The organism is Affinirhizobium helianthi (assembly GCF_042680945.1).
Taxonomy (GTDB): Bacteria; Pseudomonadota; Alphaproteobacteria; order Rhizobiales; family Rhizobiaceae; genus Neorhizobium; species Neorhizobium helianthi.
Genome location: NZ_JBHUEQ010000025.1, coordinates 1 through 57,671, shown reverse-complemented (window position 1 = coordinate 57,671; position 57,671 = coordinate 1). Strand labels below are relative to the sequence as shown.

The 57,671-nt window shown below is 58.9% G+C and carries 48 protein-coding genes, 1 tRNA gene and 1 pseudogene (1 of these 50 running past the window's edge); 30 read left to right on the top strand and 20 right to left on the bottom strand.

Features of this window, described 5'->3' with window-relative positions:
* The 17 genes from ACFSE1_RS13765 to ACFSE1_RS13685 all read left to right on the top strand — a co-directional run.
* Positions 1–29, top strand: partial view of a phage distal tail protein, Rcc01695 family gene (locus ACFSE1_RS13765; RefSeq protein WP_377402373.1) — the 3' portion only. Its footprint begins 610 nt before the window's first position; only the last 29 of its 639 coding nucleotides appear in the window; its start codon lies beyond the left edge, outside the window; it ends in the stop codon at positions 27–29.
* On the top strand, positions 26–901 hold the full coding sequence (locus tag ACFSE1_RS13760) for a DUF2163 domain-containing protein (protein ID WP_377402370.1): 876 nt from the start codon (positions 26–28) through the stop codon (positions 899–901). Before ACFSE1_RS13765 ends, ACFSE1_RS13760 begins: the two co-directional genes overlap by 4 nt.
* A complete protein-coding gene (locus ACFSE1_RS13755; protein ID WP_377402367.1) occupies positions 898–1,326 on the top strand; it encodes an NlpC/P60 family protein in 429 nt (142 codons plus the stop codon). Before ACFSE1_RS13760 ends, ACFSE1_RS13755 begins: the two co-directional genes overlap by 4 nt.
* A gap of 32 nt (positions 1,327–1,358) precedes the next feature.
* Positions 1,359–5,186, top strand: coding sequence for a baseplate multidomain protein megatron (locus ACFSE1_RS13750; protein WP_377402364.1), 3,828 nt, complete (start codon positions 1,359–1,361; stop codon positions 5,184–5,186).
* Position 5,187: 1 nt separating this feature from the next.
* Positions 5,188–5,412 carry a hypothetical protein gene (locus tag ACFSE1_RS13745; protein ID WP_377402361.1) on the top strand — a complete coding sequence of 75 codons (225 nt, stop codon included), beginning with the start codon at positions 5,188–5,190 and terminating at the stop codon, positions 5,410–5,412.
* Between the two features lie 114 nt (positions 5,413–5,526).
* Positions 5,527–5,781: a hypothetical protein gene (locus ACFSE1_RS13740; protein ID WP_377402358.1), complete on the top strand. Its 255-nt coding sequence runs from the start codon at positions 5,527–5,529 to the stop codon at positions 5,779–5,781.
* Between the two features lie 53 nt (positions 5,782–5,834).
* A complete protein-coding gene (locus ACFSE1_RS13735) occupies positions 5,835–6,506 on the top strand; it encodes a response regulator transcription factor (protein ID WP_377402355.1) in 672 nt (223 codons plus the stop codon).
* Positions 6,496–7,893, top strand: a complete 1,398-nt coding sequence (locus ACFSE1_RS13730) for a sensor histidine kinase (protein ID WP_377402352.1) — start codon at positions 6,496–6,498, stop codon at positions 7,891–7,893. The genes ACFSE1_RS13735 and ACFSE1_RS13730 overlap by 11 nt, the downstream gene beginning before the upstream one ends.
* A 174-nt stretch (positions 7,894–8,067) precedes the next feature.
* Complete coding sequence (locus ACFSE1_RS13725) at positions 8,068–8,472, top strand: hypothetical protein (protein ID WP_377402349.1); 405 nt, start codon at positions 8,068–8,070, stop codon at positions 8,470–8,472.
* A 144-nt stretch (positions 8,473–8,616) separates the two neighbouring features.
* Positions 8,617–9,759: a c-type cytochrome biogenesis protein CcmI gene (gene ccmI, locus ACFSE1_RS13720; protein ID WP_377402346.1), complete on the top strand. Its 1,143-nt coding sequence runs from the start codon at positions 8,617–8,619 to the stop codon at positions 9,757–9,759.
* Positions 9,756–10,223 (top strand): cytochrome c maturation protein CcmE, encoded by a 468-nt coding sequence (gene ccmE / locus ACFSE1_RS13715; RefSeq protein ID WP_377402343.1) that lies wholly within the window; start codon positions 9,756–9,758, stop codon positions 10,221–10,223. Before ccmI ends, ccmE begins: the two co-directional genes overlap by 4 nt.
* Entirely contained in the window at positions 10,220–12,208 is a 1,989-nt protein-coding gene (locus ACFSE1_RS13710) for a heme lyase CcmF/NrfE family subunit (RefSeq protein ID WP_377402340.1), read from the top strand. Before ccmE ends, ACFSE1_RS13710 begins: the two co-directional genes overlap by 4 nt.
* On the top strand, positions 12,205–12,681 hold the full coding sequence (locus tag ACFSE1_RS13705; RefSeq protein WP_377402337.1) for a cytochrome c-type biogenesis protein: 477 nt from the start codon (positions 12,205–12,207) through the stop codon (positions 12,679–12,681). The genes ACFSE1_RS13710 and ACFSE1_RS13705 overlap by 4 nt, the downstream gene beginning before the upstream one ends.
* 137 nt (positions 12,682–12,818) lie before the next feature.
* Entirely contained in the window at positions 12,819–14,378 is a 1,560-nt protein-coding gene (locus tag ACFSE1_RS13700) for a Do family serine endopeptidase (protein ID WP_377402334.1), read from the top strand.
* Between the two features lie 159 nt (positions 14,379–14,537).
* Entirely contained in the window at positions 14,538–15,227 is a 690-nt protein-coding gene (locus ACFSE1_RS13695; protein ID WP_377402779.1) for a response regulator transcription factor, read from the top strand.
* 8 nt (positions 15,228–15,235) lie between these two features.
* Positions 15,236–16,645, top strand: a complete 1,410-nt coding sequence (locus tag ACFSE1_RS13690; RefSeq protein WP_377402331.1) for a sensor histidine kinase — start codon at positions 15,236–15,238, stop codon at positions 16,643–16,645.
* Between the two features lie 79 nt (positions 16,646–16,724).
* On the top strand, positions 16,725–19,700 hold the full coding sequence (locus ACFSE1_RS13685; protein ID WP_377402776.1) for a bifunctional [glutamine synthetase] adenylyltransferase/[glutamine synthetase]-adenylyl-L-tyrosine phosphorylase: 2,976 nt from the start codon (positions 16,725–16,727) through the stop codon (positions 19,698–19,700).
* Here ACFSE1_RS13685 and ACFSE1_RS13680 read toward each other — a convergent pair.
* Positions 19,633–21,984 (bottom strand): PAS domain-containing sensor histidine kinase, encoded by a 2,352-nt coding sequence (locus ACFSE1_RS13680; protein ID WP_377402328.1) that lies wholly within the window; start codon positions 21,982–21,984, stop codon positions 19,633–19,635. The genes ACFSE1_RS13685 and ACFSE1_RS13680 overlap by 68 nt on opposite strands.
* Before the next feature lie 172 nt (positions 21,985–22,156).
* On the bottom strand, positions 22,157–24,808 hold the full coding sequence (pepN, locus tag ACFSE1_RS13675) for an aminopeptidase N (protein WP_377402325.1): 2,652 nt from the start codon (positions 24,806–24,808) through the stop codon (positions 22,157–22,159).
* 294 nt (positions 24,809–25,102) lie between these two features.
* Between pepN and ACFSE1_RS13670 the strand changes: the two genes are divergently transcribed.
* Positions 25,103–26,041 (top strand): DMT family transporter, encoded by a 939-nt coding sequence (locus tag ACFSE1_RS13670; protein WP_377402322.1) that lies wholly within the window; start codon positions 25,103–25,105, stop codon positions 26,039–26,041.
* A gap of 55 nt (positions 26,042–26,096) precedes the next feature.
* Here ACFSE1_RS13670 and ACFSE1_RS13665 read toward each other — a convergent pair whose 3' ends face one another.
* The 7 genes from ACFSE1_RS13665 to ACFSE1_RS13635 all read right to left on the bottom strand — a co-directional run bounded on the left by ACFSE1_RS13665 (position 26,097) and on the right by ACFSE1_RS13635 (position 34,371).
* The gene (locus ACFSE1_RS13665; protein WP_377402319.1) at positions 26,097–26,243 is read right to left on the bottom strand and encodes a hypothetical protein; all 147 of its coding nucleotides are present in this window, start codon (positions 26,241–26,243) and stop codon (positions 26,097–26,099) included.
* A gap of 26 nt (positions 26,244–26,269) precedes the next feature.
* Positions 26,270–26,461 carry a hypothetical protein gene (locus ACFSE1_RS13660; protein ID WP_377402316.1) on the bottom strand — a complete coding sequence of 64 codons (192 nt, stop codon included), beginning with the start codon at positions 26,459–26,461 and terminating at the stop codon, positions 26,270–26,272.
* 138 nt (positions 26,462–26,599) lie between these two features.
* Positions 26,600–27,478: a uracil-DNA glycosylase gene (locus tag ACFSE1_RS13655; protein WP_377402313.1), complete on the bottom strand. Its 879-nt coding sequence runs from the start codon at positions 27,476–27,478 to the stop codon at positions 26,600–26,602.
* Between the two features lie 45 nt (positions 27,479–27,523).
* Entirely contained in the window at positions 27,524–28,819 is a 1,296-nt protein-coding gene (locus ACFSE1_RS13650) for an Hsp70 family protein (protein ID WP_377402310.1), read from the bottom strand.
* 171 nt (positions 28,820–28,990) lie between these two features.
* Positions 28,991–32,119, bottom strand: coding sequence for an efflux RND transporter permease subunit (locus ACFSE1_RS13645; RefSeq protein ID WP_377402307.1), 3,129 nt, complete (start codon positions 32,117–32,119; stop codon positions 28,991–28,993).
* The gene (locus tag ACFSE1_RS13640; protein ID WP_377402304.1) at positions 32,116–33,399 is read right to left on the bottom strand and encodes an efflux RND transporter periplasmic adaptor subunit; all 1,284 of its coding nucleotides are present in this window, start codon (positions 33,397–33,399) and stop codon (positions 32,116–32,118) included. Before ACFSE1_RS13640 ends, ACFSE1_RS13645 begins: the two co-directional genes overlap by 4 nt.
* A 183-nt stretch (positions 33,400–33,582) precedes the next feature.
* A complete protein-coding gene (locus ACFSE1_RS13635; RefSeq protein ID WP_377402301.1) occupies positions 33,583–34,371 on the bottom strand; it encodes an SDR family oxidoreductase in 789 nt (262 codons plus the stop codon).
* Positions 34,372–34,473: 102 nt separating this feature from the next.
* Between ACFSE1_RS13635 and ACFSE1_RS13630 the strand changes: the two genes are divergently transcribed.
* The 4 genes from ACFSE1_RS13630 to ACFSE1_RS13615 all read left to right on the top strand — a co-directional run bounded on the left by ACFSE1_RS13630 (position 34,474) and on the right by ACFSE1_RS13615 (position 38,664).
* On the top strand, positions 34,474–35,058 hold the full coding sequence (locus ACFSE1_RS13630) for a DUF4334 domain-containing protein (RefSeq protein ID WP_377402298.1): 585 nt from the start codon (positions 34,474–34,476) through the stop codon (positions 35,056–35,058).
* Positions 35,059–35,223: 165 nt separating this feature from the next.
* Positions 35,224–36,882, top strand: a complete 1,659-nt coding sequence (locus ACFSE1_RS13625; protein ID WP_377402295.1) for an electron transfer flavoprotein-ubiquinone oxidoreductase — start codon at positions 35,224–35,226, stop codon at positions 36,880–36,882.
* A 215-nt stretch (positions 36,883–37,097) separates the two neighbouring features.
* Positions 37,098–37,868, top strand: a complete 771-nt coding sequence (locus ACFSE1_RS13620) for a pentapeptide repeat-containing protein (protein WP_377402292.1) — start codon at positions 37,098–37,100, stop codon at positions 37,866–37,868.
* Positions 37,869–38,040: 172 nt separating this feature from the next.
* Positions 38,041–38,664: a L,D-transpeptidase gene (locus ACFSE1_RS13615; protein WP_377402289.1), complete on the top strand. Its 624-nt coding sequence runs from the start codon at positions 38,041–38,043 to the stop codon at positions 38,662–38,664.
* 81 nt (positions 38,665–38,745) lie between these two features.
* Here the strand turns inward: ACFSE1_RS13615 and ACFSE1_RS13610 are convergent, their stop codons facing one another.
* The gene (locus ACFSE1_RS13610) at positions 38,746–39,957 is read right to left on the bottom strand and encodes an MFS transporter (RefSeq protein WP_377402286.1); all 1,212 of its coding nucleotides are present in this window, start codon (positions 39,955–39,957) and stop codon (positions 38,746–38,748) included.
* 223 nt (positions 39,958–40,180) lie between these two features.
* On the opposite strand from ACFSE1_RS13610, the gene ACFSE1_RS13605 reads away from it, so the two are divergent.
* Positions 40,181–41,137, top strand: coding sequence for a diacylglycerol/lipid kinase family protein (locus ACFSE1_RS13605; RefSeq protein WP_377402283.1), 957 nt, complete (start codon positions 40,181–40,183; stop codon positions 41,135–41,137).
* Positions 41,138–41,141: 4 nt separating this feature from the next.
* On the opposite strand, the gene ACFSE1_RS13600 is transcribed toward ACFSE1_RS13605, so the two are convergent.
* Complete coding sequence (locus tag ACFSE1_RS13600; RefSeq protein ID WP_377402280.1) at positions 41,142–42,488, bottom strand: glutamine synthetase family protein; 1,347 nt, start codon at positions 42,486–42,488, stop codon at positions 41,142–41,144.
* Between the two features lie 154 nt (positions 42,489–42,642).
* On the opposite strand from ACFSE1_RS13600, the gene ACFSE1_RS13595 reads away from it, so the two are divergent.
* The gene (locus ACFSE1_RS13595) at positions 42,643–44,007 is read left to right on the top strand and encodes an aspartate aminotransferase family protein (RefSeq protein ID WP_377402277.1); all 1,365 of its coding nucleotides are present in this window, start codon (positions 42,643–42,645) and stop codon (positions 44,005–44,007) included.
* On the opposite strand, the gene ACFSE1_RS13590 is transcribed toward ACFSE1_RS13595, so the two are convergent.
* The 3 genes from ACFSE1_RS13590 to ACFSE1_RS13580 form a co-directional block, all read right to left on the bottom strand.
* Positions 44,004–44,168 carry a hypothetical protein gene (locus ACFSE1_RS13590; RefSeq protein WP_377402274.1) on the bottom strand — a complete coding sequence of 55 codons (165 nt, stop codon included), beginning with the start codon at positions 44,166–44,168 and terminating at the stop codon, positions 44,004–44,006. The two genes, ACFSE1_RS13595 and ACFSE1_RS13590, sit on opposite strands and share 4 nt — an antisense overlap.
* Before the next feature lie 89 nt (positions 44,169–44,257).
* On the bottom strand, positions 44,258–45,805 hold the full coding sequence (locus ACFSE1_RS13585; RefSeq protein ID WP_377402271.1) for a glycosyltransferase family 39 protein: 1,548 nt from the start codon (positions 45,803–45,805) through the stop codon (positions 44,258–44,260).
* A 34-nt stretch (positions 45,806–45,839) separates the two neighbouring features.
* Positions 45,840–46,859 (bottom strand): glycosyltransferase family 2 protein, encoded by a 1,020-nt coding sequence (locus tag ACFSE1_RS13580; protein ID WP_377402269.1) that lies wholly within the window; start codon positions 46,857–46,859, stop codon positions 45,840–45,842.
* Between the two features lie 100 nt (positions 46,860–46,959).
* Between ACFSE1_RS13580 and ACFSE1_RS13575 the strand changes: the two genes are divergently transcribed.
* Positions 46,960–47,925, top strand: a complete 966-nt coding sequence (locus tag ACFSE1_RS13575; RefSeq protein ID WP_377402266.1) for a lysylphosphatidylglycerol synthase domain-containing protein — start codon at positions 46,960–46,962, stop codon at positions 47,923–47,925.
* A gap of 20 nt (positions 47,926–47,945) precedes the next feature.
* Here ACFSE1_RS13575 and amn read toward each other — a convergent pair whose 3' ends face one another.
* From amn to ACFSE1_RS13560, 3 genes are all read right to left on the bottom strand, one after another.
* Positions 47,946–49,442: an AMP nucleosidase gene (amn, locus tag ACFSE1_RS13570; RefSeq protein ID WP_377402263.1), complete on the bottom strand. Its 1,497-nt coding sequence runs from the start codon at positions 49,440–49,442 to the stop codon at positions 47,946–47,948.
* 159 nt (positions 49,443–49,601) lie between these two features.
* Positions 49,602–49,793 (bottom strand): hypothetical protein, encoded by a 192-nt coding sequence (locus ACFSE1_RS13565; RefSeq protein ID WP_377402260.1) that lies wholly within the window; start codon positions 49,791–49,793, stop codon positions 49,602–49,604.
* A 107-nt stretch (positions 49,794–49,900) separates the two neighbouring features.
* On the bottom strand, positions 49,901–50,242 hold the full coding sequence (locus ACFSE1_RS13560) for a DUF2147 domain-containing protein (protein ID WP_377402257.1): 342 nt from the start codon (positions 50,240–50,242) through the stop codon (positions 49,901–49,903).
* A gap of 484 nt (positions 50,243–50,726) precedes the next feature.
* Here ACFSE1_RS13560 and ACFSE1_RS13555 point away from each other — a divergent pair, with 484 nt between their 5' ends.
* Positions 50,727–50,993 carry an SEL1-like repeat protein gene (locus tag ACFSE1_RS13555; RefSeq protein WP_377402254.1) on the top strand — a complete coding sequence of 89 codons (267 nt, stop codon included), beginning with the start codon at positions 50,727–50,729 and terminating at the stop codon, positions 50,991–50,993.
* 141 nt (positions 50,994–51,134) lie between these two features.
* Here the strand turns inward: ACFSE1_RS13555 and ACFSE1_RS13550 are convergent, their stop codons facing one another.
* On the bottom strand, positions 51,135–52,247 hold the full coding sequence (locus ACFSE1_RS13550; RefSeq protein ID WP_377402251.1) for a pyridoxal phosphate-dependent aminotransferase: 1,113 nt from the start codon (positions 52,245–52,247) through the stop codon (positions 51,135–51,137).
* 66 nt (positions 52,248–52,313) lie between these two features.
* Positions 52,314–52,670: a PilZ domain-containing protein gene (locus ACFSE1_RS13545; RefSeq protein WP_377402248.1), complete on the bottom strand. Its 357-nt coding sequence runs from the start codon at positions 52,668–52,670 to the stop codon at positions 52,314–52,316.
* Positions 52,671–53,081: 411 nt separating this feature from the next.
* Here ACFSE1_RS13545 and ACFSE1_RS13540 point away from each other — a divergent pair, with 411 nt between their 5' ends.
* From ACFSE1_RS13540 to ACFSE1_RS13525, 4 genes are all read left to right on the top strand, one after another.
* A complete protein-coding gene (locus ACFSE1_RS13540) occupies positions 53,082–54,302 on the top strand; it encodes an NAD(P)/FAD-dependent oxidoreductase (protein WP_377402245.1) in 1,221 nt (406 codons plus the stop codon).
* A gap of 107 nt (positions 54,303–54,409) precedes the next feature.
* Positions 54,410–54,500 (top strand) — tRNA-Ser (locus tag ACFSE1_RS13535).
* A 371-nt stretch (positions 54,501–54,871) separates the two neighbouring features.
* Positions 54,872–55,906 carry a porin gene (locus ACFSE1_RS13530; RefSeq protein WP_377402242.1) on the top strand — a complete coding sequence of 345 codons (1,035 nt, stop codon included), beginning with the start codon at positions 54,872–54,874 and terminating at the stop codon, positions 55,904–55,906.
* 416 nt (positions 55,907–56,322) lie between these two features.
* Positions 56,323–57,363, top strand: coding sequence for a porin (locus ACFSE1_RS13525; protein WP_377402239.1), 1,041 nt, complete (start codon positions 56,323–56,325; stop codon positions 57,361–57,363).
* Positions 57,364–57,525: 162 nt separating this feature from the next.
* On the opposite strand, the pseudogene ACFSE1_RS13520 reads toward ACFSE1_RS13525, so the two are convergent.
* Positions 57,526–57,671 (bottom strand): annotated as a pseudogene (locus ACFSE1_RS13520) (IS5/IS1182 family transposase); the annotation flags it as partial.

The following is a 57,671-nucleotide window of genomic DNA, read 5'->3' as shown; positions in this document are numbered from 1 at the left end:
CCATTCCCATTCAGGAGATTTTGCCATGAGGACGGTTCCACCGACACTTGCGGCGCATTTGGCGATGGATGCCACGACGACCTGCCATGCCTGGCGAGTAACGCGCACCGATGGTGTGGTGCTGGGCTTTACCGACCACGACGAAGACCTGATCCTTGCCGGAACCCGCTGCCGTGCGGCAAGCGGCTTTTCCGCCAGTGAGAGCGAAGCGGCAAGCGGAATGGCGGCCAATAGCGGCGAGGTGAGCGGCGGCTTTTCCAGCGAGGCGATCACGGAGGCGGATCTGGCCGCTGGTCGCTTCGACCGGGCAAAGGTGGAACTGTTTCTCGTCAACTGGGCCGATAGCTCGCACTATGTGCGGCTGGAAGTGCGCGAGATTGGCGAGGTGACGCGATCCGGCGACCGCTTCAGCGCCGAATTGCGCAGCATGGCACATAGGCTGGACCAGCCGCAGGGGCGCATTTACGGGCGGCGCTGCGATGCGCGTCTCGGCGACGAGCGCTGCCGTGTTTCTCTGGCGGCCTTTCGCGCCAGCGGCCAGGTGAGCCAGCAGCTTGACCGCAGCCGATTGATCGTGAGCGGTCTCGGGGGACGCCAAAGCGGCTTTTTCGACCAGGGGGAAATGCAGTTTGCCGATGGCACGGTTGTGCTGGTGGATCGGCATGAGCGGCAGGCGGATGACGCAAGCCTTGTGACGCTGTGGCTGCCGCTGGAGCGCGATCTGGCCGCAGGCGAAGGCGTGGTGCTGACGGCCGGTTGCGACAAGCGATTTTCGACCTGCCGCCAGCGCTTTGGCAACGGGCTGAATTTTCGTGGCTTTCCGCATATGCCGGGTGCCGATTTCAGCTATTCCTATGCCGGGGCCAATGGAAGCCATGATGGCGGGCCGCTGTTTTCATGAGCCGGGCAGAGCATGTTCTTGCCATCGCCGAAAGCTGGATCGGCACGCCCTATCGCCATCAAGGGGCGACAAAGGGGATTGGCTGCGACTGCATCGGGCTGGTGCTTGGCGTGTGGCGCGAGCTTTATGGCAGCGAGCCGCCGATGACCATTCCCCCCTATGCCCCGGACTGGGCAGAACGCAGTTGCGAGGAGCGGCTGCTGCATGCGGGGCGACAACTGTTCGGAGCGGCTATGCCTCTCAGTGAGGCGAAACCCGGTGACATTCTGGTCTTTCGCTGGCGGGCAGGATGCGCGGCCAAGCATGTGGGCATTCTGGCCGGTGATGGCTGGTTCATCCACGCCTATGAACAGGCCGCTGTGACGCGCTCTGCCCTGGTGGATGGCTGGCGACGGCGGATCGTGGCCGTGCATCGGTTCGGTTGAGCCTGTGGCATTCAAACTTGCTGAGGAATTGCATGGCAACAATCATGTTTCAGGCGGCGGGTGCTGTCATCGGTTCCTTTTTTGGCCCGGTGGGGGCGATGCTGGGGCGCGCAGCCGGAGGGCTGGCGGGGGCCATGGTGGACCGGGCCCTGCTGGGCGGCGGATCGACCGCCATGGGACCGCGCCTTTCCACCGCACGCTTTTCCGGTGCCGATGAGGGAACCGCAATCGCCCGCGTTTATGGCACCACGCGCATTGGCGCGACGCTGATCTGGGCCACGCGCTTTGAAGAGGAAGTGCGCAACGAGCGCCGGGGCGGCAAATCCACCGGCAGCCAGCGGGCCAAGACTTTCACCTACTACGCCAATCTGGCGCTGGGGCTTTGCGAGGGAGAAATCTCGCATGTGCGGCGTGTGTGGGCGGATGGACAGGAACTGGACCTGACCACCGTGGAAATGCGCGTTTACAAGGGCAGCGAGTCTCAATTGCCCGATCCCCTGATCGAGGCCAAGCAGGGGGCGGGCAACGCCCCTGCCTTTCGCGGCCTGGCCTATGTGGTGTTCGAGCGGCTTCCCATCGGCAATTACGGCAACCGCATTCCGCTGCTGCAATTCGAGGTGGTTCGTGCCGTCGGCACGCTGGAGCGCGACATCCGGGCGGTGGTTGTGATCCCCGGTTCGACGGAAGCGGGCTATTCGCCAGTGCCCGTGAGGCAACGCTCCTTTTTCGGCTCCGCCACCATTTTGAACCGCAACAACCGCATGGCATCGACCGACTGGCATGCCTCGATGGATGAGCTGCAGGCGCTTTGCCCGAACCTGAAGCGCGTGGCGCTGGTGGTGAGCTGGTTTGGAACCGACCTGCGCGCCGGAGAATGCCGCATTGTGCCAGGTGTGGAAGTGCCAAAGCGCGGGCTTGAGATACCGGGCTGGCGTGTGGCGGGCATGGCGCGGGGCGATGCCCATCTGGTAAGCCAGCGCAATGGCGCCCCGGCCTATGGCGGCACACCCAGCGATGACAGCGTGCTGGCGGCGATTGCCGACCTGAAGGCGCGGGGGCTGGAGGTCTATCTCTATCCCTTCGTGATGATGGATATTGCAGAAGGCAACAGCCTTCCCAACCCCCATGGCGGCGTGGGCCAGCCTCCCTATGCCTGGCGGGGGCGCATCACCTGCCATCCTGCACCGGGAAGCGCCGGATCCGTGGACCGGACACCTGCGGCGGCAAGCCAGATCTCCACTTTTTGCAACCGGGAGGAAGGCTATCGCCGCATGGTGCTGCATTATGCCGATCTGGCCCGTCAGGCAGGCGGGGTGCAGGGCTTCATCATCGGTTCCGAAATGCGCGGGCTGACGACCGTGCGGGCCGGGGCAAACAGCTTTCCCTTCGTGGAGGAGCTGGTGCGGCTGGCTGACGACTGCCGAGCCCGTCTGGGAGCCGGGACACGGCTGACCTATGCCGCCGACTGGAGCGAATATTTCGGCTATCACCCGCAGGACGGCACGGGCGACGTGTTCTTTCACCTCGATCCGCTCTGGGCTTCGCCAGCAATTGATGCAATCGGCATCGACAATTACATGCCGCTTTCGGACTGGCGCGACAGCGATCTGACGAGCGGCAATCCCGACGGCATGGCGAGCCCGCAGGACCGGGGGGGGTTTGCCCGCGCCATCACCTCCGGCGAGGGCTTCGACTGGTACTATGCGAGCGAGGCAGCACGTCGGGCGCGACAACGCAGCCCCATTACCGATGGTCTGGCGGGAAAGCCCTGGGTGTTTCGCTACAAGGATCTGGCGGGATGGTGGGGCAACCGGCATTTCAACCGCATGGGCGGGCAGGAAAGCACGGTGCCGACGCAATGGGTGCCGGGATCGAAATCCATCTGGTTTACCGAGCTTGGATGCGCTGCCATCGACAAGGGCGGCAACCAGCCCAACCTGTTTCTCGACCCGAAATCCGCGGAAAGCGGCAGGCCCTATTTTTCCAGCGGAGCGCGGGACGATGCCGTTCAGCGGCGGTTCCTCGACGCGCATTTCGCCCACTGGAAAAGCGGCGCGGCCCCGGCCGGAATGGTGGACCCGGAAAGGCTGTTTCTCTGGGCCTGGGATGCGCGGCCTTACCCCGCCTTTCCACAGCAATCCTCCGTCTGGTCCGATGGAGAGAACTGGCGCACCGGCCATTGGCTGACCGGGCGGCTGGGCGCTGCCACACTGGCCGATACGATTGCCGCGATCCTCAGCGATCACGGCTTTCACGACTTCGACGTTTCCGGGGTGTGCGGCGATCTGACCGGCTATGTGCAAGGCGAAATCTCATCGGCACGGCAGATGCTGGCACCACTGGCGGAAGCCTTTCTGCTCGACGTGACCGAGGTGGAGGGCAGGCTTGTCTTCCGCTCACGCGGGAAAACGGCTTTGCCCGTGCGCGAGATTACGGTGCTGGCGGAGCGCGAGGGCGAACCCGCCTGGACCGAGACGCGAGGCCATGACAGCGATTTTGCCGCAGAAGCCGTGATCGGCTTTGCCAATACGGCGCTGGATTACGATCAGGCGAGTGTGCGCTCCCGGCCTCTGCCAGGCATGACGCGGCGTATTCTGCGCACCGATCTGCCAGGGGCCATGAGCGACGAGATGGCACAGGCAAGCGTGGAGGCTTTGCTGCGCGACAGCCATCTGGCGCGGCGCACCATCCGGTTTCCGCTTTCGCCCGCCGATATTGCGCCCATGCCGGGCGATGCGGTGCGGCTGGTGGGCGGGCCTGCCAGCAGCCCGGAGGGCGTCTTCATCATCACGCGAATCGACGATGCCGATGTGCGGCAGGTCGAGGCGCGGCGGTTCGAGGCGGCGTCCGCGCCTCCCGCGCCATCGGCCACGCCGGAGCGACTGGCCGCCGTGGCACCTTCGCAAGGTTTCGATCCGCTGGTCGCGTTTCTCGACCTGCCGCAATACGAGGCGGGACCACCGGAAAGCTTCGCCCGCATTGCAGCCTTCGCCAAACCCTGGACGCGGATGGCGGTTTCCAGTTCGCCGACCGGGGAGGGCTATCGGGCGCGTGTGCTGATCGACCGGCCCGCACGGATCGGAAGCCTGCTGCAACCGCTGGAGGGCGGCTGTGTGGGGCGTTTCGACCGGCAGAACAGCGTGATGCTTTCGCTGCCCTTCGGGGGGCTCTCCACCGTTTCGCGGCTTGCTGTTCTGAGCGGCGAAAACCGGGTGGCGGTGCAAAGCCGATCCGGTGCCTGGGAGGTTCTGGCCTTCGAACGGGCGGAAGAACTGGGGCCGGGGCGCTGGCGGCTGACCAGCCTGTTGCGGGCTCTTGCCGGAACCGAGGATGCCATGGCGACAGGCGCGGCAGAAGGTGCCCGGCTGGTGCTGCTGGACGAGGCGGTTCTGCCGCTGGGCCTGGCGGCGGAAGAGCGGGGGCTTGCGCTCAACTGGCTGCTGGAGCCGCTGGGCGGGCAGGGCGACCGCACCGAACCGCAACGCCTGATGGCGGGCAGTCGGGCGCTGACGCCACTTTCCCCCGTTCATGTGAGAGCAACACGAAACGAGGCCGGGACAGCGTTTACCTGGGTGCGCCGCGCGCGGACAGACGCCGACGACTGGGAGGCAAGCGAGGTGCCGCTGGATGAGCCGGAGGAGCGCTACCGGCTGGAGCTTCTGAACCCGCAGACCGGCGCGCTGGTGCGCCGATTCGAGGTGGGCGAGCCCGGCTTGCTCTACCCGAAGGCTTCGGAACTGTCGGATTTTGCAGGCATCCAGACACGTTTTCGTGTGCGGGTGCTGCAAATGGGGCGGGCGGTCCCCGCAGGCATTGCCGCCAACCGGATAGTGAACGTTAAAAATCAGGGAGTTAGATGACATGGACGACGCCAAGGCCTGGTATCAATCCAAGACCGTATGGGGTGGGCTCATTGCGATTTTCGCCGCGCTGATGCAGGCGCGGGGGCACGCAATTCCCTTTCAGGAACAGGTGGGGCTGGCAGACGCGCTGACCAGTACCGCAAGCGCTCTGGGCGGACTTCTGGCGATTTACGGGCGCCTGACCGCCACGCGCGCCATCGCCTCTGTTGACCGGAACGGATGAGGCAAAATTGGCTGAACCGGACATTCATTTGCCATTCAGCCGTCATTCGATACATAATTTACCAGTTGGTTTGGTAATCAAACCCATGCGTGGTTGTGAGCGGAAGTTGTAGTCATGGCATCAAGAAAGATGATCGCGATCGTCGCGGCGGGCCTGATGAGCCTGTCAGCTTCGCAGACCTTCGCCCGCGATTATCTGCTTCTTGTGGCAGGCGATTGCGGCGATGCCGCGACCAGGGTGGTACGCGAAACGGGCGGGCAGCTTCTTTCTGCCCAGCCTTCCAAGGATGGCGCGACCTGCATCGTGACCGTTCTGGTGCAGGGGAGCGGCGAGCGGCCCCGCAAAGTGACTGTTCGCGTTCCGATGTAAAGCTTGCTAAAAGGCTTACCGATTCCGCACTCTCATCGTGACGAAGGACTTCCATGCGCATTCTCGTGGTCGAAGACGACGCCAACCTGAACCGCCAGCTGACCGACGCCCTGAAGGAATCGGGTTATGTGGTCGACCAGGCCTTCGACGGCGAAGAGGGGCATTATCTCGGCGAAACAGAACCCTATGACGCGGTGATCCTCGACATCGGCCTGCCGGAAATGGACGGCATTACCGTGGTGGAGAAATGGCGTGCCGAGGGCAAGGTGATGCCCGTTCTGATGCTGACGGCTCGCGACCGCTGGAGTGACAAGGTGGCGGGCATCGATGCCGGTGCCGACGATTACGTGGCCAAGCCCTTCCATGTGGAAGAGGTGCTGGCACGTGTGCGCGCACTTATTCGCCGCGCCGCCGGTCATGCCTCCTCCGAGATTACCTGCGGTCCGGTGAAGCTCGACACCAAGGCTTCCAAGGCAACCGTGAACGGCGTTCAGCTGAAGCTGACCTCGCACGAATTCCGCCTTCTCTCCTACCTCATGCACCATATGGGCGAGGTGGTTTCCCGTACCGAGCTGATCGAGCACATGTATGATCAGGATTTCGACCGGGATTCAAACACGATCGAAGTCTTTGTCGGTCGCCTGCGCAAGAAGATCGGCGTCGATCTGATCGAGACGGTGCGTGGTCTCGGATACCGCATGCAAGCGCCGACCGATGTACGTTAGGTCGGTTACCGCCCGCGTTCTGCTGCTTGCCACGGCATGGTCTGCTGTGGCGCTGGTGGTGATCGCACTGGTGATTTCCGCCCTCTATACCAAATCCTCCGAGCGGGCCTTTACCGACCTGCTGCGCGCCCAGCTCTACAACGTGGTGAACTCCATCACCATTGGCGAGGACAACAGCCTGGCAGGCAATCCGCAACTGGGCGACCTGCGCTTCTCGCAGCCGGAAACCGGCTGGTACTGGATTGTGGAGCCGCTTGGCACCTTTGCCGCAACGCCTTTGTCTTCCTCCTCGCTCGGCACCTCGAACATCAAGGTGCCCTCCATCCTCAACGTGCCGTTCAACAACCGCTATGAGCGTTTCTATCAGGCCACCGATGCCTATGGAAACAGGGTGCTGGTGGCGGAAACGGAGGTGGTGCTGGATGCGGAAGGCCGTGCGGCCCGCTTTCGCGTGACGGGCAATCTGAATGTGGTGGACGAGGATGTGCAGGGCTTCACCCGCAGCCTTTACATTGCGCTGGTGGTGTTTGGTTTGGGCAGCCTTGTGGTGAACGGACTTGCCATTCTCTTCGGCCTTCGGCCACTGGATGAGGCAAGGCGGGCACTGGAAAAGGTACGCCGGGGCGAAGCCGAGCGGCTGGCCGGGGAATTTCCCCGCGAGGTGCAATCGCTGACCGTGGAAATGAATGCGCTGATCGACAGCAACCGACGCATTGTGGAACGGGCGCGCATGCAGGTGGGCAATCTGGCGCATTCGCTGAAGACACCGCTGGCCGTGCTTTTGAACGAAGCACGGCTCATCGACAAGGACCATGGCGGCGTTGTGCGCAGCCAGGCGGAAGCCATGCAGAGCCAGGTTCAATCCTACCTGAACCGGGCGCGCATTGCCGCCCAGCGCGAATCCATGCTGGCGCGCACGGAAGCCGATGCGGTGCTGGAGCGTCTGGTGCGGGTGATGCGGCGGCTGAATCCGGACAAGACTTTCGAACTGACCGCCAGCCAGCCGGGTCTGGCGCTGGGCATGGAGCAGCAGGATGTGGAGGAAACCGTTGGCAACCTTCTGGAAAATGCCGCCCGCCATGCCAAGAGCGGTGTGTGGCTGACGGTTCAACCGGCGCTGGCACCGGAGGGTGTCGATCCCGTTCGCCGCAACTGGATCGAGATTGCGGTGGAAGACGATGGCCCCGGTCTGAACCCCGACGAAATCAAGGAGGCGCTGAAACGCGGTCGCCGCCTGGACGAGAGCAAGCCCGGAACAGGGCTCGGCCTTTCCATCGTGGGGGAAATTTCCAGCGAATATCAGGGGAAATTCCACCTGACGCGGGGACGTCGCGGCGGCCTGCGCGCCGTGCTGACGCTGCCGGGGATAACCAAGGAAACCGCTTGAGGAAACGCTGACATGACGTTTCACTGCGGTATAAATGGCACAGTGATAAATTCTTGCCTCGACCTTTACTTTAGAAACGCTAAAAACCATCTTGAGCCGAGGCTCGTCTGTCGCATTTCAGGGCAGGCATGGTTTCAATGGCTTGAGTGGTTTTTAAAAGAGGATTTCCGCCCGGTGAAATATGTTGTCTGGCCCGTTGTTGCTGCAAGTTTGCTTTCGGCCTGCTCCACCACAGGAGCTGGAAGAGGCGGGCTCTTCGGTTCGAAGGCAACGCCGAACAATTACATCGTCGCATTGCAGGGCGGAATTGTTTCACGCTCTGGCGTGCAGCTGAACGATGGCGATCGCCAGCGGGCGCTGGAAGCAGAATACAAGGCACTGGAATTTTCAGGCGTTGGCCAGGCGGTGCCCTGGAACGGCGGCAATGCCAAGGGGGAAGTGGTTGCAGCCGCACCCTATCAGGTCGGTTCCCAGAACTGCCGCCAATACACCCATACGCTGACGGTGAGCGGTCGCGATGTGAAAACGCGGGGAACAGCCTGCCGCAATAGCGACGGTGCCTGGTCGCCTCTGACCTGAACGCCAGCCAGCGAGCGGATTGACGTAAATCAAGGCCCGGGCCAGCCGCGCGGACGATAGAGGGTTTGCGGCGAAATGCCTCAAATTCTTGTCATCAGCTGTTGCGCGATTGGAATGTGCCTCAGCTTGCAGTAATTGGCCTCTATGTTTTTCTGGATCGTTATCGCAGTTTTGACGGCAGGCGTGGCGGGATTGCTTCTTGCACCGCTTATGAAAGCAATTCCCGACGCCCCCGAAAAGGGCGAGGATGAGGCGGCGGTCTATCGTGACCAGTTGCAGGAGATCGATCGCGATCTTGCGCAGGGCCTGATCGGCGCAACCGAAGCGGACTATGCCCGTGCCGAAATCGGACGCCGTCTGCTGGCGGTTTCCGATGGCCGCGCAGCCGCAGCCGCAGCCGAAAAAGCGGCACAGCGCAAACATCGGCTGACCACCGCCTTCGTGGTGCTCTGTCCTCCCGTCATAGGGCTGGCGGGCTATCTGATGCTCGGCCAACCCGGCGTGCCGGACCAGCCACTGGCGGCCCGGCTGGAAAATCCCGGCAATAACATTGCACTGCTGATCGCCAAGGCCGAGCGGCATCTGGCGCAGAACCCGCAGGATGGAGCGGGCTGGGATCTGCTGGCACCGATCTATTTCCGATCCAACCGCTATGATGACGCAGAGGCTGCCTATCGCAATGCCATGCGCATTCTGGGCGAGACGCCGCAGCGTCTGGCGGGGCTGGGCGAAACGCTGGTGGCATCCAACCAGGGCATCGTGACCGAGGAGGCGCGGGCTTTCTTTGAAAAGGCGGCGGCCGCCGATCGTGACAATATGCGTGCCCGCTTCTACGTGGCGCTGGGGTTTGAGCAGGCAGGCCGCAAGGCCGAGGCGCTTTCAGCCTTTGAGGCTATTGCCAAGGACTCGCCGCCCGGTGCCGCCTGGGAGCAGCTGGTTGCGCAGCATATTGCCGCCAATCGACCGGCTGATGCGCCGAAGGGCACCCCGCAACTGGGCAACCCCACGGGCGCGGACATTGCCGCTGCCGAGGGCATGTCTTCAGACGACCGGCAGGCGATGATTGCGGGAATGGTGGCAAGCCTTGAGGCCAAGCTGAAGGACGACCCGAAGAACATTGAGGGCTGGCTTCGGCTGGTGCGTTCCTACAAGGTGATGGGACAGGATGAAAAGGCGCGACAAGCCTTGCAGACCGGCCTGACGACCTATCCTGAAACGAGTGATGAGGGGCGGCGACTGGTGGCGCTGGCTCGGGAAATGGGGCTGAGCGGGGGAAGCCTGCAATGACACGCAAGCAAAAGAGACTGGCCATCATCGCTGGCGGCATGAGCTTCATTCTGACCGCCGTGCTTTTGGTGATGTTCGCCTTCAGCCAATCGGTGGCCTATTTCTTCATGCCGAGCGATCTGGCGAAAAATGAAGTTTCACCCGGAACGCGAATCCGGCTTGGTGGACTGGTCGAGGCCGGTTCTGTCGTGCGTGGCGAAGGCTCCACCGTCAGCTTCAAGGTGACGGATGGTTCCGCCAGCGTGCCGGTGAGCTATACGGGGATCTTGCCCGACCTGTTTCGCGAGGGCCAAGGGGTGGTGACGGAAGGCGTATTTGCCTCAGCCAACGCCTTCGTGGCCGATTCGGTGCTGGCCAAGCATGATGAGAACTACATGCCGAAAGAAGTGGCCGACCGCCTGAAAGCCGACGGCGTGTGGAAGGAAGGCGAGGGCGGCAGCCCCTCCGGGAGCGTGACAAAATGATCATCGAAATCGGTCATTACGCATTGGTTCTTTCGCTCGCTGTGGGGCTGATCGTTTCGATTGTGCCGGTGATCGGCGCGCGCCGCCAGGACACGGCGATGATGGCCATTGCGCCGCCTGCCTCGGTTCTGCTGTTCGTTCTGGTGTCCATTTCTTTCCTCGCGCTCACCTGGGCCTATGCGGTCTCCGACTTTTCCGTGCGCAACGTCTGGGAAAACTCCCATTCGCTGATGCCCATGATCTACAAGCTGAGCGGCGTCTGGGGGAACCACGAGGGCTCCATGATGCTGTGGCTGCTGATTCTTGCCCTGTTCAGCGCCCTGGTGGCGCTGTTCGGCAAAAATCTGCCCGACACGCTGAAAGCCAATGTGCTGGCCGTGCAGGGCTGGGTGGGCGTTGCCTTCACGCTGTTCATCCTGCTGACCTCCAACCCCTTTGTGCGGCTGATGCCTGCGCCTGCCGAGGGGCAGGACCTGAACCCGGTGCTGCAGGATCCCGGCCTGGCGGTGCATCCGCCATTGCTCTATCTCGGCTATGTCGGCTTTTCCGTCTGCTTCTCCTTTGCCGTTGCCGCGCTGATGGAAGGGCGCATCGATGCCGCCTGGGCACGCTGGGTGCGGCCCTGGACACTGGCGGCCTGGACTTTCCTCACCGCCGGGATCGCCATGGGATCCTACTGGGCCTATTACGAACTTGGCTGGGGCGGCTGGTGGTTCTGGGATCCGGTGGAGAACGCCTCTTTCATGCCCTGGCTGGCCGGAACGGCGCTTTTGCACTCGGCGCTGGTGATGGAAAAACGCGAAGCGCTGAAAATCTGGACCGTGCTTCTGGCAATCATCACCTTCTCGCTCTCGCTGCTTGGCACTTTCCTGGTGCGCTCCGGCGTCTTGACCTCCGTGCATGCCTTTGCAACGGACCCGACGCGCGGAACTTTCATTCTGACCATTCTCTCGATTTTCGTCGGCGGTGCATTCTCCCTGTTTGCGCTGCGTGCGCCGGGTCTGAAGAGCGGTGGACTTTTTGCGCCGATTTCCCGCGAGGGATCGCTGGTTTTGAACAACCTGATTCTTACCGTTGCCACGGCAACCGTGCTGACGGGAACGCTGTATCCGCTGGTGTTGGAAACGCTGACAGGCGAGAAAATTTCCGTTGGCGCGCCCTTCTTCAACCTGACCTTCGGGCTGTTGATGGTGCCGCTTCTGCTGATCGTGCCGTTCGGCCCGCTGCTTGCCTGGAAGCGGGGTGACCTTCTGGGCGCATTGCAGCGGCTTTACGGTGCGGCCGGACTTTCTCTCGTTGCGGGACTTGGCCTCTATTACGCGCAGAACGGCGGGCCTGTGATGGCCTGGCTGGGGCTGGCACTGGGCTTCTTCCTGATGTTCGGCGCATTGGCCGATCTCTGGTATCGCGCCAATTTCGGCAAGCTGGCCTTCAAAGTGGCATTTGCCCGTCTCAAGGGCCTGCCGCGCTCGGCCTTCGGCACGGCGCTGGCGCATTTCGGCCTTGGCGTGACGGTTCTCGGCGTCGTGGCCGTGACCACGTTCGAGACCGAAACCGTGCTGGAAATGAAGCAGGGCCAGGTGGCACAGGCCGGTGGCTACTCGATCATTTTCGACGGAATGCGGGAAGCGGTTGGCCCCAACTACACCGAGGAACGCGCTCACTTCACCATCAGCCGCGGCGGCGTGGCGGTGCGCGATGTCTGGTCCTCCAAGCGCATCTATACCGCGCGCCGGATGCCGACCACGGAGGCGGGGATCCTGAGCTTCGGCCTCAGCCAGCTTTATGTATCGCTTGGCGATCCGATGGCGGATGGCGGCATTGTCGTGCGTATCTGGTGGAAGCCGTACATTCTGTGCATCTGGGGCGGAGCTTTGGTGATGACGATTGGCGGCTTCGTTTCGCTCTCCGACCGTCGATTGCGAGTGGGGGCTCCCAGCCGCAGGGCAAAGGCTGTGAGGGTGGCGATGGAGCCAGCGGAATGAAACGGCTGTTTTCCATTGCGGTCCTGCTGTTTCTGGCCTTTGCGCCGGGTCATGCCCTGGCTGTGAACCCGGATGAGATTTTGAAAGATCCGGTTCTGGAGGAGCGGGCCAGAAATCTTTCCGCGCAGCTTCGCTGCATGGTTTGCCAGAACCAGTCGATTGACGATTCCAATGCCGAACTGGCGAAGGATCTGCGGCTTCTGGTGCGCGAGCGCATTACACAGGGCGACAGCGACCAGCAGGTGATCGACTACCTCGTTTCCCGCTATGGCGAATTCGTGCTGCTGAAGCCGCGCCTGAGCGAGAAAACGATTGCGCTATGGGCAATGCCAGCGGCACTTTTCGCAGTGGGTATTGTGGCCGTTTTCCTGTTTCTGCGCCGGTCTCGCCCCTCCCGGAAAGAAGAAAAGCTTCTTTCTCCGGAAGAACAGGCACGGGTGGACCAATTGCTGCGCCAGGGGCGCCCGGACTGATACTTCAGCCTGACATCAACATTACAAACATTTCACCCCGCGGACAGGTGCAGTTAAGGTCTCACTCCCTATATCTTCATTCATCAACTCACCGCCGGACTTCCGGCTTCCGCTGAATGAATGAAAAGGTATCGACCATGAGCAAGATCGGACGCCCTTCCTTGAAGACAATTCTCAAGGGCACGACTGTTGCGGGCCTTGCGGCTGTCATGCTTTCAACCGGGATTCCGGCCCAGGTTTACGAAAGCTTTGCCGAGCCTGTGACGGTCAACTCTCCGCAGGTCCCAAGCTTTGCGGATATCGTTTCGGCCGTTTCGCCCGCCGTCGTTTCGGTTCGCGTCAAATCCGATGCAACTGCCGCCTCCGACGATGCCAGCAACGGCTTCTCCTTCAACTTTGGCGGTCGCGGTTTTGACGATCTTCCCGACGACCACCCGCTGAAGCGCTTCTTCAAGGAGTTCGGCGGACAGATGCCGAACGGTCGCAACCAGGATCACGCCGAACGCGGAAACCGGAATGGAAATCGCCAGCACTTCATGCGCCCGGTGGCGCAGGGTTCCGGCTTCTTCATCTCCGAAGACGGCTATCTGGTAACCAATAACCACGTCGTCGCGGACGGCTCTGCCTACACGGTTGTGATGAACGACGGCACCGAGCTGGATGCCAAGCTGGTGGGCAAGGACAGCCGCACGGACCTTGCCGTGCTGAAGGTCGATGCCAAGCGCAAGTTCCAGTATGTGAAGTTTGCCGATGACAGCAAGATCCGCGTTGGCGACTGGGTGGTGGCTGTCGGGAACCCCTTCGGACTTGGCGGAACGGTGACGGCCGGTATCGTGTCAGCCCGTGGCCGTGACATCGGCAGCGGCCCTTACGACGATTTCATCCAGATCGATGCGCCCGTCAACCGCGGTAACTCCGGTGGCCCGACCTTCAACCAGAGCGGCGAAGTGGTGGGCATCAACACCGCGATCTTCTCGCCTTCCGGCGGTAGTGTCGGGATCGCCTTCGCCATCCCGGCTTCCACCGCCAAGGATGTGGTGGCCGAGCTGATGAAGAGCGGCAAGGTGGAGCGCGGCTGGCTGGGCGTGCAGATTCAGCCGGTTACGCAGGACATTGCCGAATCGCTCGGGCTTTCTGAAGCCAAGGGTGCGCTGGTCGTTGCCCCGCAGGACAATTCTCCGGGTGCCAAGGCCGGTATCAAGCAGGGCGACGTGATTACCGCCGTCAACGGCGATCCGATCAAGGATGCGCGTGACCTTGCGAAGAAGGTTGCGGCCATCGGCCCGAACAAGAAGATCGACGTTTCAATCTGGCGCAATGGCAAGGCGCAATCTGTCGAAGTGACGCTCGGCAACCTTGCAAGCGATGAGGCCAACAAGGGCGACACCAGACAGAGCCAGGAGCAGAGCCAGCCTTCCAGTGAAAAGGCATTGGCAAGCCTCGGCATCACGGTTGCGCCTTCCGATGACGGCAAGGGCGTCTCCGTCACGGATGTCGATCCTGACTCGGAAGCCGCGGCCAAGGGCTTGCGCGAAGGTGAGAAGATCACCTCCGTGAACAACCAGCAGGTCAATACGGCTGCCGACATCAGCAAGGCGATTGAGACGGCCCGGAAGGATGGACGCACCCGCGCGCTCTTCCAGGTGGAATCGCAGAGCGGTAGCCGCTTCCTCGCACTGCCGATCAACCAGGGCTGATCGCTGCCACCGATTGCGGTATCGGGCGTCGGGGCAGCCAGGGTCGTGAACCCTGGTCCCGACGCCTTCTTTTTTAAGAAGGACACGCCCATGCAAGCAGATATCCACACCCAGGATGTAACAGCTGAAAGCACTTCCAACGAGCAGGGTCACGGGGCTATGGTGGCCCACATGAAGATTCTCGTAATTGAAGACGATCTGGAAGCTGCTGCCTATATGACCAAGGCCTTCAAGGAGGCCGGGATTGTGGCTGACCATGCCAGCGATGGCGAAAGCGGGCTCTTCATGGGCAGCGAGAACAGCTACGACGTGATGGTGATCGACCGGATGCTGCCGCGCCGCGATGGTCTGGCTGTGATCAGCGAGCTGCGCAAGCGTGGCATCAATACGCCCGTTCTGATCCTTTCCGCCCTTGGGCAGGTGGATGACCGGGTGACAGGGCTTCGCGCCGGAGGCGATGACTACCTTCCCAAACCCTACGCTTTCAGCGAGCTTCTTGCACGCGTGGAAGTGTTGGGCAGGCGCAAGGGCACGCCCGAACAGGAAATGATCTATCGCGTTGGCGATCTGGAGCTTGACCGCCTCTCCCATGAAGTGCGCCGTGGCGGGAAGGAAGTTCTTCTGCAGCCGAGAGAATTTCGCCTGCTCGAATATCTCATGAAGAATGCCGGTCAGGTGGTGACGCGCACCATGCTGCTGGAAAACGTATGGGACTACCACTTCGACCCGCAGACCAATGTGATTGACGTGCATGTGTCACGCCTGCGCTCCAAGATCGAAAAGGATTTCGACAGGCCGCTTCTGAAAACCATTCGCGGTGCGGGCTACATGATCAAGGACGAGGGCTGACACCGCCCATGAGCCGTCTTCGCCTGTTGTTCCGGTCCACCAGCGTTCGGCTGTCCGCGCTATACATCATTCTGTTTTCGCTCTGCGCGGCCTTTCTCGTGGTCTATGTCACGGCCATGTCCGAGCGTATTCTGGCGCAGCAGGTCCGCGAGAACCTGAACCAGGAAACCTCCGATGTGCGCGGGGCCTATGAGCGCGGCGGCATCAACCTTCTTCTGCGAACCATGGAGCGGCGTGCACGCCAGCCGGGTGCCAATCTTTATGTGATCGCAAGCCCGACCGGCGAGATGCTGGCGGGCAATGTGGCCTCCGTCGAGCCGGGGGTTCTGGATCAGGAAGGCTGGACGCGGATGCCTTTCCGCTATGAGCCCTTTACCGAAATGGGGCCGAAGCGCGAGCATGTTGCAACCGCCAATGTGTTTTTTCTGGATAATGGCCTGCGCGTCATGGTGGGGCGCGATCTGGGCGAGCCGGGACGGTTCCGGGGGATCGTTCGCCGTGCGCTGATGGTGGCGCTGGCGATCATGGGGCTTGGTGCGCTGGTCATCTGGTTTGGCATTGGCAGAAACGCACTGCGCCGCATCGACCGGATGTCTGCCGCCAGCACGAAGATCATGGCGGGCGATCTTTCGCAGCGCTTGCCCGTGGGACTGGCAGGCGATGAGTTCGACCGTCTGTCGGAATCGCTGAATGCCATGCTGGAGCGCATTGAAAAGCTGAATGAGGGCCTGCGCCAGGTCTCCGACAATATTGCCCATGACTTGAAGACGCCGCTGACCCGTTTGAGAAACAAGGCGGCCGATGCGCTTGAGGAAAACGATGAAGAGGTGCGGCGCACCGCGCTTGAGGGAATCATCGGTGAATCCGATCAGCTGATCCGCACTTTCAACGCGCTTCTGATGATTTCTCGCGTCGAGGCGGGATCAATTGCCGCCGAAATGTCTTCCGTCGATATCTCCGCGATTTCTGCCGATTGCGCTGAACTTTATGAGCCCGTGGCCGAAGATGCCGGCCTCGCACTCAAGATGGAGATCGAGCCCGGTTTGACGGTGCAGGGCAACAGGGAGCTGATCGGGCAAGCGATCTTCAATCTGCTGGACAATGCCATCAAATACTCCGCCGAGGCCGATGGCCGAGAGCCGGTTTATGTGCGCCTGAAACGCCAGGGCGAAGAGCTGCGCCTTTCGGTTTGCGATCACGGCCCGGGCGTGCCGGCAGAGAAGCGCGGCGAAGTGGTGAAGCGGTTCGTGCGTCTGGATGAAAGTCGCTCAAAGCCGGGAACGGGTTTGGGTCTCTCGCTCGTTGAGGCGGTTATGGAGCTTCACGGGGGGAGACTGGAACTTTCTGCGACGCATGACGAGAACCATGCCATGCCCGGCCTGACGGTGACGATGATCTTTCCGCTTCCGACAGCCTGAGATTCCCTTCTGACCTTGCAAGGGCTGACATCAGGATCGAACAAGGCTACACGCTATGGGTGGAACGGAGGAGGTTCTTATCGTGGCCGAGCAGTTCGAATCTTTGGCGGATCTTCGCGCTAACCCTTTGCGCCCCTTCAACCAGACGGAGGCCAAGGCCGCACAGGCCGCGCTGAAGGAGATTGGCCAACAGGAGCCGCTTGTGGCAGAAGCCTTGAAGGAGGCTTCTCCGCTCAAGGATTTTCTGGTCGCGGCGCTATCGCTTTCACCTTTCCTGAAAGAAAGCCTGACCATTCAGCCATCACTTTTGGCCAAGGCGCTTCGTGAGCCGCTTGAAACGCTGCTGGAGCGTGCCGTCACGACCGCGCGGCAAAGCTGGCAGCCGGGAGAGACGGCCACGCCGAGCGAGGCGGAGGTGATGGCGGCGCTTCGCCTTGCCAAGCGTGAGGTGAGCGTGCTGTTGGCGCTGGCCGACCTTTCCCGAATGCACGATGCCCGCCAGACAACGGCCTGGCTGACGCGTCTGGCCGATGCGGCGGTTGCCGCTTCTATCGATCATCTGCTGCTGGCGGCAGACACGTCAGGCAAGCTCAAGCTGGCTGACCGCACGGACCCGAGCCGGGATTGCGGCTTGATCGTGCTTGGCATGGGCAAGCTGGGAGCAGGGGAACTCAATTATTCCTCCGATATCGATCTCGTGGTCTTCTACGATGTGGAGACGGGTGTTCTGCCAGATCCGCTGGAGGCAAGCGAGATTTACGGGCGCATGATGCGGCGACTGATCCGCATGATGCAGGAACGCACGGGCGACGGCTATGTGTTCCGCACCGACCTGAGACTGCGGCCCGATCCCGGTTCCACGCCGCTGGCCGTTTCGGTTGAGGCAGCACTCATCTATTACGAAGGGCGTGGCCAGAACTGGGAACGCGCGGCCTACATCAAGGCCCGGCCAATGGCAGGCGACCTGAAGGCGGGCGAGGATTTTCTGCGCCAGCTGGTGCCGTTCGTTTTCCGGAAATATCTCGATTATGCGGCGATTGCCGATATTCACTCCATCAAACGCCAGATCCATGCCCATAAGGGCCACGGTGCCATTGCCGTGAAAGGGCATGATGTGAAGCTCGGTCGCGGCGGTATTCGCGAGATTGAATTCTTTGCGCAAACGCAGCAATTGATCGCCGGCGGACGCATGCCGCCGCTGCGCGCGCGCCGCACCGAGGATGCGCTGGCGGCGCTGGCGCAAGCCCAGTGGATCAAGCCCGAGATTGCAACCGAACTCACCAATGCATACTGGTTCCTGCGTGATGTGGAGCATCGCATCCAGATGGTGCGCGACGAGCAGACCCATCGACTGCCGGAAACCGAGACGGAGCTGAAGCGCATTGCCTTCATGATGGGCTTTGACGACACCAAGGCGTTCAGCGAGCACCTTGAAGCCGTGCTGCGCATTGTGGAAAAGCGTTATGCGCGGCTTTTCGAGCAGGAGGCCAAGCTTTCTGCCGCCGATGGCAACCTGGTGTTTACCGGCCAGAACGATGACCCCGAGACGTTGAACACGCTTTCGCGGATGGGCTTCGAGCGTCCGGCGGATATGTCGCGCGTCATTCGCACCTGGCATTATGGCCGCTATCGTGCCACCCAATCGGTTGAGGCGCGCGAGCGGCTGACTGAACTGATGCCGGAACTCTTGAGTGCTTTCGGACGAAGCAAGCGGGCAGACGAGGCATTGCTGCGCTTCGATGGGTTTCTGAAGGCGCTGCCCGCAGGCATTCAGTTGTTTTCCTTGCTTGGAAACAATCAAAACCTGCTGACCCTGGTGGTGAACATTATGTCTTCCGCCCCGCGACTGGCGGATATTATTGCCCAGCGCCCCCATGTTTTCGACGGAATGCTGGACCCTGGCCTGATGGCGGAAATGCCGACGCGCGCCTATCTGGAAGAGCGTCTTCGCGTGTTTCTGGGCGGTGCACGCCATTACGAGGATCTGCTGGATCGCCTGCGCATCTTCGCCTCGGAGCAGCGCTTCCTCATCGGCATCCGGCTGTTGACCGGAGCGATCGATGGCATCAAGGCGGGCCGCGCATTCACCCATCTTGCGGATCTGATCATCACGCAGGCGCTGCAGGCCGTGCAGCAGGAAATCCGACAGGTGCATGGCGACTTTCCTGCGGGCAGGGTTGCGGTGATCGGAATGGGCAAGCTGGGCAGCCACGAACTGACGGCTGGCTCTGATGTCGATGTCATCCTGCTCTATGATTACGAGGACGGTGCGCTGGAATCGGACGGGGAAAAGCCGATCGATGCCGTGCGCTACTTTACCCGGATCACGCAGCGCCTGATCGCGGCGCTATCTGCGCCGACGGCCGAGGGGATCGTCTTCGAGGTCGATCTGCGTTTGCGGCCTTCCGGCAACAAGGGGCCGGTGGCCACGCGCATCAATGCCTTCCGCAAATATCAGGAGGAAGAGGCGTGGACCTGGGAGCATATGGCCTTGAGCCGTGCGCGGCCCATCTGCGGCGATGAAAGCCTGATGAGCGAGGCCCAGCAGGTGATGGAGGCTATTCTTTCGCGCCCACGTGAGACGGCCAAGATTGCAGCCGACGTGGCCGAGATGCGAGGTCTGATCGAGAAGGAAAAGCCGCCGCGTGACCTTTGGGATCTCAAGCTCTTGCCGGGAGGTCTTATCGACATTGAGTTCCTGGCGCAGTTTGCACGCCTGATCGCTCCGTTTGCGCCAGACGATGCCGAGAGCCAGGAGCCGCGCCTCACAGGCACGGGCAAGGCGTTGAGCCGTTATGGGCAGGGGATTCTAACGCAGGACGAACTCGAACTCTGCCTGGGGGCATTGCGCTTCTATACCGAGCTTTCGCAGATCATCCGCCTTTGCGTGGGCAGCGAGTTCGAGCCCAAGGACGCACCGGCAGGGCTGATAGAACGCTTATGCGTTGCTGCCGATGCGCCGAATTTGAAGCTGGTGGAAGCGGATATCAAGCGGCTGTCGAAGTCTGTCCGTTCTGCGTTTCAGGCGACGCTTCGACGGGCTTCGTCGGGATGAACAGAGCAACGACGGTGCCATGATTCATGCGCGAGCGAATGCGCATGGTGCCGCCGTGCAGCCCGACGAGCGAGCGCGATATGGCAAGGCCAAGGCCGGAGCCTCCCTTGCTCTTGGCATACTGGCTCTGCACCTGCTCGAAGGGTTGGCCGATCTTGCCAATCGCCGATTTTGGAATGCCGATGCCGGTATCGGCAATCGTCAAACGCAGCCCCTTGCCGGTGTCACGCGCGCGCAGCTCGATGCGGCCACCTGCGTTTGTAAACTTGACCGCATTGGACAAGAGGTTGAGCAGGATCTGCTTCATGGCGCGCCGATCCCCCATCATGGTCAGGTCGGGCGTGATATGCTGCTTCACGGTGATGGATTTTTCCTGCGCCGGGATGGAGGTGAGACGCAGGCTTTCTTCGATGAGGGGCGCAAGATCGATTGTCTCGCAATGGATCTTCATGTGACCTGCCTCGATCTTCGACATATCCAGAATGTCGTTGATCACGTTCAACAGGTGCTTGCCGCTCTCATGAATATCACGCGCATATTCGCTGTATTTCGGTGAGCCGACCGGCCCGAACATGCCATTGAGCAGGATTTCGGAAAAGCCCAGAATGGCATTGAGCGGAGTGCGCAACTCATGGCTCATATTGGCAAGGAATTCCGACTTGGCCTTGTTGGCTGCCTCGGCACGATCCTTTTCCATGAGATAATTGGCATTGGCAATGGATAGCTCTGCCTTCTGACGCTCGAGCTTCTTTTGCGACGAGGAGAGATCGCCGATGGTGGCCATGAGGCGGCGCTCGGATTCGCGCAAGCGCTCCTGATGGCGTTTCAGCAGGGTGATGTCCGTTCCGACGGAAACGAGACCGCCATCGCGCGTGCGGCGCTCATTGATCTGTAGCCAGCGCTCATCGGCAAGCTGAACTTCGATCGTTCGCGAAAAGCCGTTCTGATCGGGATCGGCAATCCGGCGTTCGACCACGGGCCGCGATGCCGCTGTCAGAACAGTGCTGCGCTCGGTTCCCGGCACAAGCACGCTATCCGGCAGGCCATAGGCCTGTTGGAAATGGGCATTACACATGACGAGGCGGTCGTTCTTGTCCCACAGAACGAAGGCTTCCGACGTGCATTCGATCGCATCGGCCAGCCGCTGGTCGGCCTCCGCATAACGCTGTGCCAAACGATGCTGCTCGGTCACATCCATCGCAATGCCGATGACATGTGTTCGGCCCGCTGCTGTGCGAACCACCTGTGCACGCGCCCGCATCCAGACATAGTGCCCGCTGGCGTGGCGCATACGGAAAACCTGATCGACCTGCTTGGCATTGCCACGCCCGACGGCACGCGCCATGGCAAACAGGTTGCCATCCGCCGGATGCATCATCCGCGCAGCCTCGCTGAAGGACAGGACATTGTTGCCCGGCGGAAGTCCAAGCATTTCGTACATGGACCGCGACCAGAACAGTTTCCGGTTCGTCAGGTCGAAATCCCACAAGCCGCAGCGCCCGCGCGACAGAGCCGTCTCCACACGCATGTTGGATTCAAGAAAGATCTCATCCGCTTCACGGGCACGCTTGGCCTGCATGTAATAGGCATAGAGAATGACCAGCATCACCGATGAAATGCCGGTGAAAAGCGTGACATTGAGCGACACCTGCTGGCGCCAGTAGCTTTCTATTTCCTGCAACGAATAGGCCGCGACCAGAAGGCCGCCGCCTATGCTGCGGATCGCCGCATAATGGGGAACGCCTTCAAAGGTGGTTTCAATGATCCCGTTGCCATCACTGAAACGTCGCACCGCAACCATCTCTGGCAGGACGGCATCGAAACGGGCACCAATGAACTCCGATGCGCTGGAGCTTGCGCCGAAAATACGCCCTTCGCCATCGACCAGCAGAACGAATGCATCCTGCGAGATGTTCGGGACAGACTGCGCAAGACGCGTCTCGCCTGCGGATCGCTCCGCCTTCTGAAATACGTCCTGACGCCCATCGAAAGCCGATGTGCCGAGCGAGGCCAAAAGGGCAGTCGTCTGGCGGGCATCCTCTTCCATGCGTGCCCGCTCAGACACCAAGCCCATCAAGCGGGAGGTCGCGATAACGGCCAGAAAAGCAAGGATGAGGATGGGAATGGCCCGTTTCAACCAAAGCTCTGCGCTTGGCAAACGCCGGACGCGGCGTTTGGCCCCAAGGACGCGTACTGCCACGGACAGGCTCCCCGGCAGTACGCGGTCCCTGAGCCTGACAAACAGCCGTCCTTCGGCCGCGGTTCCCCGCTGCACGTCCGCCATGGTTCCGTTGATCCCTCGTGAATGATTCGCAAATCACCTTGCGATCTGAGGGCAGTGAATCATCGCGGATTCGCCTTGTCCAGAGGACGGATTAATAAAAGTTTAACCTAATAAAATGGCGGACCCGAGGGGCCCGCCAGATGCAGATCGGTACAATGCTCGCAGACTGCGATTACTGGTCCTTCAGCATTCGCTCGATGAGATCGCGAACATCTGTAGAAAGCGACGGCGTGCGTTCAATCTCGACCAGGGCGGAGCGGGCGTGATTGGCGCGGACCGATTCCATGGAACGCCACGACCGCATGGAGGTGAGTATGCGGGCCGCAAGCTGGGGATTGCGCGGATCGATGCCGATGATCTGGCTGGCAAGGAAGCGATAGCCCTCTCCATCGGCCCGATGGAAGCCGGTAGGATTGGCAAAGGCGAAGGAGCCAACCAGCGACCGCACCCGGTTCGGGTTGTTCGGAGCATAATGCGGATCTTCGAGAAGTGCCTTGACTCGCGACAGTGCGGATGCGCCCGGAATGGTGGCCTGGATGGCGAACCATTTATCCAGCACCAGCGCATTGGCCTCAAAGCGTTTGAGGAACGCGCCGAGCGCCTCTGCCGTCTTGGCATCGTCTGGGAAGCGGTGAGCAAGCACGGTGAGGGCGTGCACCATGTCCGTCATATTGTCGGCTGCGGCAAAGGCGCTTGCAGCACGCTCTGCACCGCCGTCCAGCAGGGCAAGATAGCCGAGAGCGCTGTTTCGCAATGCACGCTTTCCGGCGCTTGCGGCATCGGGAGTGAAGGTGCCTTGCGTCTTCATGCTCTCGAACAGCTTGCCGAAGACCTCGGCACCCGCCTTGGCAATCTGCTTCAGGATTGCCTGTCGGCCAGAATGGATGGCGTCCGGATCGTTATTGCCGCCAAGTTCCCGCGCCACATCGTTCTCGCTCGGCAGAGCCAGTGCCTGTGCCCGGAATGCCGGTTCGAGCGTTTCATCGGCTGCCGCCTCCAGCAAGGCGTTGATGAAGGCTTTTTCGCAGACGGTTTCCTTGCCTTCGCGGGCGTCGCGTGCAGCCTGAAGGAGGTTCGGCAAGGCAAGATCCGTCAGTGCCTGCCAGCGGGCGAAAAGATCCGTATCATGGCGGGCGATCTGTACCAGATCATCAGCGCTTTGCTTGAAATCCAGATTGATCGGCGCCGAGAAGCTGCGGTTGAGGGACAGGACCGGACGCGACCCCACGCCGGAGAAGGTGAAGCTCTGCTGCCGTTCGGTGAGATGCAGAACGTCTCCCGTGACTTCGCCGCCAGAAACGGAGGCCGCGTTCACAAGCGATCCATTATCCGCAATCAGTGCGAAGGATAGGGGAATATGCATCGGCTGCTTGTTCGGCTGTCCAGGTGTGGCGGGAATGGCCTGCTCCAGGGAAAGCTCGAACGTCTTTGCGGCAGCATCATAGCTGGTCGAAGCGGTGACCAGCGGCGTGCCTGCCTGATGATACCATAGCGAAAACTGGCTGAGATCCCGGCCGTTGGCATCCTCGAACGATTTGACGAAATCTTCGACGGTTGCCGCGTCCCCGTCATGGCGCTCGAAATAGAGATCCATGCCCTTCTTGAAGCCATCGCGGCCCAAGATGGTGGCAATCATCCGCGTGACTTCCGACCCCTTCTCGTAAACAGTGGTGGTGTAGAAGTTGTTGATCTCGCGGTACGTGGTTGGGCGAACCGGATGCGCCAGCGGGCCGCTATCTTCCGGGAACTGCTCTGCCTTCAGGTGACGCACTTCGGCAATGCGCTTGACCGAGCGTGAACGCTGATCGGCGGAGAATTCGTGATCCCTGAAGACCGTGAGGCCTTCCTTCAGGCAAAGCTGGAACCAATCGCGGCAGGTGATGCGATTGCCCGTCCAGTTGTGGAAATATTCATGGGCGATGATCGCCTCGATATTGGCATAATCCTGATCCGTTGCCGTCTCTGGATCGGCCAGCACGTATTTGTCATTGAAGACGTTGAGGCCCTTGTTCTCCATGGCGCCCATGTTGAAGTCCGACACGGCGACGATCATGAAGATATCCAGATCGTATTCACGACCGAACACCTCTTCATCCCACTTCATGGAACGCTTCAGGGCATCCATCGCATAGGATGCGCGGGCTTCCTTTCCGTGTTCCACGTAGATCTTCAGCTTGACCTCGCGATCCGACATGGTCGTGAAGGTATCTTCGACGACGCCAAGATCGCCTGCAACCAGAGCAAACAGATAGCTGGGCTTGGGGAAGGGATCGAACCAGGCGGCAAAGTGCCGGCCCTCATCGTAGTTCCCGCCTCCCAGGAAATTGCCATTGGACAGGAGAACCGGATTGGCCGCCTTGTCTGCAATGATGGTGACCGTAAACGGGGCCAGCACATCAGGCCGATCAGGGAAATAGGTAATGCGGCGGAAGCCTTCCGCCTCGCATTGCGTGCAATAGACGCCATTCGTGCGGTAGAGACCCATCAATTGGGTATTCTCTTCCGGATTGATGGTGGTGATCACCGTGACCTCGAAAGGTGCGGTTTCCGGGAGATCGCGGATCACAAGACTGCTTGGCGACAAATCATATTGTCCGGCAGGCAGTTCGTTTTGATCCAGACGCAGTTCCGTCAGCGTCAGCTCGTCGCCATCCAGCACAAGCGGGGCCTTGGCATCGACACCTTCACGGCGGTGGAAGATGAGGCGCGATTCCAGTCGAGTCGCCCGTGGGTCTAATTCGAATGTAAGGTCTACGCGTTCCAATACGAAGTCAGTGGGGCGGTAATCTGCCAGATGCACAATCTGACCCGTGTCTGTACGCATGATCTTTCCTGATATGGAATTGCCGAACGGTTATGAACTTTACTTACTCAGTCGCGGGCACTATTGCACCCAAAACTGAACGATTGTTAAAGCGGTTCCAAATAAGCACACTCAAACGCGCTGCGCGATTGGTTTGATTAACAATTCGAAAGCGCGTGGCGCTTTTGCAGCTTAAGTATTGATGAATCCAGCAAAATTCGTGATGCATAAACTTTGGAACTTCGACTAAGCTAGGGCACTTCTTCCGATTTCGAATCCTCTGCCGCCCGCTATTGATGCCACCGTGAGTTCCAGATGAGTGCCGAAGCCCCGGATCCCCTGAGGGGGATCGCCATGAAGATCCTGTCCGTCATCGTTTTTCTCGGAATGCAGACCTGCATCAAGTCAGCCGGAGATGGTATTCCGGCAGGGCAAATCACGTTCTACCGCTCCTTCTTCGCGCTGATTCCCATCTTTGCTTATCTGGCCATGCGAAAGGAACTGATCACCGCCTTCCACACGCACAGCTTTACCGGACATCTCAAGCGCGGCACTCTCGGCATGACCGCCATGGCTCTCGGCTTCTTCGGGTTGATCCACCTGCCGCTGCCCGATGCAATTGCCATTGGATATGCTTCACCTTTGATGGCCGTGATATTTGCAGCTCTTATTCTGCGGGAAAGGGTGCGCTTCTATCGGTGGACGGCGGTTGCGGTTGGCATCATCGGCGTGTTGATCATATCCTGGCCGAAGCTGACAATGTTCGAACATGGTGGCATGGCCTCCAATGAGGCGACAGGCGCCATCGCAGTTCTGCTATCGGCTGTGATTGGCGGTCTTGCGATGGTGCAGACGCGCCAACTGGTGCGGACCGAGCGGACCTTCACCATTGTTCTCTATTTTTCTCTCACCTCATCCGCCTTTTCTCTCCTCAGTCTGCCCTTTGGCTGGACGAGCTTGGACTGGGAAACCAAACTGATTCTGGTGGGGGCAGGTATTTGTGGCGGTCTGGGCCAGATTTTTCTGACGGAAAGCTACCGTTGGGCGGACGTCTCGACCGTTGCCCCCTTTGATTATTCCTCGATCATTCTCGGAATCATCATCGCCTACTTTCTGTTTGGCGATGTGCCGACCTGGCAAATGCTGTTGGGCACGGCAATCACTGTCTCTGCCGGGATTTTCATTATCTATCGCGAGCACAGGCTGGGCCTGGAACGCAAAGCGGCGAGGAAAGCTTCCTCGCCGCCTGCATGAAAGGGACTATTGCAGTCTGAACGCAAAATGCTGATGCATTTTTGCGCGATCTATTTCAGATCGGGATACCGGACAGGCTTGATCTTGCCTTCGATTCCTGGCCATCGGCACGCGCTGCGGCGCGGGTATACTCGCTGCTGGCGCGGACTGCAGTGGATATGGCGGCGATGTTATCGCGAAAACGGCGCAGTTGCTGCTTCATCATCATTTCCTTCCTGATCTCGAGGATCAGCGCTCGCGAAGATCCGCGAAAATCGTGGTGGGGCGGGTCAGGATCCCACGGCGGGCATAGGCACGCGCTGTCAGCTGCTCGTTCGTGACCGTGCTGAAGCTGTGATAGCCCGCAGTCGAGCGCGGTGACAGGCCAGCAAGACGCAACGTCTCGAAACCGGAATGAATTGGGCGAATGCGAGTGCTCATGGCCTTGGTTCCTAATGTGGTTCCTCCCAAGACACGGTGATAATATTGCACTGCAACATAAAAATTTCAACCGCGACAAGAGCCGCTCTGCCATGTGCACTATGCATGGCTGGATTCATAAATTTGTAACGAACGGGTTCAGCTCTTCTGAAGCTCTGCCCGGAAGGCCAGAAGATCCTGCCAGGCCAGCGCCTTGTTGGCAGGCGCAGTAAGCAGATCCTGAGGGTGAAGGCTTGCAATCGCTCGCGCCGTGACACCTGCAACCGTTACCTCACGGAACGCACCGCGAAGCGCGAAAATGGATTGTTCCTCGCCAAAGAAGAAGCGGGCGGTGAAATTGCCAAGGAGCAACATGTGCTTGGGTCGAACCAGTTCGACCTGCCGCTCGAAAAAGGGGCGGCAGATTTCCATTTCCGCTGGGGAGGGTGGCCGGTTTCCTGGCGGTCTCCAGGCGACGATATTGGTCAGAAGAACCTTTTCCCGGTCCAGATCGATTGCTGCGAGCATGCGATCCAGCAATTGTCCTGCGCGTCCGGCAAAAGGCGCGCCGTCGCGATCGCAATCAGAGGAGGGCATGGGTCCGACAACCATGATGCCGGAATCCGGACTGCCAGATAGAAAGACTGTCGAGCGCGCACCGTTCTTGAGATTGCATCCGGTGAAGTTTTCCAGCGCAGTTCGCAACTCATCAAGGGAATGCGCGGCGGCAGCAGCCTGCCTTGCTGCAGCAACAGCATCGGCATCCGGGATGGCAACGGTGGCAGATGACACCGCACGATTGGCCGGTTGGGAGGATTGTCCGTCAGTGCTGGCCTTTACGGATCGGTGAGCCGAGCCTGAACCCGCCTGCTGTGGCTCGCGTTGCTTGGCCTGGGAGGCGCGGGCTGCCCGCTGTTCTGCAAACTCGGCAATCCGATCGACTGGCTGCTCTTCCAGCAGCCAGTCGCAACCGGCATCCGCATAGAAATGCAGAAGGGCAGCAAGCTCCGCAGGCGCGAGTGTCTGGGCTGAGGTCATTCTTCTACCTTAGCCGATCCCAGGCTGCGGATAAAGCCGATCACCCTAGGCTACCCACTGTTCAATGTCGGAGCTTTCTCCAATCAGCGCCAGGCCATGCGCAATGGACAGAAGCTCGCCGCCGCTTTCCAGCCGCTCCGCGCCGAAACGCTTGAGGAAGAGATTGCGAACGGCAGGCACGAAAGAGGTGCCACCGGTGAGGAACACCTTGTCCACCTCGGATGCCGACGTGTTCGTCGTCTCCAGAACCTCATCCAGAGCCCCTTCGATCCTGGCAAGATCGTCTGAGATCCAGCTTTCGAAATCCGACCGCTTCACCATCTTCCGACCTGCCCTGCCGAGAGGTGCGAAATGAAATTCCGCTTCCTCGGCATTCGAGAGCGCCATCTTGGTTGCGGAGATGGCCTGATAGAGCGGATAGCCTTCATCATGCTCGATGAGATCGATGAAAAGCTCCAGCTTGTCCGGCTCGGTGGCAGATCGAACCAGGGACTGTAGATCAGTGAATTCACGGGTCGTCTTGAAGATGGAAAGCTGATTCCAGCGCCCGAAATTTGCGTAATAACCTGCTGGAACCTCCAGCACCTTATCGAAGCTTCGAAAATGGCTGCCCTTGCCGATTTCAGGCGAGACCAGATTATCGATGAGGCGATAATCGAAATGATCGCCCGCAATGCCCACACCCGAGTGGCCGATGGGGATGGCACGCAATTGGCCGGCATGGCGTTCAAAGCGAATGAGCGAGTAGTCCGTCGTGCCGCCACCGAAATCCGCAACCAGAACATTGGCGTCGCGTGTGAGCGATTGGGCGAAGTAATAGGCTGCGGCCACAGGCTCATAGACGAAACGGACCTCCGGCAAATCAAAACGCGCCAGCGCGGCGCGATAGCGCTCCATTGCCAAGGACTCATTCGGATTGGCGCCAGCAAACCGGACCGGTCTGCCCACCATCAGCCGTGAGATGTTTTCGGGCCATGCATCACCCGCATAGGCTTTGAGGCGGCGCAAGAAGATTTCCATGAGATCTTCGAACTGCTGCTTGCGCGCAAAGACAAGCGTGGCCTGAAAGGCGGCGCTGGCAGCGAAGGTCTTGATCGATTGCAGGAAGCGGCAATCGCCCGGATTATCGATGAACATGCGGATCGCAGCCTGGCCGGCTTCCACTTTGAGAGCCTGCGCACCCAGCGCCTTGTCCTTCATGAAGGAGAGGGCGGTTCGCATGCTGTCTGCTTCACCCGCGCTGCTGACAAAGGGAACCGAATGCGTGCCATTCGCTCCCGCATCCTTCAAAGCAAGAACGGTGTTGGTCGTGCCGAAATCGAGCCCGAGCGCGCGTGCCATGGCCGCAATCCTTTCTGTCTATGATTGAGAGCGGATGCTGGGCATCCGGCAAAGTCCGCAGGCGTGCTGGACCTTCGAAACAGGAGGCGGGCTGATCGCACAGGAGCCTCGTTTTGGCAAGAGAAAGGGGCGAACAATCGTCCGCCCCTTTTGGCATGGCTGTCTTGCGATTTACTCCGCCGCAGCCTGTGACGGTGGATGAAAGGCCGTATTTGCGGCTTCTTCGCGCTTGTTACGCCTGAAGAGACGGCCAAGTGCTTTGCCTGCCCGATCCATTTCGACGAAAATGACCGGGGTGATGAAAAGCGTAAGCAATTGGGAAACGACAAGACCGCCGACGACGGCAATGCCAAGAGGTTGGCGAAGTTCTGAGCTTGCCCCCGAACCAAGCGCAATGGGAAGAGCACCGAGCAGGGCGCAAAACGTCGTCATCATGATGGGTCGGAAACGTCGGACGCAGGCTTCGTGAATAGCCTTCGGTGCGCTTTCGCCGTGATCGCGGATCAATTCCACGGCCACGTCAATCATCATGATGGCGTTCTTCTTGACGATGCCGATCAGCATCAACAGGCCGATAAGGGCGATGACCGAAAGGTCGAAGTTCATCACCTTCAATGCAATCAGCGCACCGAATGCTGCCGCTGGCAGACCGGAGAGGATCGTCAACGGATGGATGAAGCTTTCGTATAGAACGCCCAAGACTACATAAATTGTGAGAACGGCAGCGAGGATCAGCAAGCCGGTATTGCCCTGGCTCTGCTGGAAGATGGCTGCTGTACCACCATAGGAGGTGAAGACATCGCTCGGCATATCGATTGTCTTCTTGATCTGGTCAATCCGGGCCGTTGCTTCCGAAAGCGCGACGCCATCTGGAAGGTTGAACGATATCGTCGTCGATACAAGCTGGCCGGTTTGGTTGATTGCCACCGGTGCAGACGAGCGTACGACAGTGGCGAAGTTCGACAGCGGAACAAGCGCGTTCGTTTGCGGAGAGAGAATGTTGATGTCTCTCAGGAATTCATCGTCGTAAGGACGAGACTGATCGAACTCGACAATAACGTCATAGCTATCGCCGGTGGACTGAATTTGTGCAGCAGTGTAACCGCCGAATGCCATTTCCAGTGTCTTGCGCAATTGATCGTTGCTAATGCCGAAAGCCGCTGCCTTGTCCGTATCGATGTGAATATTGGCGGCAATCGCGCCGTTTTGCGCATCCGTTGCAAGATCGGTGAACATGCGGTCCTGCCGCATGGCCGCCATCATCTTCGCGGCCCATTCATTTGTCGCGGCGGCGTTCAGAGCCTGGACCACCAATTGATATTGGCTGGCGGTGGAACGTCCGCCAAAGCGCAAGCTTTGCTGTGGCATGACATAGGTCTTCAATCCAGCCACCTTGGAGGTCTCCTGCCGGAGTTGGTTGAGCGTTTCTGCCAGCGGAGGACGTTGCTCCTTCGGTTTCAACTCGACAAACATCGTGCCGTTGTTGAGTGGACTGCGTGAACTGCCGCCGACGATGGAGGTAACATGCGCGACCGCTGGGTTCTGGCGAACGATATCGGCGACCTGTGCCTGAAGCGCTTGCATCGATTGAAAGGAAATGTCTTCCCGAGCCCGCGTAGACATGGAAAGACGCCCTATATCCTCCTGCGGGAAGAAGCTTGAAGGCAGGGTTTGGAAGAGCCAGCCGGAGGCGACGACGCTGCCGATGAAGGCCAGCATGACGGTGCCGCGATGGCGAAGACACCAGGAGACCGACCGGTCATAAGCGCGCAATGTCTTTTCGAACCCTGCCTCAAACCAACGGATTATGAAGGGTGGGCGACCCGAATGCTGGGGCAGGCGCGAGCCCAGCATAGGCGTTACTGTCAAGGACACCAGCGCCGAGGCCATGATGGCCATGGTAACGACCATGCCGAACTCGTTGAACAGCCTTCCGACCACACCGCCCATGAGCAGGATCGGAATGAAGACTGCCACGAGCGAAATCGACATGGACAGGATCGTATAGCTAACCTCCGCCGCACCCTTGAGCGCTGCCTCACGCATGGGCAGGCCCTCTTCCGAGAGGCGCAGAATATTCTCCAGCATGACAATGGCATCGTCGACCACAAGGCCGACCGACAGGGTGAGGCCAAGGAGCGAGATGTTATCGATGCTGTAGCCCAGCACATACATGCCCCCGAACGTCGCAATCAATGAAAGCGGCACGGCGAGCGCTGGAATAAGAGTTGCGGTGAGATGGCCGGTGAAGAGGTAGATGACGAGAACGACGAGCGCAATTGTGAGGAAGAGCGTGAACTGGACGTCCGATATGGCGTCCTTGATCGAAACTGATGCGTCGTTCATCACATTCAGATGAACGGAGGGTGGAAGCTGCGCCTGCAAGGCTGGAAGCTTTGCCTTTATTGCGTTGACGACATCCACGGTGTTTGCATCGGGCTGGCGCTGGACGGCCAGGATGATGGCCTGCTTTGTATCATACCAGCTGCCGGCATTCAGGTTGGCGATACTATCCTGAACATTGGCCACATCGCCCAGGTGGATGGGAGCGCCGTTTCTTGTGGCGATCACGAGCGAGCGAAATTCATCTGCATTGGTGCGTTGCGTCTTCGCGTCGATGGTGAGCTGCTGCTTTGCGCTTTGCAACGTGCCAACGGGCGTCTGGCTGTTGGCTCCCGCGATGGCGGAGGCCACCGTATCCACGCCCAGGCCGCGCGCTTGCAGCTTGGCTGGGTCCAGTTCCACGCGCACGGCATAGGTTTGCGCACCATAGACACCGACTTCCGCAACGCCGGACAGGGTGGAGAGCAAGGGCGAGACGACATTCTGCGCGATCTCGTCCACCTTGGAGCGCGGAAGCTCATCGGAGTTGATTGTGAGCAGCAGGATTGGCGCGTCTGCGGGATTGGTTTTGCGATAGCTCGGCGGTGTGCTCATGTTGCCGGGCAATTGGCGTGTCGCGTGGGAAATTGCGGCCTGAACATCCGCCGCCGCCGCATCGATATTGCGGTTAAGATCGAACTGCAGAACGATGGATGTGTTGCCAAGCGAGTTTGAGGCGCTGATTTCGCTGATGCCGGGGATCGTTTCGAACTGCTTGATCAGCGGGGTGGCGACCGATGTTGCCATGGTTTCCGGAGAGGCACCCGAAAGTGAGGCCGACACATTGATCGTGGGAAAATCCACGTGCGGCAGGGCTGCGACCGGCAGCTGTTTGTACCCGGCCAAGCCGGCCAGAACCAGACCGATGGCGAGGAGCGTGGTTGCAACAGGTCTGTTGATGCAGAAGGCCGGTATCATCGTATCACGCTCCCAGCCAGCGAAGCCTGTTCCGTCTCGCCTGTCTTTCTGGCCGTCTGGCCGCCTGCGAACTGCTCCACAATTGTCTGGCCGTCGGCCAGTTGCACCTGACCTTCCACCACCACATGTTGGCCTTCCGATAGACCGGATGCGATAGCCGTCTGATCGCCATTGGAGCGTCCAACGGCAACCTTGGTGGCGTGAACCTTGCTATCCGCATCGACGGTATAGACGAAGGGACCGTCCGCCCCCTGGCGCACAGCAACGGTGGGCACAATCAATGAGCGCTCATCGGGCATGAAATGCACTGTTATATTCAGGCTTTCACCTGGCCACAGAAGGGCTTTTCCGTTCTCGAACTCCGCTTTTGCCAGAACCGTGCCTGAGGCTTGATCGACGCTATTGTCAAAGAAGGACAACTTGCCCCGGTCGGCGGCACCTCCGGTCGCAGAGAGGTCGGCATCGGCTGTAGCGCCCTCCTTGAGACCCTTTTGCAATTGCGGCAGATAGCGCTGCGGCATGCGGAAGGTCACGTAGATGGGGTCGTAGCGGGTAATGGTGACGACGCTTGCCCCCGCACTCAGATATGCGCCCGGACTGGTCGCAATATTGCCGAGGCGCCCGTCATAGGGGGCCTTGAGTTCCAGATTGCCCAGCGCAATCTGGTCGGCGGTCAGCGTCGCCTTGTCCGCCTCTACCTTGGCCGCAGCGGAATCGCGGGCTGCCTTTGCCTGTTCGAACCCCTGTTCCGATTGAACATTCTGCTTGAGCAGGTTCTGCGCACGTTGAAGGGCAGCTTCGGCCAGCGAAAGCGCGGCATGATCGCTTGTCAGGTTTGCCTGATCCTTCGCGACAAGCGCATGGGCACTGCGATCATCCTGTCGGGCGATCACATCCCCCTTCTTCACCTCCTGTCCGTCTTGCACCAGAATTTCGACAACGGGACCAGATTGCAGCGCCCCGATCGTGGTAATGTCGGCGGGCTCCGCCCAGCCGGTTGCGCCGACGTCCATGGGTAAGGCGCCCGTTGCGGCGGCGAGGGTACGGACCGATGTGGGGCCGCTCTTGCGCCTTCCCTGACCGTCAATCGGGGGCACGGCCCCTTGATGCTCGCCTTTCATGGCCGTGGGATCGGCAGAGGCTGCCGAAGACAGTCCGGCAGCCAGTTTCAGCTGTTGCCAGGAGGGCGGACGGACGGCGAGAGGAAGCTCTTCTCGAAAATAGACGGCACCTGCCGCACCGATGGCCAGCATGCCGAGGAAGGACCAAAACTTGTTCATGGGCTAATCCGCGCTGGAGGCTGAAAAACAGCGGAGTCTGCTGCGTTGCAGCAAAGCAACGTCATGAACAGAACGCCTTCAACGAAGAAAAAGCACCTTAAACTTCCGTAAGGTCCTGTCTTTTATAGTGAGTGCGCGAAGTGGTATTAACACTTCGCGCAGAAGAGGCAGGTTTCGGCTTTGTTACAGCGATTTTGCCGCACCGCCGTCTACCCGGAGCATGGTGCCTGTGACATAGGCCGCAGCATGGGAGCAGAGGAAGGCACCAGCGGCGCCGAACTCTTCGACAGTGCCCAGCCGCCCAGCCGGAATCGAGGCAATTGAGGCCTTGCGAACCTCCTCCAGCGACTTGCCCTGGCGCTTGGCATTGGCGCCGTCCAGTTCGTCAATGCGGTCGGTATGGATGCGTCCCGGCAGGATCATATTGGCGGTGATGCCGTGCGATGCGACTTCCGTTGCGAGCGTCTTGTTCCAGCCAACCAGCGCACCGCGCAGCGTGTTGGAAAGGGCCAGATTGGGAATCGGCTCGATAACGCCGGAGGAGGCAACCGTCAGGATGCGGCCCCAGCCTTGCGCCTTCATGGCAGGCAGCACGGCATTGGTAAGCGCAATGACGCGCAGGACCATGCTCTGGAAATAGGTTTCAAGCTTCTGCACCGTCATATCCTCGGATGTTCCGGGTGTCGGGCCGCCTGTATTGTTGACGAGAATATCGATCCCGCCCAGTTTTTCTTCTGCAGCCTTCAGGAGCAAGGTCACGGCATCCTCCTCTGCCAGATCTGCCCAGACCCAGTCGGCCTTGCCTTTGCCCGCGGCATTGATGGCCTTGCAGTTTTCCGCCAGACGGTCGCCGCTTCTGCCGCACAGAAGAACATGGACGCCCTCCTGTGCGAGCGCTGTCGCAATGCCCAGTCCCAATCCTCGCGAAGAGGCCAGCACCAAAGCACGCTTGCCGGAAATGCCGAGATCCATGGGTATTCCTTTCCTATTTCCTCACCCGGGACGTTATAGCGCGTCACACAGACCGTGAAAGAGGGACAAGGCGCTGCGTGAAGGCATTGTGCGCAGGCTGCGATGCTCTATATCTGCCCCATGCAGGATTTTCCCCATTTTGACAGTGAAGCAGAGGCGATCGCTTTCTTCACACAGTTGCAGCCTATATCTCCGCCAGAGCTGATCGGCCTGTGGAAAGGAAGCACGATTGCCACGGGGCATCCCCTTGATGGCGCGCTGGAAAGTCTTGGCTGGTATGGCAAGCGCTTCCACGCGGACCGACGAGCCGACGCACTTGTTTTCAGCACCGGAAGCCGGAGACTTGTTCCACTTGATCCGGCCCGCATTCCGATCAGCCTTGCATTGCAATTCAGCGGGCTGGCAAAGCGGCAGTGGTTCCGCAATCTTTTTTCCTACGCGCTCAAAGCCTTATGGGCGAGAGGAACTGTTGCCTCTGTCGGAATGGCCAGCTTCCAGGGCATCGAAAGCGCAGCCATGACCTATGATGCGCAGCCAATCGTCGACCACTTTCGACGGGTTGATGATGATCAATTGATCGGTGTCATGGATATCAAGGGAGACCCGCGGCACTACGTTTTTCTTCTGCAGCGATCGACCGAGATAAACGCTGCCGGGGCTGCTCAATCCGCAAGCACTGGCGAGTAACTGACAGTCCAATCGATTGACGTGTACGTAAGCGTCATTTATTGTGCCGCGAAATGGTGAGGAGGCTCGCCTTTCCCGTCGCTCCATGTCGCATGCAAGCTCGACAAGATGCGCATGTTTTGACAAGGAAGAGGGGGATTGCGCAAAGTCGAGCGGAGCACGAGGATGAGTGAGATGGAACTGCCGGAACGCGAGAGCATGGAATTCGACGTGGTGATCGTGGGCGCAGGTCCCGCTGGCCTGTCGGCGGCGATCCGGTTGAAACAGCTCAATCCGGAGCTTTCAGTTGTCGTGCTGGAAAAGGGCGCGGAAGTGGGGGCTCATATCCTTTCCGGTGCCGTGGTCGACCCTATCGGCATCGACCGCCTTCTGCCTGACTGGCGCGACGACGAAAGCCATCCTTTCAAGACCCCGGTCACGGACGATCAGTTCCTGTTCCTCGGGCCAGCGGGCTCTGTCCGTCTGCCAAACGCCTTCATGCCGCCGCTGATGAACAACCACGGCAATTACATCGTCTCTCTTGGCCTGGTCTGTCGTTGGCTGGCCGAAAAGGCGGAAGCCCTCGGCGTCGACATTTATCCCGGCTTTGCTGCAACGGAAGTGCTCTATAATGACGAGGGTGCTGTCATCGGTGTTGCAACCGGCGATATGGGCATTGAGAAAAATGGCGAGCCGGGACCGAATTTCACCCGCGGCATGGCCCTGCTCGGCAAATATGTGCTGATCGGAGAGGGCGTTCGCGGCTCGCTTGCCAAGCAGCTGATCTCCAGGTTCAAGCTGGATGAGGGCCGCGAGCCGCAGAAATACGGCATCGGCTTCAAGGAGCTTTGGGAGGTGCAGCCGGAAAAGCACAAGGCTGGTCTCGTTCAGCATTCCTTCGGTTGGCCTTTGGATATGAAAACGGGCGGAGGCTCGTTCCTCTATCACCTGCATGATAATCTGGTTGCCGTGGGCTTTGTCGTCCACCTGAACTACAAGAACCCCTATATCTTCCCCTTTGAGGAATTCCAGCGGTTCAAGACGCATCCGGCCATTCGTGATACTTTCGAGGGCGCCAAGCGGATTTCCTACGGCGCGCGTGCGATTACCGAGGGCGGCTATCAGTCCGTTCCGAAGCTCTCTTTCCCGGGCGGCGCTCTGATTGGCTGTTCTGCTGGCTTCGTTAACGTGCCGCGCATCAAGGGAAGCCACAACGCCGTTCTTTCCGGCATGCTTGCGGCAGAAAAACTTGCCGAGGCGCTGGCCGCCGGTCGGGCGAATGACGAGCCGATCGAGATCGAAAATGAATGGCGCGATACCGCTATCGGCAAGGATTTGAGGCGCGTACGCAACGTAAAGCCACTCTGGTCTCGCTTCGGCACGGCCATCGGCGTCGCACTCGGCGGCATCGACATGTGGATCAACCAGATTTTCGGCTCGTCTCCCTTCACGATGAAGCATGGCAAGACGGATGCGGCTTCGCTTGAACCAGCCGCGCAGCACAAGAAGATCGATTATCCCAAGCCGGATGGTGTGTTGACCTTTGACCGGCTGTCTTCGGTCTTTCTCTCCAACACCAATCATGAGGAGGATCAACCGGTCCACCTTCGGGTGAAGGACATGGATCTGCAGAAGCGTTCGGAGCTTGGCGTGTATGGCGGGCCTTCAGCGCGCTACTGTCCGGCTGGCGTCTACGAATGGGTCGAGAAGGATGGCCAGGAGGTCTACGTGATCAACGCGCAGAACTGCGTTCACTGTAAGACCTGCGATATCAAGGACCCGAACCAGAACATCAACTGGGTGCCGCCGCAGGGCGGTGAGGGGCCAGTTTACCCCAGCATGTAAAGGCTTGAGGGAACTGCTATTCAAGCGGATCGTTAGACTGGCGGGGGATAATGCCTCGCCAGTTTTGCTTCCCGTCCATGACAAGGCGCGCATTGGGAAAGATCGGATATCTTCACACTCGGGTGATAAGCTCGATGCAAAACGATAGCGCAGTCTTTCCGGACATGCTCTAAGTCAAAAAACCGGTTGGAATGGATAAAGGCGGCGGTCAGGCCATGAACGCACCGATCAAAAGAAAACAGAAGTCGAAAGCGTCGAGGGCTTGGGCGTATATCCGTCGAAGCAAGCTGAAGATCTTCATTCCCATCGTTGTCATCGCCGGCGGCCTTGTCTTCCTGTTTCCCAACAAGCACACCGGCACGGGCGGGCGCTGCCGCAGCGAAGCGGGCCCAAGCGTCAATTGGATGGACTGCAAAAAGCGCATGCTGATGCTGAGCAACAGCAATTTCGAGCAGGCCAAAATGGCCGAAGCGGATCTCAGCAATAGCGATTTCAGCGGCAGCAATCTCAAGGGCGCAGACCTCACCAAAGCGGCAATCGTGCGGACCTCGTTTTCTGGCGCCGATCTTTCCGGTGCCATGCTCCAGAAGGTAGAAGGCTATCGCAGCGACTTCTCCGCGATTACCGGCACCAAGTCTGTCTTCACCATGGCGGAAATGCAGAGAGCCAATTTCAGCGGCGCCAACCTTATCGATGCAGATTTCACAAAGGCTGAGCTTGGCCGCGCCATCTTTGCCAAGGCCGAGCTTGGAAATTCCCATTTCGCCATGGCGAACCTGGCTCGCGCAACCTTCAAGAATGCCAGAATTTCCGGGCCGGTCGATTTCGCCAGCGCCTTTCTTTTCCTCACGCGATTCGAGGGCGTGGATCTGTCCCAGGCGACAGGTTTGAAGCAGGACCAGATCGATCTTTCCTGTGGCGACCAGAAGACGAAACTGCCTGCCGGTCTGGTTGCGCCTGCCAGCTGGCCTTGCCCAGAAGATTGAATTTACCGCGTTTTCGGGCCGATCGTGTCTTCACACTAACCGTCATTATCGGGATGCAGAAGTTGTATTTCTCCTGCTTTGCCAGCGCGGCATCGTCACCGTTATCTCTTCGTTAACCATGATGTTCGTAAGTTGCGGCCATCCAGAAATTGACCGCAATAAGGACACATTCATGTCGATCTCCCGTCGCGGATTGCTGATCGGGCTGCCGCTCTTCCTTGCTGGCTGCTCTACAACCACTGTCAACCCGCAGGTCGACTATGCTGCGCTGCCGGACGAGAAGTTTCCGCTACGGCAGGTGCCAATCGAAAAGATAAAGCCCGAGTTGCGGCGCACGGAAGTGGCTTATTCCACAGAGTACAAGCCCGGCACTATCGTCGTCGATACACCGGCTCGGCGCCTGTACTACGTACTGGGTGACGGCAAGGCCATTCGTTATGGCGTCGGTGTCGGTCGCGCCGGACTTGCCTTTGCAGGCAGTGCCTATGTTGGCCGGAAGGCTGAATGGCCAAGCTGGACCCCGACCCTCAACATGCAGCGCCGCGAGGAGCGCTATCGCAAACTGGCTGGCGGTATGCCTGGAGGCCCGAACAATCCACTCGGTGCGCGCGCCATGTATCTCTACCGCAATGGCAATGACACGCATTTCCGCATCCATGGCACAAACCAGCCGGAATCAATCGGCCACGCCATGTCGAGCGGCTGCATTCGCATGATGAACCACGATGTGATTGACCTTTATGCCCGCGTAAAGACCGGAGATCGGGTTGTCGTGATTCAGGATGCCCAGGCCTGATCATTCGTGACGATCACCACAACGGAAAAAGGCGCGGATTGGACATCCGCGCCTTTTTCCGTTTGTCGAAGCCGGACCCTTTCAGGTGCGTTCCTTGCGCTCCAGGGCCATTGAAAAGCCGAAGACAATCAGACCGATGACGGAGAGCGCTGCGCCCACATAGCCTGTCGAGCCATAGCCGTAGCCCATTGCGATCACTGCGCCGCCGAGCCATGCGCCCAGTGCATTGGCAATATTGAATGCGGAGTGGCTGGAGGCTGCCGCGAGTGTTTGTGCATCGGCGGCGACATCCATCAGGCGGGTCTGGACTGCCGGGCAGGCGGCAAATCCGCAGCCGATCAGGAAGACGCAAAGGCACAGCATGAAGGGTATTGTTGCAGTCAGGCTGAACAGTGTCATGGCAACAATGTTGAAGATCATCACGCCACAGATCGTGCCCTTGAGCGAAATATCGGCCAGACGCGACCCCACCACATTGCCCACATTCATGCCGATACCGAAGAGAGCCAGAACGAAGGAGACCATCGTGACAGACATCATCGCGGTTTGTGTGGTCGTTGAGGCGATATAGCTGAAGATCGAGAACATGCCGCCAAAGCCGGTTGCCGCCACACCAAGCGTCAACCAAACCTGCGGACGTTGCAGGGCGCTCAATTCGCGGCGGATGCTTGCGCCTTCCTGAACTTCGTCGCGTGGCTGGAAGATCCAGAGAAGAGCAACCGTGAGGAAGCCGACCGAGCCGACCAGAACGAAGGCAGCTCGCCAGCTCATCATCTGGCCGAGGAAGGTGGCGACGGGTGTGCCGACGAGTGTCGCCAGTGTCAGGCCAAGCATCACGCGACCCACGGCGCGGGCGCGGCGGTTGGGCGGAACCATGGAGGCTGCCACAAGCGCCGATACACCAAAATACGCGCCATGCGGAAGGCCGGTGACAAAGCGCAGCACCGTGAAAGTCCAGAAATCCGGCGCAACAGCACTCAGAATATTGCCAAGCGCAAAGATCGACATCAGCATCAGCAAAAGGCTGCGTCGGCTGACGCGGGCCGCGAGTGCCGCAATAATGGGCGCTCCAATCACCACACCCAAAGCGTAAGCGCTGATGACATGACCTGCCTGCGGGATCGTCACGCCGTACGTGTCAGCGACATCGGGCAAGAGGCCCATGATTGCGAATTCCCCCGTGCCGATGCCGAAGCCGCCTACGGCAAGCGCGATTTCGATGAGGGCAATCGTCAAGGGGGAAAGTTGCGTCGCAGACTGGCTGCTCCGCCCGGCGGCGAATGTATCTGTCATATCATTTCACTGAGGCTTGCCGCAGGCGCGGCATTTTCGACAGGCCCTGAGAGGCCCTTTTGTTAAGGCTAGCATACTATTTTGCGGTGCGGGAGAGCGCTATTTTGCGTTTGCGCAATTTCTTTGGCGCTCGCAGGTCGCGCAAAGCCTTGTTCCGGAAGTTCAGAGCAACCAATTACAGCCTGCGCCGTTGAGGTGCGGTTCACGGACGGAATTGGGCTTCATGAGACTGATTGCAATCTTTAACCGCGACGGCGGCACCTTCAAGACGACGGATATGGACGCATATTGCGAACATGCATTGCGCGCGTTCCAATCTCAGGGGCATGAGATTGAATGCCGGGTTGTCGCGGGCGCCGAGGTTGTCGATGCCATGCAGGCGGTTGCTGAAAGCGGCGCAGAGGGGCTGATTGCAGGCGGTGGCGATGGCACGATTTCCGCGGCTGCAGGCATCGCATGGCGAAGCGGCCTTGTCCTCGGCATTGTTCCGGCTGGCACCATGAACCTGTTTGCACGAAGCCTGAAGTTGCCCCTGGATATCTGGCAGGTCCTTGATGTTCTCGCCAAGGGGCACGTGGAGAATGTGGATATTGCCAGCGCCAATGGCCGTAGCTTCGTGCATCAGTTTTCCGCAGGTCTTCATGCGCGCATGGTGCGCTATCGCAATCAGATGAGCTTTGCTTCCCGCCTTGGAAAGATTAGGGCGAGCACGCGCGCCGCCCTTGGTGTCATGTTCAATCCGCCTGTCTTTGAGGTCGAGTTCAACGCGGAGGGGCAGCGCGGCCTCCGGAAAGTTTCTGCCATCTCCGTTTCCAATAACGAATTCGGTCGCGATGCTCTCCTCTATGCCGATAGTGTAAACGGCGGCCATCTCGGCTTCTATACGGCGGATCCCTTGACGCCTGCCGGTGTGGCGAAGCTGACACTCGATATCCTGCGCGGGAGATTGAAGGAGAACGAAGCGGTCAACGCGATGATGGTGACCGAGGTGGAGCTTCATTTTCCCAAGCGGCGCCACGACGTACGCTGCGTGATTGACGGCGAGCTTCTACCCATGGATCGGGATGTGTCGCTTCGCGTCCATGCCGGTGAACTGAAAGTGCTTGTACGGCAACCGCAGCAGCCGCTTGCGCAGGTTCAGGCACAGGAGGGCGTGGCGGGGGAGCAGGCCCCCCTTTGATCATTCAGATGCGCGGCAGATAGGTGCGGTAATCGAAATCGGAAACCGTGCGAAGATAGGCCAGCGCTTCCTTGCGTTTGGTATTGGCATAAAGCGTTTGATAGCGCGGGCCGAACGTGTCTCGAACGAAGGCCGATTGGGCAAACTCTTCGACTGCCGTCAGGAAGTCATGGGTCAGGCGGCGGGTTGTGACTGGGGCTTTGCCGGGCTCGGTCGGGGCACCAGGATCAAGCGTTTCATCAAGACCCTTCAACATGCCGCCCAGGATAGCTGTGAGCAACAGATAGGGATTTGCATCCGCCCCTGCCACGCGATGTTCTATACGTGCGCCGGGGCCGTTTGCCTCTGGAATGCGGATGGCCGTGCCCCTGTGGCCGACGCCCCAATCGATGCCGACGGGCGCAAATGAACCCGGCTGAAAACGGCGATAGGAGTTGGCGAAAGGCGCGAAGATCAACTGTGCTTCGCGCATCGTATCGAGCATGCCGGCGCAGATCGACTTGAGCCGGACCGGCTCAGCACCTTTGGCATCGAGGATATTGATGCCATTCTTGTCCACAATGCTTGCATGGACGTGAAGGCCGGAGCCTGCCTGGTTGGAATAGGGCTTTGCCATGCAGGTGGCTTTCAGCCCGTGCCTGCGCGCCGCCTGGTGGGCGAGGCGTTTCAGGTAGATGCAGTCATCCGCCGCTGCCAGCGCGTCCGCCCTGTGGTTCAGGTTGATCTCGAATTGACCAGGGCCGAATTCTGCTGTCGTTGCATCTGCCGGAAGCTTCTGCAGCTCAGCCCAGCTTCGAAGTGTCGTGAGATAATCCTGCAGCGCGTCTACCGCACGCATGTCATAAAGCTGAAACCCGTTCGGCGAACCGCAATAGGTGAGCGCTTCCGGCGGTCTTGGAGTGCCGGTCGTGTGCCAATCATCTTCGACCACATAGAATTCCAACTCGGTTGCCACGACGGGGGTCAGACCCCGTTCTGCATAGCGGGCCAACATGGCTGAGAGGATTGCCCGCGGATCCATGAAGCTCGGTTCACCCGTCAGTTCATGCATGGTGGCCAGAACCTGAACGGAACCTTCCGGTGCCCAGGGCATGGCCGCAAGGCTGCGCGGGTCTGCAAGGCAGCATCCATCTGGATCGCCAATGGTCAGCGAGACGCCCGTCAGATCGTCGTTGTCATCGCCCCAGATATCGAGCGATTGCGTGGATGTCGGCAATCGCACCTTGCCGTCCCAAACCTTGTGCTGGGCGGACAGGGGAATTTGCTTGCCGCGAAGATCGCCATTCATGCCCACCAGCAGAACTTCGATGCGAGGTTCTCCGGCGGCAATCGACGTGGTTGCATCTTCCATCACAAACCTCTGATATTCTGCATGAAACCGTCTCCGAAGAGGTGGCTTGCCAAAGATATTCCTGTTGGTCCATCTTCGTAGCGGATTGGCGCTGGCCTTACAATCTGCCCGACGGCAGCGGGCGCAAGGCAAAGCAAGAGCAGGGAGAAGAGTTTTGGATCCGGTTCAACAGCTGCAAAATATGAGTGCCCTTGATGCCGCGCACCATATCCACCCGTTCTGTGACATCAAGGACATGCAGAAGAACGGCACGCTGATCATGAGTCGGGGAGAGGGGGTATGGATCCACGATAGTCTGGGCAATCCGTATCTGGATGGATTTGCCGGTCTCTGGTGCGTGAACATCGGCTATGGACGCAAGGAAGTCGGTGAAGCCGTTCTGCGCCAGATGAATGAGCTGCCCTACTACAACACCTTTTTTGGCACCTCCACTGCACCTGCCACACTGCTGGCCGAGAAGGTGACAGGCTATACCAGCGGCCGCATGAACCGTATCTTCTTCACCTCTTCCGGCTCGGAAGCCACGGACACCTGGTTCCGTCTCGCACGCATCTATTGGAAGGCTCTCGGCCATCCGTCCAAGAAACATGTCATTGCACGCCGCAACGGCTATCACGGGTCAACTGTGGCGGGGGCTTCTCTTGGCGGTATGAAGCACATGCATGAACAGGGCGATCTGCCCATTGAGGGCATTTCCCACATCAATCAACCTTACTGGTATGCGGACGGTGGCGATCTTTCTCCTGCCGAATTTGGCCTGAAGGTTGCAAGCGAGCTTGAGGCAAAGATCGATGAGCTGGGCGAGGAGAATGTTGCGGCCTTTGTGGGAGAACCGGTACAGGGTGCGGGCGGCATCATCATCCCGCCAGACACCTACTGGCCAGAGATCCAGCGTATCTGCAGGGAGCGAAACATTCTGCTGATTGCGGATGAGGTTGTCTGTGGCTTCGGGCGGCTGGGGCGCTGGTTCGGCCACGAGCATTTCGGCTTCGAGCCGGACATGGCCTCCGTCGCGAAAGGCCTGTCTTCCGGCTATCTGCCAATCGGCGGCGTCCTGATCAATGATCGCGTGGCGGATGTGCTGGCGCAAGCCGGTGACATCAACCATGGTTATACCTATTCCGGTCATCCGGTGTGCGCCACTGCGGCCCTGGAGAATCTTCGAATCATCGAAGATGAAAAGCTGGTTCAGCGTGTGCGGGATGATATCGGTCCCTATTTTGCCGAGCGCCTGAAATCTCTGGAAGATCACCCGGTGGTGGGGCAGGTCGAGACCGTTGGATTGCTGGGTGCCATCCAGCTGGCAAAGGATAAGACGACGCGCCAGCGATTCCAGGATGTCGATCTCGCAGGACGAACCGTTCGCAATTTCTGCTATAAGCACGGCCTGATCATGCGCGCCACGGCAGACCGGATGCTGGCCTCCCCGGCACTCGTGATCTCCCGCGAGGAGGTGGACGCTATGGTTCGCTATATGCGTCATGGCCTCGACCATCTGGCCGAGCAAAACCTTGCCTAACGCTGCGCAGGCTGCAGGCCAGGGGGCCTGAGCCACACGTAAGCGAAGCGCATGGAAGCGCCATCAAGCGCGAAGGTGTGCGCAATATCGATGTAGGAAGGTGTCACCTCGTCGCGCGAGAAGCTCTCACTTGTGAGGATTTCGGCAAGTTCAGGGGACATGCCTTCCTTACCGTCGCGAACAGGCCAGATGACAAGGCCTGCGCCTTTGGTGAGAGCAAGCTCTATTGAAAAGGGTTGGAGATCGGGCATCAGTGCGTAGGTGTGACAACCGCGTAGGAAAAGCTGATGACATCCCCCGCACGGCCTGGGTCATAGGGCAACTCGAGTGACCTGATCTCCACTCTCGCATCATGGCCCGCGAAGCGCTCGATCAGGTTGGCAATCGGTGTCGGCAGACCCCTATCGGCATAGGTGGAGGATTGCCAGACGGCGATGATCGGGTGTTCCAATGTCCAGTTGAAGCGCGGTTGGAACTGAGAGAACTGCGGCGAGAACACTGGCACATCTTGCAGATGGTAACGAAGATTACCGCCGATCCAGGTGTTATCCGCAATGACCAGCGAAGGCATTGCCGCTTGCGCAACGATACGATCGGCCAGCGTATGATAGGGAACATTCAGCTTCTGATAGATACCTGTCCACCGAGCAGCTTCCACTCGAACGTAAAGTATCGATGGTACCAGAAGCATAACCGCCAGCGCCAGATGGAGCATGCGCTTCCACGCGAGGCGATCGAGCGCGCCGGACGCATGCAGCTTCATGACGAGATAGAGCGGAAGAATGATGAGGAGAGGCGAGAGCCAGCGGTCCTTGACGCTGCCAGCTCCAACCGTTGCGATGATGAGCACCAGGCAGGCCAGAATGCCCAGCAACAGGTGCTCGGTGAAACGTGTCCATCGGCCTTGTGCGGAGAGGCTGGCATAGATGCTGCGGCCAAACAGGCCCAGAAAGACAAGGAGCGTGAGACCGGAAAACCCGATGACAGCCTTCAGTATCGACAGCAGGCCCGTTCCAAACCGCAACAGCCAGCTCGCTCCGGCGTCTCCGCGCATTTTGATGATTGTGTTGGCAGACGCGAGTTCGAAATTGTTGATCAGCCAGAAAAGATGTGGGGTAAGCAGGCCGATTGAAACCAGGATTGTCAGGAGGAAGCGCTTGTCGAACAGTCCTTTTCGCGCCTCTGCGTCCAGCAGGGCCGCGAAAAAGGTGGCCGCAGGCAGAAGGGCGAAATTATACTTCGAAAGAAGACCGAAACCGGTTGCGATACCAAGGCCGATATAGCTTGTCAGGCTTGGCCGGGTGAGGGTTGCAAACAGTGCCCAGAGGAAGAGGCTGGCGCTGAAAATAACCGCGACCGTATGCGTCAGGTCTCGTTGCGATTCAAAGACGACCTGCGGAATTGTCATCAGGCCAAGTGTGGCAATGAGTGCAAGATCTGTCCGGCGGAAAACGAGCCTGGCTGTGTACCAATAAGAAAGATAGATGCTGAAGAGCATCAGATTCTTCAAGGCCGAAATGGTTGCGATGGAAACGCCACCGAGGCTGAAGGCCAACTGCTGCATCCAGTTATAGAAAGGCGGCTGCGTGCCATAGCCGGCGGCCAGCCATTGCGCGGTCAGAACCTGTTCCGATTCATCGAATTCAAGCGAATCGGGAAGAGAGAGCCGCATGATGAAGGCAAGGGTGAAATAAGCCGCGAGAAGCAGAGGGAGCCAGTTGGCGGCTGTGTTTTGAGCCTGTGCTTCATCGCGCACATGATCGGCGCCCGCAACGCGGGGCCGGTATCCGGTATCCATTCATTAACCTCTGGTATTCACCAAAAGGTCAATATTAGGGATTTTTCTGACAGGTGCTATAAATTTCTCGCACAACGTATGCGAGATTATTGTCGTCCTTGAAATAGATGCGGGCCAGCATCTCCGCCAGAATGCCTGTGGTGATCAGCTGTACCGAGGAGAGAAACAACATGATTCCGACGAGAAAAAGCGGACGCATGCCAATATCGTCGCCCATCACAAATTTGTCGAATGCCAGGTAGAGCAGGATAAGCGTGGCGAGAGTTCCGAGGGCCAGTCCAAGCGAGCCGAAGAAATGCCCGGGTCTCGCCTTGAAACGCATGAAGAACATCACCGAAAGGAGATCGAGAATCACGCGAAAGGTGCGCGAGATCCCATATTTGGATGTGCCGTGAGCACGAGCATGGTGTGTGACGGCCATTTCACCGATTCGCGAACTCGGCACGACACCTGCCACCCAGGCCGGGATGAAACGGTGCATCTCTCCCATCAGGCGGACCTGCTTGATCACGGAGGCACGATAGATTTTCAGGCTGCAGCCATAATCATGCAGTTTCACGCCGGTCATACGACCTATCAGGCGATTGGCAATCCACGAGGGGACCTTGCGAAGGAAAAGTCCATCCTGGCGGTTTTTGCGCCAGCCGACCAGCAGGTCCAGTTCCCGCCGGTCCAGTTCTGCAACCATTTTTGGAATGTCTGCCGGGTCATTCTGTAGATCGCCGTCGAGTGTCGCGATGAGGTGACCGCGCGCCTCAGTGATGCCTGCCTGCATTGCTGCGGTCTGGCCGAAATTGCGCTGTAGCGAGACAATGTGAAGCTCGAGGCCGTCTCGTCCAAGAGCCTGGCGCGCATTGGTGAGGGTTGCATCCGTACTTCCGTCATCAACGAGAATCAGTTCCCACCGCCCGGTGAACTCCGCCATGGCCTGCTCGATTCGCGCAATCAGTGGGCCTACGCTTTCTTCCTCGTTGAAGACAGGGACCACCAGAGAAAGCTCAATCGCATCCTGCTCGAGAGGTAAAGCCTCGATTGGTTTCGCAGTTGTGCGCATCCGGCGTTTCTCCTAAATCTCTTCACTGCCTGAGAGCAGTTAACTAGGCGGCAAAGTGAGCACCGCCAGACCGATATATCGGCTATAGAAGTGCGACTATATGACAATTTCACCGCGAGTCGTCCGGAAGTCGTGGATTAAGGCGAATCTGACCAGGGGAGTAAGCCTTGCTGCTGTCGCTCTCTATGCTGTCTTTATCCAGTGGTTCTGGGGCTGGCGGAAGATCTTTGCGGTCTGGCAGGAGGCTGGCTGGGCTATAGCGGGTGCGGCGGTCCTTCTGTTGCTGCTCACCTATGTGCTCCGGACCTGGCGCATCTACGACTACTTCCCGGCGGAGACCAAGGGCCGGTTTCGCCGTCTGATGCGCCTCGTACAGGTTCATAATCTCTTGAACATCATGCTGCCCTTCCGCAGTGGCGAGGTCAGTTTTCCCTTGCTGATGAAAGAGGAGTTCGGGGTGACGCTGACGCGTGCGACCTCAGCCCTGCTGGTGATGCGGTTTTTGGATCTGCATGCGCTTCTTGCTGCGGCAGGTATAGGCCTGGCGCTGGAGCACGAATCGCTCTGGGGCTGGCTTTTGTGGTTGCTCTTTGCCTTGCTGCCCTTGCCCGCTTTCCTCTCTCGCCAAGGGCTTTTTCGTGTTGCGGGAGCCGTTGCTCCACCGAAACTTTACGATCTGATGCTGGAGGCTGAACGAGGGCTGCCGATCAACAACGCAGCCTTTTGTCGCGCTTGGGGCGTGACACTCATCAACTGGCTGGTGAAGGTCGCCGTCATGGCTTGGGTTCTGATTCTTCTGGCCGGTCTTGAACTTCCGCCAGCGTTCGGAGGCGGGCTTGGTGGCGAATTATCGTCCGTTCTTCCCTTCCACGCTCCTGGCGGGGTCGGTACCTATCCGGCAGGTATAGTCGCTGGTGCCCTTGCTTTGGGAGCCCCGACCGATTCGGCCACGCTGGCGCTTTTAGGCACGGCAGCCGTGAATGCGCATTTGCTGATTATTTTCAGCTCTGTCGTTGGGACGCTGCTCTCAATTCTGATCGCAGATCAAAAGCGGCAAGGCGCATAACCTCGCCGCTTTCCTTGATCTTACTGGAAGGCTGTCTCGTAGAAGCTGCGCAGCTTGCGCGAGTGCAAAGTTTCCGTGGGCATGGCCGCCAGCTTTTGCACGGCGCGGATGCCGATCTTCAAGTGCTGACGCACCTGAGTACGATAGAATTCCGTTGCCATGCCGGGCAGCTTCAACTCGCCGTGAAGCGGCTTGTCCGAGACGCAAAGCAGCGTTCCGTAAGGCACCCTGAAGCGGAAACCATTGGCAGCTATGGTGGCGGATTCCATATCAAGAGCGATGGCCCGCGCCTGGCTGAGCCGTTTCACCGGACCTGCTTGGTCGCGAAGCTCCCAATTGCGGTTGTCGATGGTGGCAACGGTTCCGGTGCGCATGATTCGCTTCAGTTCGAAGCCTTCAAGACCAGTGATCTCTTCCACAGCGTCTTCCAGGGCCTGCTGCACTTCCGCAAGCGCCGGGATCGGCACCCAGACCGGCAGGTCATCGTCTAGAACGTGATCTTCGCGCATATAGGCATGTGCGAGAACATAATCTCCGAGGCGCTGGCTGTTGCGAAGACCTGCGCAGTGCCCAACCATAAGCCAGGCATGCGGGCGCAGAACAGCAATATGGTCCGTGATCGTCTTCGCGTTCGATGGCCCAACGCCGATATTGACGAGCGTGATTCCTGCATGCCCCTTCTTTTTCAGATGGTAAGCGGGCATCTGTGGCAGGCGAATCGGCGTTTCGGTGCTTCGGCTTCCGGCGGGTGTGATAATATTTCCCGGTTCCACGAATGCCGTATAGCCTTCGCCACCATTCGCCATCATTTCGCGCGCCCAGGCCGCAAATTCGTCGATGTAGAACTGGTAGTTGGTGAACAGAACGAAGTTCTGGAAATGGTCGGCGCTTGTGGCCGTATAGTGGCTAAGCCGCGCCAGAGAGTAATCGATGCGTTGCGCCGTAAAGGGCGCAAGCGGAGCTGGCTCTCCCGGAACCTGATCATATTCGCCATTTGCGATAAGATCGTCCGTATTGTTGAGGTCCGGCGTATCGAAAATATCCCGCAAGGGCATATGCGACAGAACGGAGGAAACGGAGGCTTCCACATGCGCACCTTCCCCGAAGGCGAAGTGTAGCGGAATGGGTGTGGTCGATTCGGACACGGTCACCGGCACATTGTGGTTGCGCATCAGAAGGCCGAGCTGTTCCTTCAGGTAATGCCGGAAGAGGCGCGGGCGCGTAACCGTGGTCGTGTAGAGGCCTGGCGAGGTCACATGACCATAGGACAAGCGCGAATCGATATGACCAAAACTTGTCGTCTCGATGCTGACCTGCGGATAACAGGCACGATAGCGTCCCACGAGGCTTCCACCCTTTGCGAGATCGCCAAACGCTTGGATGAGGAAGTTCGTGTTGCGCTCATAAAGTTCCGTCAGCGCGTCCACCGCAGCGGCCGGATCGTCGAAAACCCTCTGCTCATACGGCGTGGGGCTAAGGAAATGAGGTGCGGATTGGGAAAAGATTCGTTTTGTCATGCGTCATTATAGTGCTGACTTTTTGACAAGCCAATTACGCAACACGGTGCGTTTTATCAAAAACGCGGAAGCATTTTCAAAGGCTTTCCGCAGCCAAAGCCGCTCCATGTGCAGAGCTGGGTGGAAGCCTGATGCGGTGCTGTTGGCGCACGCCTCGTTTCAACGATGAGAATTGAAAGACTGACGGCAAAAAGAGCCATCATCAGCGTCAAGATTGTAAAGCGCCTCACCAAGCTGTTCATGTCGATCCCCATCATTGTGCCCGCCTGAACCATGATCGTGTTCGCCTGAACTGGCAATGAGCCTCGCATTCATCGTCCGTTTATCTGCATTCTCTTCAGTGCCAATCATTCTGATTCCATACAGTGGCTCGACAAGGCCTCAGGGCCTTGCCTTTGTTCGCTGCCATGCAATCACGTCTCGATGAACAGAACGCGCGTTCTGAGCGGGGTTGGACCCTAGAGACGGGTCCAGGTCTGCGACTTGCAGAAAATCGACATGACACAGCCCTTCATTTTCAGCGAATTGCCGCTGACGGCACCTGAACCGCTATAGGTCTTGTCATTCGCCGGGTCGGTGATCTCGCCCGAGTAGCTAGAGCCGCTGCCGCTCATTTTGCCAATCTGCTTGCCCGCATGTTTTCCCGTCTTCAGCGTCACGCAAAAGGCTGAACCGCATTTGGAGATGGAAGCGGTCTCTCCGCTCGCGGTTTTCCAGCTGCCTTCGATCGGCTCCGCTGCTGCCGCCATACCGCTCATTGCCAGAACTATAGCTGCCGCTACTGTCGTCAGTTTCACCATGCCTGAAGCTCCTCCGCTTTCAATAGGCCTCCCGCAGGAGGCTCCCCCATCCTGCGCTCTCTGAAGAAACTAGCTTACGCGCACGTAAAGGTAAATAGCGATGCGGTGAAGGGTCAAACCTGTGTCGCCACAGGCGGCTCTGGTGCAGACGGAAGGAAAAAACTGCGAAATGACGGTGAACAAAGGGTAAAATCGCTATGGTTACTGTAACCTTTCCATTTTCGTTAAAGCCCTGCCGTGCGGCAGTTCTCATGTTTAACAAAAGCTGAGGTTTACCAAGCGTTTGGATTTTGTTTCCCTCTGATTAATCATGCATTTTAGGCGAATTTTGAAAACAGGCGGGCATAGTGGAGCCATCGAAAACGAGCGGGAAAATCCGCCGGCGGAAGAGGTCAAGACCGCAAAGACGGCAGCCTTTTCAGCGCCCGCAAGGGCTGACGAAACAGGGACAAGACAACAGTAAGGCTCACAGGGATTTAAACCAATGGCACGCTTTGAAATTCAGGACTGCGATATGGCCACCATGGGTGGCGAGGCCCGCGCCGAACTCTTCTGCGATATGGGCTTGATGTATGCCACCGGTCGTGGCTGCCCGGTCGATCTTGTTGCCGCACACAAGTGGTTGAACATTGCCGCCATCAAGGGATCTGATCGCGCAGCGGAACTGCGCGCAGATCTTTCCCATATGATGACCAAGATGCAGCTGGCAGAAGCCCTGCGCGCGGCCCGTGACTGGATGACGACGCACTGAGCGATTGAAGATCGGCCCGATCACTTGGTATTAAGGCCCTTGATGCAAACCGATCCGTTTCGGCAGGAGAGTGCGCGTGGAATCGCCAATGTCTGTGCGCAAGCATTTCGGCAGAGCTGACACAGATGTGCTGAACGTGCTCTAGGTGAGGCTTTTCAGAACCTTCGGCAGAGCCTGCTCCAGCAGCGCCATATCGGCATCCGTCCCGGTGGAAATTCGGATGCACCGGTTCAGCGGTGCCACACCCGGCATACGGATGAATATGCCGTGTTCCATCAACCCATCCACGATCGCGCGCGCATAGGCGCCGTCGCGTCCGCAATCGATAGCCACGAAATTGGTGGCAGAGGGTAGCGGCTGCAGGCCGTTTTCCTGCGCAATCGCAGCGATTTTGCCCCGCGATGCGGCGATCCTGCCGAGTACCTCCTTCAGATAGGCTTGATCATCAAGCGCTGCCAGAGCTCCAGCGACGCTGACTCGGGCCATGCCGAAATGATTGCGAATCTTGTCAAAGGCTTGCGCGTTCTCAGGTGTAGAAATCACATAGCCAATCCGTGCCCCCGCCAATCCATAGGCTTTTGAAAATGTGCGGGTGCGGATCACATTCGGCTTGTCGAGCAGACGCAAGATCGGCGGCGCCGTGCCATCGGGTGCGGTTTCGCAGTAGGCTTCGTCCAAAACCAGCAAGCAGCTTTGCGGCAAGGCTTCCGCAAAGGCTACGACGCGCTCGGCATCCCACCAACTGCCCATCGGATTGTCGGGATTGGCGAAATAGACGAGGGGTGCTTTTTCCTGCATGACAAGGGCCAGCAATCCATCCAGATCCTCCCGGTCCTGCACATAGGGCGTGGTGACCAGTCGTCCGCCGTAACCGGCGACGTGGAAATTGAATGTGGGATAAGCTCCGAGCGACGTCACAACGGGCGTTCCGGGTTCGACGATCATCCGGACGATTTGTCCAAGCAGCGAATCGATGCCTTCACCTATGGCGAGGTTGTCCGGCTTACAGCCAAGATGGACCGCAAGGGCCTGCTTGAGGGCATGATTCTCTGGATCTGAGTATTTCCACGTATCGTTTGCGGCTTGCCGCATGGCGGCAAGCACAGAGGGGGCAGGTCCGAAACCGCTTTCATTTGCGCCGATTCGGGCCTTCACGCTCAGGCCCCGGTTCCGCTCTATCGTTTCAGGCCCAACGAAGGGAACTGAAGCCGGCAATTGCGAAACAAGCGATGTGAAACCTGAAAAACCCGTCATGCTGCATCCCCGATCAAGCTGGAGGACGCTACCATAAGTGCCTTTGGACCGCGTGCAAGGCTCGTTTCAGACCAATCCGGCGTCAAAGCTCAACTTGAGAACATGATGTACGAATTCGGGCGCCAGCAGCATGTTGAAGCCGACCGTGACCTGCTCCTCTTCCCGCCGAATGACAGTGCAGCCGATTTCATCCCGAACACCCAGGATTTCGAGAAAGAAGTTCTTGGGCAGCGGAAGATAGGGGCTGACATCCAGCTGCGCACCGGAAAGCGAGATCGACCGGACAAGGCATCGGAAATGCGTCTTCGTACTCAGGTGACGCCCGACAAATATAATTTTCCCCGGCCTGTCGATCGTATACTTCGGAAAGGCCTGATCGCGCGGTGTGTTCGATTTTCCGTCCGTGTGAACATTCAAGGGCATGACACCCTCCATCGCTAACTTAACATCATCATGCCACCTAAATTATTCAAATCATTGAAACGAACCGTTAAAGTTGAACAGGTTTCGCATATTCAGCGAAATTTGGCCTGTTGGCCCAGGACCGAGCGGACTTGCATCCCTATGGATTGATCCCGCTCGAACGAATCATTCACTGACGCTGGCAGGGGTTCAGAGATTTCTCGTCCCGAGTTGACGCCACGTTGCACCGGGTTTACCCGACATGCCTGAGGCAAATCTTCGGGCGAAGCGTATATTGCGCCTTTGAGGGGCGGAAAATTCGTGAAAGATCGGTTTTTTGCAGCTTTCCGTCTGCTCAGGTCCAAAATGCGCCTTGCAGAACACTCAATCTGAATGCGTTTTGACCCTGGAGTTTAGAGCGGGAGCATGGATATGGCGGGCCATCTGGTCATTGTTGGAGGTGGGCAGGCAGGATTTTCGCTGGCAGCCAGGCTGAGGGCGCTTGGGGATTCGCGCGCCATTACCATCGTGTCCGCCGAAGATGTGCCGCCCTATCAGCGGCCACCTCTGTCCAAGAAGTACCTGTTGGGTGAGATGGAGTTCTCCCGCCTTCTTCTGCGGCCTGCGGAATGGTTCGAGCAGAATGCGATTGATCTGAAGCTTTCAAGCTATGTTGAAGAGATCGACCGCCAGAAAAAATCCGTGCGCCTCCAGGACGGTTCGTCGCTTGTCTATGAGAATCTCGTGCTGGCAACGGGCGCAACGCCCCGCAGATTGCCAGCCTCCATCGGGGGCGATCTCGAAGGCGTCCAGGTTATGCGGGATAAGCGGGATGCGGATCGCCTGTCCGAATGGCTTGTCGAAGGGCGTAACGCTCTGGTCATCGGTGGCGGGTATATCGGTCTGGAAGCGGCGGCGGTGGCCCGTCACCGCGGACTGAATGTGACGCTGATTGAAATGACGGATCGAATTCTCAAGCGGGTTGCCTCCGCTGAAACCGCAGATGCGATGCGGCAGATCCACGAAAGACATGGAGTGACGATTCTCGAATCGACCGGCCTCCAGCGGCTGATAGGCGAGAATGGGCGCCTTGTGGCCGCAGAGCTTTCGGATGGACGAAAGATCCCGGTGGACGTTGCGATTGTCGGGATCGGTGTGATGGCGAATGCAGAACTGGCCCAGATGGCAGGTCTTGAGGTGGCGGATGGAATCGTCGTCGATTCGCAGGCCCGTACGTCCGATTCGTCCATCTATGCCATCGGCGACTGTGCCAATCTGCCTTGGCAGGATACGCGAATCCGCCTGGAATCAGTTCAGAATGCCGTGGATCAGGCCGAGGCCCTTGCCGCGATACTGGCGGGCAGCGGTGAAAGCTATGAGCCGAAGCCGTGGTTCTGGTCCGACCAATATGATGTGAAGCTGCAGATTGCCGGTCTCAATCTCGGCTATGATGAGACGGTGGTGCGCGTCGGATCCCGTCCAGGCAGCCTTTCAATCTGGTATTTCCGCCAGGGACGCTTCGTGGCCGTTGATTCGATCAATGACGCCAAAGCTTATGTGACCGGCAAAAAGCTGCTGGACCTTAAGCTGCAGCCGAATCGTGCCATCCTCGCGGATGTGTCCGCGGATCTGAAGGCTTTGCTGCCCGCCTGAACGAAACCGGTTTTCCACGGTGTTTGAGACGTCTCTGCGTGGAAATGCGGAAAACTGCGCAAAATACCTTGCAATCCGAATCGTGACGACATAATCACGTGGCCACCGGAGAGGTGGCCGAGTGGTCGAAGGCGCTCCCCTGCTAAGGGAGTATACGTCAAAAGCGTATCGAGGGTTCGAATCCCTTCCTCTCCGCCACTGCCGTGGCAGGCATCCAAAAATTCTCCCATTCAAAAATCTAATTAAGTATTGTCTTTTATAGTTGATGTAACGGCGGTGCCGGGCAATTGGCTTAAGCCTTTGCGGCGTAAAGTGTTTCTTAAGCTTCTGTAAAAATCGAAGCTTTGGCTTCACCTTTTTGTGGCCTTTGAGCAACATCTACTCCGGAAGCGGCGTGAGCAGTCTCCTACATCAGTAGTTCGCGATTGCATGAACGAACTCCTCTTGTATGTTCACCATCAGAAGCGAGGCGGTGGATCGTCTGTCTTCTGAATTCGACGGGGATGGGGCAGGGAAAGCTGTCCTTCAGCAAGAACCCATACCCTCATTTAACTTGACTGGAGGTCATTATGAACATCAAGAGCCTTCTCCTCGGCTCCGCTGCGGCTCTCGCAGCAGTATCCGGCGCTCAGGCAGCCGACGCAATCGTAGCCGCTGAGCCGGAGCCGATGGAATACGTTCGCGTTTGCGACGCATTCGGCGCTGGCTTCTTCTACATTCCTGGTTCTGAAACCTGCCTCAAGATCGGTGGCTACGTTCGTTTCCAGGTTGACGCAAACCGCGGCAACCTCGCAACCAACGGCCGTACGTCTGACTGGAACGCCTTTACCCGCGGCCAGCTGGACATCGACGCCCGTTCGGATTCCGAACTCGGCACGCTCCGCGGCTTCATCGGCCTGCGCGGCGATGCCAGCAACAATAACAGCCGTGGCGTTCAGGTCGACCAGGCATTCATCGAACTTGGTGGCCTTAAGGTTGGTTTCTTCTACAACTGGTGGGATGACGGTCTCTCTGGCGAAACCGACAGCCTTGCAAACGGCACGACTCGCTTCAACGCAATCCAGTACACCTACACCGCTGGCAACTTCTACGCTGGTCTCGCTGTAGACGAGCTGGAAGGCGCTTCCTACACAGTTGGTAACGTTGCTAAGCCGCTCAACAACGTTGGTATCGAAGCCATCGTTGGCGCCGCATTCGGCCCTGCAAAGGTTGCTGTTCTCGGCGGTTACGACACCGACCAGGAAAATGGTGCAGTCCGCGGCATCCTGACGGCTGACCTCGGTCCTGGCACGCTGGGCTTCGCAGCCGCTTGGGCTTCTGGCCAGAACGCGTACTACGACCAGTCTGAGTGGACTGTTGCAGCTGAATACGCTGTAAAGGTCACCGACAAGTTCAAGGTAACGCCTGGCTTCCAGTACTTCTGGACGCTCGACCAGAACCGCACCGGCGACTTCACCGGCTCGCGTGACGCTTGGGCTGCTGGCCTGACGCTCGACTACAAGCTTGCTACCAACCTGACCACGAAGGTTTCCGTTCAGTACCGCGACGAAGACCAGCGTCAGGAATCCTGGAATGGTTTCGTTCGCCTGCAGCGTGCGTTCTAATCTGACCTCCTGAAGGTCTTATCGGGAAGCCCGGCCGCTAGGCCGGGCTTCTTCGTTTTTGGACGGCTGCACAGCTTAATGACGAATCACGTGGCTGGTTGAATTTCCGTTCTGCGTCCCCCCCCTGCAGATTCGTGACTCCGTGTCTGTGGTCGTCCGCTGCCTCGTCCTCCTTAACTTTGTGCTAGGAAGCGCAGATTTTTGCGGGTGAATTTAGGGATTCATTAACCATTGGCTGTCGCCCGTTGCACCAAGTGTCACGATTTCGCAACAATTCGATCTTTCCGTGACAGGGTAAGGGCGGAAAGCGCGCATTTTAATTTTGCACGCTTGAGCATGAGTGCTCTAATGCAGACACATCAGGTTGATCCCAAGCCACCTGGCGCCCGATTGGTCTCATTATTCGAGGGAATATCATGAACTTCAAGGTTCTTGCCGCAAGCTCCGTAGCTGCGCTGTCTTTTGCCTCGGCATCTTACGCTGCCGATGCCATCGTTGCTGCCGAGCCGGAGCCGATGGAATATGTTCGCGTTTGCGACGCATTCGGCGCCGGTTTCTTCTATATCCCGGGTTCTGAAACTTGCCTCAAGATTGGCGGTTACGTCCGCTTCCAGACCGATTTCGGTCGCGATGCTTCCGGTCGGTCTGACTGGAACGCCTTTACGCGCGGTCAGCTTGAGTTCGACGCACGTTCTGACTCTGAACTTGGCACGCTCCGCGGTTTCGTCGGTCTGCGTGGTAATGCCGACAACAATTCCAGCCGTGGCGTTAACATCGATCAAGCTTTCATCGAAGTTGGCGGCCTGAAGGTTGGCTTCTTCTACAGCTGGTGGGACGACGATCTGTCCGGCGAAACGGACCTGCTGTCCTCTAACACGACCCAGTACAATGCTATTCGTTACACCTACACCTCTGGCAACTTCTATGCCGGTCTGGCTGTAGAAGAGCTGGAGAACGCCTTCAGCGCCGGAACCAACCTTGGCTTTGCCTATGGTCGCACCCCGGAGGCTAACAATAATGTCGGCATCAGCGGTGCCATCGGCATTGCTGAAGGCGCAATTCGCGGCAACCTTATCGGTTCTTACGATACCGACCAGGAAGAAGGCGCAGTCCGCGCTCTCGGTTATGCGGACATTGGTCCGGGCACCCTTGGTCTCTCCGCTGCCTGGGCAAGCGGTGTGAACGCCTATTACGACGAGGCTGAGTGGACGGTTGCGGCTGAATACGCTGTGAAAGTTACGGACAAGTTCGTCGTAACGCCTGGCTTCCAGTATTTCTGGAAGACGAGCACGAACGGCGTTGGCGACTTCGTTGGTGCCGATGCTTGGCGCGCTGGCCTGACGGTCGATTACCAGCTGGCAAACAACCTCTCTGCGAAGGTCGCTGCCAACTATCAGGACATCGACAACGGTGCAGAAAGCTGGACGGGCTTCTTCCGCCTTCAGCGCGCTTTCTAATCAAAGCAGAACTCCGAACATGAAAAACCCGCCGTCACGGCGGGTTTTTTGTTGGCGGTATTGGCTTGCTTACACAATGATTCCGCCGCGTGTGGAGGTGAGTTCCCGTGACGTTCGACTGAACTTAGAGCACATCCTTCGAGAGTGCCTTAGGCTCCAGACTCAATTGCTCCACCATGTCACGATAGCTGCGATGTAGCAGGTTGCCGCGAAGTTTATCATGAGCTTGTCGTATCGCGTCGCGACACGCCTCCAGTCCTTGAGACGGCAGAATGTCCGTTCGATGATGTTGCGCCTTCGGTAGGCGA

Coding starts and splice junctions, on each gene's coding strand:
- ACFSE1_RS13650 (WP_377402310.1), bottom strand. CDS start 28,819: ATGGCACGCGCGCTCGGGCTCGATTTCGGCACGACCAACACCGTTCTT.
- ACFSE1_RS13640 (WP_377402304.1), bottom strand. CDS start 33,399: ATGAACAAGTTTTGGTCCTTCCTCGGCATGCTGGCCATCGGTGCGGCA.
- ACFSE1_RS13755 (WP_377402367.1), top strand. CDS start 898: ATGAGCCGGGCAGAGCATGTTCTTGCCATCGCCGAAAGCTGGATCGGC.
- ACFSE1_RS13590 (WP_377402274.1), bottom strand. CDS start 44,168: ATGTCCCCTGAACTTGCCGAAATCCTCACAAGTGAGAGCTTCTCGCGC.
- ccmI (WP_377402346.1), top strand. CDS start 8,617: ATGTTTTTCTGGATCGTTATCGCAGTTTTGACGGCAGGCGTGGCGGGA.
- ACFSE1_RS13750 (WP_377402364.1), top strand. CDS start 1,359: ATGGCAACAATCATGTTTCAGGCGGCGGGTGCTGTCATCGGTTCCTTT.
- ACFSE1_RS13680 (WP_377402328.1), bottom strand. CDS start 21,984: ATGGCGGACGTGCAGCGGGGAACCGCGGCCGAAGGACGGCTGTTTGTC.
- ACFSE1_RS13740 (WP_377402358.1), top strand. CDS start 5,527: ATGGCATCAAGAAAGATGATCGCGATCGTCGCGGCGGGCCTGATGAGC.
- ACFSE1_RS13550 (WP_377402251.1), bottom strand. CDS start 52,247: ATGACGGGTTTTTCAGGTTTCACATCGCTTGTTTCGCAATTGCCGGCT.
- ACFSE1_RS13700 (WP_377402334.1), top strand. CDS start 12,819: ATGAGCAAGATCGGACGCCCTTCCTTGAAGACAATTCTCAAGGGCACG.
- ACFSE1_RS13695 (WP_377402779.1), top strand. CDS start 14,538: ATGGTGGCCCACATGAAGATTCTCGTAATTGAAGACGATCTGGAAGCT.
- ACFSE1_RS13710 (WP_377402340.1), top strand. CDS start 10,220: ATGATCATCGAAATCGGTCATTACGCATTGGTTCTTTCGCTCGCTGTG.
- ACFSE1_RS13575 (WP_377402266.1), top strand. CDS start 46,960: ATGACAATTTCACCGCGAGTCGTCCGGAAGTCGTGGATTAAGGCGAAT.
- ACFSE1_RS13745 (WP_377402361.1), top strand. CDS start 5,188: ATGGACGACGCCAAGGCCTGGTATCAATCCAAGACCGTATGGGGTGGG.
- ACFSE1_RS13735 (WP_377402355.1), top strand. CDS start 5,835: ATGCGCATTCTCGTGGTCGAAGACGACGCCAACCTGAACCGCCAGCTG.
- ACFSE1_RS13600 (WP_377402280.1), bottom strand. CDS start 42,488: ATGGAAGATGCAACCACGTCGATTGCCGCCGGAGAACCTCGCATCGAA.
- ACFSE1_RS13635 (WP_377402301.1), bottom strand. CDS start 34,371: ATGGATCTCGGCATTTCCGGCAAGCGTGCTTTGGTGCTGGCCTCTTCG.
- ACFSE1_RS13665 (WP_377402319.1), bottom strand. CDS start 26,243: ATGAAGCAGCAACTGCGCCGTTTTCGCGATAACATCGCCGCCATATCC.
- ACFSE1_RS13660 (WP_377402316.1), bottom strand. CDS start 26,461: ATGAGCACTCGCATTCGCCCAATTCATTCCGGTTTCGAGACGTTGCGT.
- ACFSE1_RS13655 (WP_377402313.1), bottom strand. CDS start 27,478: ATGACCTCAGCCCAGACACTCGCGCCTGCGGAGCTTGCTGCCCTTCTG.
- ACFSE1_RS13525 (WP_377402239.1), top strand. CDS start 56,323: ATGAACTTCAAGGTTCTTGCCGCAAGCTCCGTAGCTGCGCTGTCTTTT.
- ACFSE1_RS13730 (WP_377402352.1), top strand. CDS start 6,496: ATGTACGTTAGGTCGGTTACCGCCCGCGTTCTGCTGCTTGCCACGGCA.
- ACFSE1_RS13670 (WP_377402322.1), top strand. CDS start 25,103: ATGAGTGCCGAAGCCCCGGATCCCCTGAGGGGGATCGCCATGAAGATC.
- ACFSE1_RS13555 (WP_377402254.1), top strand. CDS start 50,727: ATGGCACGCTTTGAAATTCAGGACTGCGATATGGCCACCATGGGTGGC.
- ACFSE1_RS13630 (WP_377402298.1), top strand. CDS start 34,474: ATGCTCTATATCTGCCCCATGCAGGATTTTCCCCATTTTGACAGTGAA.
- ACFSE1_RS13530 (WP_377402242.1), top strand. CDS start 54,872: ATGAACATCAAGAGCCTTCTCCTCGGCTCCGCTGCGGCTCTCGCAGCA.
- ACFSE1_RS13705 (WP_377402337.1), top strand. CDS start 12,205: ATGAAACGGCTGTTTTCCATTGCGGTCCTGCTGTTTCTGGCCTTTGCG.
- ACFSE1_RS13580 (WP_377402269.1), bottom strand. CDS start 46,859: ATGCGCACAACTGCGAAACCAATCGAGGCTTTACCTCTCGAGCAGGAT.
- ACFSE1_RS13560 (WP_377402257.1), bottom strand. CDS start 50,242: ATGGTGAAACTGACGACAGTAGCGGCAGCTATAGTTCTGGCAATGAGC.
- ACFSE1_RS13605 (WP_377402283.1), top strand. CDS start 40,181: ATGAGACTGATTGCAATCTTTAACCGCGACGGCGGCACCTTCAAGACG.
- ccmE (WP_377402343.1), top strand. CDS start 9,756: ATGACACGCAAGCAAAAGAGACTGGCCATCATCGCTGGCGGCATGAGC.
- ACFSE1_RS13625 (WP_377402295.1), top strand. CDS start 35,224: ATGAGTGAGATGGAACTGCCGGAACGCGAGAGCATGGAATTCGACGTG.
- amn (WP_377402263.1), bottom strand. CDS start 49,442: ATGACAAAACGAATCTTTTCCCAATCCGCACCTCATTTCCTTAGCCCC.
- ACFSE1_RS13620 (WP_377402292.1), top strand. CDS start 37,098: ATGAACGCACCGATCAAAAGAAAACAGAAGTCGAAAGCGTCGAGGGCT.
- ACFSE1_RS13645 (WP_377402307.1), bottom strand. CDS start 32,119: ATGATACCGGCCTTCTGCATCAACAGACCTGTTGCAACCACGCTCCTC.
- ACFSE1_RS13585 (WP_377402271.1), bottom strand. CDS start 45,805: ATGGATACCGGATACCGGCCCCGCGTTGCGGGCGCCGATCATGTGCGC.
- pepN (WP_377402325.1), bottom strand. CDS start 24,808: ATGCGTACAGACACGGGTCAGATTGTGCATCTGGCAGATTACCGCCCC.
- ACFSE1_RS13545 (WP_377402248.1), bottom strand. CDS start 52,670: ATGCCCTTGAATGTTCACACGGACGGAAAATCGAACACACCGCGCGAT.
- ACFSE1_RS13565 (WP_377402260.1), bottom strand. CDS start 49,793: ATGATTGGCACTGAAGAGAATGCAGATAAACGGACGATGAATGCGAGG.
- ACFSE1_RS13690 (WP_377402331.1), top strand. CDS start 15,236: ATGAGCCGTCTTCGCCTGTTGTTCCGGTCCACCAGCGTTCGGCTGTCC.
- ACFSE1_RS13615 (WP_377402289.1), top strand. CDS start 38,041: ATGTCGATCTCCCGTCGCGGATTGCTGATCGGGCTGCCGCTCTTCCTT.
- ACFSE1_RS13610 (WP_377402286.1), bottom strand. CDS start 39,957: ATGACAGATACATTCGCCGCCGGGCGGAGCAGCCAGTCTGCGACGCAA.
- ACFSE1_RS13760 (WP_377402370.1), top strand. CDS start 26: ATGAGGACGGTTCCACCGACACTTGCGGCGCATTTGGCGATGGATGCC.
- ACFSE1_RS13540 (WP_377402245.1), top strand. CDS start 53,082: ATGGCGGGCCATCTGGTCATTGTTGGAGGTGGGCAGGCAGGATTTTCG.